The organism is Streptomyces sp. NPDC091280, from assembly GCF_044768565.1.
In the GTDB taxonomy this organism is placed as follows: Bacteria; Actinomycetota; Actinomycetes; order Streptomycetales; family Streptomycetaceae; genus Streptomyces.
The window spans coordinates 1-57,671 of sequence record NZ_JBIVUZ010000026.1; the positions used below are offsets into that span (position 1 = coordinate 1).

41 protein-coding genes and 7 pseudogenes (1 of these 48 running past the window's edge) are annotated in these 57,671 nt (G+C 67.9%); 32 read left to right on the forward strand and 16 right to left on the reverse strand.

Translation table 11 applies throughout. From position 1 onward, the window contains the following. The first annotated feature begins 940 nt into the window (after nt 1-940). The 4 genes and pseudogenes from ACIQPR_RS47200 to ACIQPR_RS47215 form a co-directional block, all read left to right on the forward strand. Nucleotides 941-1,264 (forward strand): hypothetical protein, encoded by a 324-nt coding sequence (locus ACIQPR_RS47200; RefSeq protein WP_403663377.1) that lies wholly within the window; start codon nt 941-943, stop codon nt 1,262-1,264. Beyond that, nucleotides 1,264-1,542, forward strand: coding sequence for a hypothetical protein (locus tag ACIQPR_RS47205; RefSeq protein WP_403663380.1), 279 nt, complete (start codon nt 1,264-1,266; stop codon nt 1,540-1,542). Before ACIQPR_RS47200 ends, ACIQPR_RS47205 begins: the two co-directional genes overlap by 1 nt. A gap of 108 nt (nt 1,543-1,650) precedes the next feature. Next, nucleotides 1,651-2,058, forward strand: a complete 408-nt coding sequence (locus ACIQPR_RS47210; protein WP_403663383.1) for a hypothetical protein — start codon at nt 1,651-1,653, stop codon at nt 2,056-2,058. 126 nt (nt 2,059-2,184) lie between these two features. Further along, nucleotides 2,185-2,330 (forward strand): annotated as a pseudogene (locus tag ACIQPR_RS47215) (IS5/IS1182 family transposase); the annotation flags it as partial. 38 nt (nt 2,331-2,368) lie between these two features. On the opposite strand, the gene ACIQPR_RS47220 reads toward ACIQPR_RS47215, so the two are convergent. Beyond that, nucleotides 2,369-3,691 carry a serine/threonine-protein kinase gene (locus ACIQPR_RS47220; protein ID WP_403663386.1) on the reverse strand — a complete coding sequence of 441 codons (1,323 nt, stop codon included), beginning with the start codon at nt 3,689-3,691 and terminating at the stop codon, nt 2,369-2,371. Between the two features lie 466 nt (nt 3,692-4,157). Here ACIQPR_RS47220 and ACIQPR_RS47225 point away from each other — a divergent pair, with 466 nt between their 5' ends. Next, the gene (locus ACIQPR_RS47225; protein WP_403663389.1) at nt 4,158-5,267 is read left to right on the forward strand and encodes an NAD(P)/FAD-dependent oxidoreductase; all 1,110 of its coding nucleotides are present in this window, start codon (nt 4,158-4,160) and stop codon (nt 5,265-5,267) included. A 461-nt stretch (nt 5,268-5,728) separates the two neighbouring features. Here the strand turns inward: ACIQPR_RS47225 and ACIQPR_RS47230 are convergent. Both ACIQPR_RS47230 and ACIQPR_RS47235 read right to left on the reverse strand, forming a co-directional pair. Further along, nucleotides 5,729-6,022: pseudogene (locus ACIQPR_RS47230) on the reverse strand (RICIN domain-containing protein); the annotation flags it as partial. A 164-nt stretch (nt 6,023-6,186) separates the two neighbouring features. Continuing rightward, nucleotides 6,187-8,541: an MMPL family transporter gene (locus tag ACIQPR_RS47235; RefSeq protein ID WP_403663392.1), complete on the reverse strand. Its 2,355-nt coding sequence runs from the start codon at nt 8,539-8,541 to the stop codon at nt 6,187-6,189. Nucleotides 8,542-8,713: 172 nt separating this feature from the next. Between ACIQPR_RS47235 and ACIQPR_RS47240 the strand changes: the two genes are divergently transcribed. Then, complete coding sequence (locus tag ACIQPR_RS47240; protein ID WP_403663395.1) at nt 8,714-9,364, forward strand: TetR/AcrR family transcriptional regulator; 651 nt, start codon at nt 8,714-8,716, stop codon at nt 9,362-9,364. Nucleotides 9,365-10,026: 662 nt separating this feature from the next. Here ACIQPR_RS47240 and ACIQPR_RS47245 read toward each other — a convergent pair. Both ACIQPR_RS47245 and ACIQPR_RS47250 read right to left on the reverse strand, forming a co-directional pair. Then, a complete protein-coding gene (locus ACIQPR_RS47245; protein ID WP_403663398.1) occupies nt 10,027-10,860 on the reverse strand; it encodes a pentapeptide repeat-containing protein in 834 nt (277 codons plus the stop codon). A 152-nt stretch (nt 10,861-11,012) separates the two neighbouring features. Beyond that, nucleotides 11,013-11,198: a hypothetical protein gene (locus ACIQPR_RS47250; protein ID WP_403663593.1), complete on the reverse strand. Its 186-nt coding sequence runs from the start codon at nt 11,196-11,198 to the stop codon at nt 11,013-11,015. Nucleotides 11,199-11,213: 15 nt separating this feature from the next. On the opposite strand from ACIQPR_RS47250, the pseudogene ACIQPR_RS47255 reads away from it, so the two are divergent. From ACIQPR_RS47255 to ACIQPR_RS47265, 3 genes and pseudogenes are all read left to right on the forward strand, one after another. Continuing rightward, nucleotides 11,214-11,784, forward strand: a pseudogene (locus ACIQPR_RS47255) (transposase); the annotation flags it as partial. 36 nt (nt 11,785-11,820) lie between these two features. After that, on the forward strand, nt 11,821-12,840 hold the full coding sequence (locus ACIQPR_RS47260; protein WP_403663575.1) for a pyridoxamine 5'-phosphate oxidase family protein: 1,020 nt from the start codon (nt 11,821-11,823) through the stop codon (nt 12,838-12,840). An 848-nt stretch (nt 12,841-13,688) separates the two neighbouring features. After that, nucleotides 13,689-14,048 (forward strand): hypothetical protein, encoded by a 360-nt coding sequence (locus ACIQPR_RS47265; RefSeq protein ID WP_403663401.1) that lies wholly within the window; start codon nt 13,689-13,691, stop codon nt 14,046-14,048. Nucleotides 14,049-14,698: 650 nt separating this feature from the next. On the opposite strand, the gene ACIQPR_RS47270 is transcribed toward ACIQPR_RS47265, so the two are convergent. The 3 genes and pseudogenes from ACIQPR_RS47270 to ACIQPR_RS47280 form a co-directional block, all read right to left on the reverse strand. Next, nucleotides 14,699-15,631, reverse strand: coding sequence for a hypothetical protein (locus tag ACIQPR_RS47270; protein ID WP_403663404.1), 933 nt, complete (start codon nt 15,629-15,631; stop codon nt 14,699-14,701). Between the two features lie 204 nt (nt 15,632-15,835). Then, nucleotides 15,836-16,675 (reverse strand): IS5 family transposase, encoded by an 840-nt coding sequence (locus tag ACIQPR_RS47275; protein ID WP_403663407.1) that lies wholly within the window; start codon nt 16,673-16,675, stop codon nt 15,836-15,838. A gap of 270 nt (nt 16,676-16,945) precedes the next feature. Next, nucleotides 16,946-17,098 (reverse strand): annotated as a pseudogene (locus ACIQPR_RS47280) (transposase); the annotation flags it as partial. 727 nt (nt 17,099-17,825) lie between these two features. Here ACIQPR_RS47280 and ACIQPR_RS47285 point away from each other — a divergent pair. The 7 genes and pseudogenes from ACIQPR_RS47285 to ACIQPR_RS47315 all read left to right on the forward strand — a co-directional run bounded on the left by ACIQPR_RS47285 (nt 17,826) and on the right by ACIQPR_RS47315 (nt 27,083). Next, complete coding sequence (locus tag ACIQPR_RS47285; protein ID WP_403663410.1) at nt 17,826-18,827, forward strand: ArsR/SmtB family transcription factor; 1,002 nt, start codon at nt 17,826-17,828, stop codon at nt 18,825-18,827. Between the two features lie 190 nt (nt 18,828-19,017). Further along, nucleotides 19,018-19,509 (forward strand): hypothetical protein, encoded by a 492-nt coding sequence (locus ACIQPR_RS47290; protein ID WP_403663413.1) that lies wholly within the window; start codon nt 19,018-19,020, stop codon nt 19,507-19,509. 878 nt (nt 19,510-20,387) lie between these two features. After that, nucleotides 20,388-20,960: a DUF4232 domain-containing protein gene (locus ACIQPR_RS47295; protein WP_403663416.1), complete on the forward strand. Its 573-nt coding sequence runs from the start codon at nt 20,388-20,390 to the stop codon at nt 20,958-20,960. Between the two features lie 692 nt (nt 20,961-21,652). After that, a pseudogene (locus ACIQPR_RS47300) lies at nt 21,653-22,108 on the forward strand (SDR family NAD(P)-dependent oxidoreductase); the annotation flags it as partial. A gap of 179 nt (nt 22,109-22,287) precedes the next feature. Further along, nucleotides 22,288-25,080: an AAA family ATPase gene (locus tag ACIQPR_RS47305; protein ID WP_403663419.1), complete on the forward strand. Its 2,793-nt coding sequence runs from the start codon at nt 22,288-22,290 to the stop codon at nt 25,078-25,080. 94 nt (nt 25,081-25,174) lie between these two features. Beyond that, complete coding sequence (locus tag ACIQPR_RS47310) at nt 25,175-25,888, forward strand: SDR family NAD(P)-dependent oxidoreductase (RefSeq protein WP_403663422.1); 714 nt, start codon at nt 25,175-25,177, stop codon at nt 25,886-25,888. Between the two features lie 175 nt (nt 25,889-26,063). Then, the gene (locus ACIQPR_RS47315) at nt 26,064-27,083 is read left to right on the forward strand and encodes a GlxA family transcriptional regulator (protein ID WP_403663425.1); all 1,020 of its coding nucleotides are present in this window, start codon (nt 26,064-26,066) and stop codon (nt 27,081-27,083) included. Nucleotides 27,084-27,134: 51 nt separating this feature from the next. Here the strand turns inward: ACIQPR_RS47315 and ACIQPR_RS47320 are convergent, their stop codons facing one another. Further along, nucleotides 27,135-27,539 (reverse strand): nuclear transport factor 2 family protein, encoded by a 405-nt coding sequence (locus ACIQPR_RS47320; RefSeq protein WP_403663428.1) that lies wholly within the window; start codon nt 27,537-27,539, stop codon nt 27,135-27,137. Nucleotides 27,540-27,700: 161 nt separating this feature from the next. Beyond that, nucleotides 27,701-28,801, reverse strand: coding sequence for a TDT family transporter (locus tag ACIQPR_RS47325; RefSeq protein ID WP_403663431.1), 1,101 nt, complete (start codon nt 28,799-28,801; stop codon nt 27,701-27,703). A 214-nt stretch (nt 28,802-29,015) separates the two neighbouring features. Between ACIQPR_RS47325 and ACIQPR_RS47330 the strand changes: the two genes are divergently transcribed. The 5 genes from ACIQPR_RS47330 to ACIQPR_RS47350 all read left to right on the forward strand — a co-directional run bounded on the left by ACIQPR_RS47330 (nt 29,016) and on the right by ACIQPR_RS47350 (nt 32,566). Next, the gene (locus ACIQPR_RS47330) at nt 29,016-29,711 is read left to right on the forward strand and encodes a type 1 glutamine amidotransferase domain-containing protein (protein WP_403663434.1); all 696 of its coding nucleotides are present in this window, start codon (nt 29,016-29,018) and stop codon (nt 29,709-29,711) included. A 94-nt stretch (nt 29,712-29,805) separates the two neighbouring features. Then, complete coding sequence (locus ACIQPR_RS47335; RefSeq protein ID WP_403663437.1) at nt 29,806-30,423, forward strand: VOC family protein; 618 nt, start codon at nt 29,806-29,808, stop codon at nt 30,421-30,423. Then, nucleotides 30,420-30,788 (forward strand): SDR family NAD(P)-dependent oxidoreductase, encoded by a 369-nt coding sequence (locus ACIQPR_RS47340; protein WP_403663440.1) that lies wholly within the window; start codon nt 30,420-30,422, stop codon nt 30,786-30,788. Before ACIQPR_RS47335 ends, ACIQPR_RS47340 begins: the two co-directional genes overlap by 4 nt. Next, nucleotides 30,757-31,128, forward strand: a complete 372-nt coding sequence (locus tag ACIQPR_RS47345) for a hypothetical protein (protein ID WP_403663443.1) — start codon at nt 30,757-30,759, stop codon at nt 31,126-31,128. The genes ACIQPR_RS47340 and ACIQPR_RS47345 overlap by 32 nt, the downstream gene beginning before the upstream one ends. Before the next feature lie 76 nt (nt 31,129-31,204). Then, the gene (locus tag ACIQPR_RS47350) at nt 31,205-32,566 is read left to right on the forward strand and encodes a dihydrolipoyl dehydrogenase family protein (protein ID WP_403663446.1); all 1,362 of its coding nucleotides are present in this window, start codon (nt 31,205-31,207) and stop codon (nt 32,564-32,566) included. Nucleotides 32,567-32,666: 100 nt separating this feature from the next. Here ACIQPR_RS47350 and ACIQPR_RS47355 read toward each other — a convergent pair whose 3' ends face one another. After that, entirely contained in the window at nt 32,667-33,422 is a 756-nt protein-coding gene (locus ACIQPR_RS47355) for a transposase family protein (protein WP_403663578.1), read from the reverse strand. Nucleotides 33,423-34,177: 755 nt separating this feature from the next. On the opposite strand from ACIQPR_RS47355, the gene ACIQPR_RS47360 reads away from it, so the two are divergent. From ACIQPR_RS47360 to ACIQPR_RS47380, 5 genes and pseudogenes are all read left to right on the forward strand, one after another. Continuing rightward, a complete protein-coding gene (locus ACIQPR_RS47360) occupies nt 34,178-35,953 on the forward strand; it encodes a hypothetical protein (protein ID WP_403663449.1) in 1,776 nt (591 codons plus the stop codon). After that, complete coding sequence (locus ACIQPR_RS47365) at nt 35,950-36,312, forward strand: hypothetical protein (protein ID WP_403663452.1); 363 nt, start codon at nt 35,950-35,952, stop codon at nt 36,310-36,312. The genes ACIQPR_RS47360 and ACIQPR_RS47365 overlap by 4 nt, the downstream gene beginning before the upstream one ends. Before the next feature lie 55 nt (nt 36,313-36,367). Continuing rightward, nucleotides 36,368-37,288 (forward strand): hypothetical protein, encoded by a 921-nt coding sequence (locus tag ACIQPR_RS47370; RefSeq protein WP_403663454.1) that lies wholly within the window; start codon nt 36,368-36,370, stop codon nt 37,286-37,288. Between the two features lie 61 nt (nt 37,289-37,349). Beyond that, nucleotides 37,350-37,888: pseudogene (locus ACIQPR_RS47375) on the forward strand (winged helix-turn-helix domain-containing protein). Further along, nucleotides 37,885-38,433: a transposase gene (locus tag ACIQPR_RS47380; RefSeq protein WP_403663581.1), complete on the forward strand. Its 549-nt coding sequence runs from the start codon at nt 37,885-37,887 to the stop codon at nt 38,431-38,433. Before ACIQPR_RS47375 ends, ACIQPR_RS47380 begins: the two are co-directional and overlap by 4 nt. Here ACIQPR_RS47380 and ACIQPR_RS47385 read toward each other — a convergent pair. Then, nucleotides 38,427-38,642 carry a hypothetical protein gene (locus ACIQPR_RS47385; protein WP_403663458.1) on the reverse strand — a complete coding sequence of 72 codons (216 nt, stop codon included), beginning with the start codon at nt 38,640-38,642 and terminating at the stop codon, nt 38,427-38,429. The two genes, ACIQPR_RS47380 and ACIQPR_RS47385, sit on opposite strands and share 7 nt — an antisense overlap. A 402-nt stretch (nt 38,643-39,044) precedes the next feature. On the opposite strand from ACIQPR_RS47385, the gene ACIQPR_RS47390 reads away from it, so the two are divergent. The 3 genes from ACIQPR_RS47390 (at nt 39,045) to ACIQPR_RS47400 (ending at nt 49,953) form a co-directional block, all read left to right on the forward strand. After that, the gene (locus tag ACIQPR_RS47390; protein WP_403663584.1) at nt 39,045-42,677 is read left to right on the forward strand and encodes a LamG domain-containing protein; all 3,633 of its coding nucleotides are present in this window, start codon (nt 39,045-39,047) and stop codon (nt 42,675-42,677) included. Between the two features lie 136 nt (nt 42,678-42,813). Next, entirely contained in the window at nt 42,814-49,623 is a 6,810-nt protein-coding gene (locus ACIQPR_RS47395) for a polymorphic toxin-type HINT domain-containing protein (protein ID WP_403663461.1), read from the forward strand. A 30-nt stretch (nt 49,624-49,653) separates the two neighbouring features. Continuing rightward, nucleotides 49,654-49,953, forward strand: a complete 300-nt coding sequence (locus ACIQPR_RS47400; protein WP_403663464.1) for a hypothetical protein — start codon at nt 49,654-49,656, stop codon at nt 49,951-49,953. A gap of 286 nt (nt 49,954-50,239) precedes the next feature. Here the strand turns inward: ACIQPR_RS47400 and ACIQPR_RS47405 are convergent. Next, nucleotides 50,240-50,866, reverse strand: a pseudogene (locus tag ACIQPR_RS47405) (3'-5' exonuclease); the annotation flags it as partial. A gap of 57 nt (nt 50,867-50,923) precedes the next feature. After that, nucleotides 50,924-52,492, reverse strand: coding sequence for an ISL3 family transposase (locus tag ACIQPR_RS47410; RefSeq protein WP_403663466.1), 1,569 nt, complete (start codon nt 52,490-52,492; stop codon nt 50,924-50,926). A gap of 240 nt (nt 52,493-52,732) precedes the next feature. Between ACIQPR_RS47410 and ACIQPR_RS47415 the strand changes: the two genes are divergently transcribed. Next, nucleotides 52,733-53,818: a barstar family protein gene (locus tag ACIQPR_RS47415; RefSeq protein ID WP_403663469.1), complete on the forward strand. Its 1,086-nt coding sequence runs from the start codon at nt 52,733-52,735 to the stop codon at nt 53,816-53,818. 228 nt (nt 53,819-54,046) lie between these two features. Here the strand turns inward: ACIQPR_RS47415 and ACIQPR_RS47420 are convergent, their stop codons facing one another. After that, on the reverse strand, nt 54,047-54,457 hold the full coding sequence (locus ACIQPR_RS47420) for a hypothetical protein (protein WP_403663472.1): 411 nt from the start codon (nt 54,455-54,457) through the stop codon (nt 54,047-54,049). Nucleotides 54,458-54,789: 332 nt separating this feature from the next. Between ACIQPR_RS47420 and ACIQPR_RS47425 the strand changes: the two genes are divergently transcribed. Both ACIQPR_RS47425 and ACIQPR_RS47430 read left to right on the forward strand, forming a co-directional pair. After that, complete coding sequence (locus ACIQPR_RS47425; protein WP_403663475.1) at nt 54,790-55,083, forward strand: hypothetical protein; 294 nt, start codon at nt 54,790-54,792, stop codon at nt 55,081-55,083. A gap of 114 nt (nt 55,084-55,197) precedes the next feature. Continuing rightward, nucleotides 55,198-56,847, forward strand: a complete 1,650-nt coding sequence (locus ACIQPR_RS47430) for an alkaline phosphatase family protein (protein WP_403663477.1) — start codon at nt 55,198-55,200, stop codon at nt 56,845-56,847. 72 nt (nt 56,848-56,919) lie between these two features. On the opposite strand, the gene ACIQPR_RS47435 is transcribed toward ACIQPR_RS47430, so the two are convergent. Further along, a protein-coding gene (locus tag ACIQPR_RS47435; protein ID WP_403663479.1) for an ABC transporter substrate-binding protein crosses the window boundary here: on the reverse strand, nt 56,920-57,671 show its 3' portion. 337 nt of this gene lie beyond the right edge of the window; 752 of the gene's 1,089 nt are visible here — the last part of the coding sequence; its start codon lies off the right edge, out of view — the gene reads right to left on this strand; its stop codon occupies nt 56,920-56,922.

Here is a 57,671-nt window from a genome sequence, read left to right on the forward strand (position 1 = left end):
CAGGTACGCAGCCCGCACACCCCAGCCCCCGAAAGTACGTCACCGCCCCGCTACCAGGTGACTTGCCCGCTGACCGGCTTTTCAGACGCCCTCTAACCAGGCCTGGTCGACAGCCACCTCGGTCTTGTCGTAACCGCCCACAGATCCCCCCCAGCGGCCCTGCCGGGCCGCCGTCCGCCGCCGGACCGCTACTCCGCCCCAAGGCCAAGACGGCCACCACGGAGGCCGCTACGGCAGCCGTCATCGTGGGAGCACTGCTCCTGACCCGCCTCGATAGGCACCCCGTACCGCAGATACAGAAGAACTGGCGCATGTGCAGACGGGCGATTAACCCCCGCCCGCTGGCGTGTAGTTCGGACGTTTGACGCCGATCTCGGCTGTGAACCCGCGTGGCGGGATGTGTGTACTGCGGACAGCTGCCCGGGGTCCACATCCCGCCGTGTCGGCCACCACGCTGCGATCGACGGTCGTGAGCTGCCGCACCAGCTCGCGGCCGTGGTCGTCACCGCGGTGGTGGTCGGCGCGGTCGCTTGCGTGGCGGCGACGGCCGGCGTGTGCGGCGCAGTCCTGGTAGCGGGCGCCGAGGGCTTCACTGCCGGGGCCGAGATTGGCGGCCTGGGGGCCGCGGTGACAGGGGCGGCGGCCGGGGTGATCGGCGAAGGCGGGGCCGTGATCGCCGGGGCGGCGGGGATTGCCGGAGCGGGGGCGACAGCTGTCTCGGAAGGAGCTGAAACCGCCGCTGCGTCGAAGGCGGCTGGCCGGTCGGGAGCCAAGGAGGCGAGTTCCGCGGCGGAGGAGACCGCTGGTTCCGGCTCCGCTACGAGCGGCCAGCGGGACCAGGAGTCCGCGCCCAAGAGCGGCGCGAGTGCGGGGGAGCGCATCCCGGGGGCTCGCGCGCCGTACCTCCAACACGGGAGCGTTCTCCGAGCTGCAGGTACCCATGCAGAAGCGCGTCGTCAGCCAGGCGGCTTCCGACGCCGGCGTCGGACTGGCCGGTGTGACTGTCAAGATCAATCGCGATGCTGACCTGATTGGGCGTCAGTTTTTCGGGCACACGTCGCCGGACGGGACCATCACGCTGTATCCCGATGCGTTCTCCTCCATGGAGGATCTCGTCCGGACCATCGGTCACGAGCGGATGCACGTCATGCAGATCGGTGTGTATGGTCCGGCCTCCTCGCTGGAGCAGGAGGCCGCCTGGGAGAGGGCCGCCTACGCCTCGGAGGATCAGTTCTGGAATCATTTCAACGGGAGGCTGGGCTGATGGCTGATCGAGAGGCATGGCTGAAGGCGTTGGCACGCGTCGCCGAGGGCCATGATGAGGTGGGCAGCGGCCCGTGCCCGGTCTGCGGTCGCCACCGGCTGCAGTTGAGGTACATCGTCGAAACCAGCAGCAGGGTCGGCTATGCGTTGTTCTGGTGCGATGCGTGTCTGCATGGCATCAGGGTGTCCCGGGCGCGTGCTCCCGAGGGCTTCTGGACGTGGCCGCTAGACGATCCGGCTTCGGTTGCCGGTGTCCCGGACTTCACTCGGGATGATTGACAGCCGTGCCGTGGCAGGAAGCGGCGCGTGGCAAGAGGACGGACGAGGGATGGGGACGGGGAAGTGGCAGGCTCACGTGCGGAACGTCGTTCCGCCGGTACCGAAACGATGGTGGACGTGCTGCTGCGCTGGGCGTGGATCCGGCGCAGCACGCCCGCGCGGGACATCGCGGACTTCGACGGCGGCCAGCCGCTGCGGGTCGTCGGGTTCACGCAGAGCATCGGTGGGACGGTCAAGGTCTCGGTCGGCAGGGGCAAGCAGATCGCGAGGCTGAGGCAGGGCTATTTGCGGCTCGCCGCCGGTGAGGCGCCGGTCTGGAACGACGCGCGAGGAAGCCGGAGCGCGATCCTCCAGGCGCCGTTCCAGCTGAAGCTGGCGGGCGGGAAGGTGCGTATGGCCCCGAAGTTCGAGCGATACGAACTCGTCACGGGTGCGGGGACGTACGACCTGGCGGTGCCCAAGAAGGACGGGGACCTGTTGAGGTATGTGTTGGGCGGCGGGACGGAGACTCGCTAGTACTCCGGCAGTGCTTTGACGTTTTTCCTGCTCAGGGGTGGTTTGGGTGAGTGCAGTGGGCTGGTTGTCGGCCTGCGTCGTCTTTCCCGGGCCACCCCTTGATCGGGTGCAGCCGCCGCCGATAGGCCCGGCCGCGCGCACGACTTCACCGCGGCCCGAACCCACCGGATCATCCGGATCGTTGAGCGTCAGGGCATCCCCGTCCTCGCCGACCATGCCTATATGAGAGCCGGCCCATGGCTGACGACGGCCATGAAGTGCCACCCGGAGGTGGCGGTGCTCGTACCGTAGAGGAGGGTGAGGTGGTCGCTCACTGCGCTGTCCTTGAGGAGAAGCCGGCGGGCCGGTGCGGTGGGTGTTCGGGGGCGGGGACGTTGTTGCCCGGGGTGTTCATCTCGTCGGTGACGGGGGCGCCGGGGAGGCCGAAGAGGTCGTCGTTGCCGAAGACGTCGAGGGGCTGGGTCTCGTCGTCGGTGCGAGTGAAGGCGGGTGTCGCCACGCCTGTCAGCGGATCGGAGGGGACGGGGATCGCGCGCGGGTCGGTTGCCGCCCGAGCGGTAACTCCCGGGCCGGGTACGGCGGAGGTCGTCCTGTCGGTTGCCGAGTCGGCGCCCACGGTGTCCTTCGCGTCCGTCGTGGCAGTGCCTCCGGAAGCACCGGGGGCCCGATGATCGTCGTGGTGGAGCGCGAGCGCGCCGCCCGCGCCGATGACGACTGCCGTGGCCAGCACGGCGACCACGGCCCGGCGTCGGGAGGAACTCCGCGGTGCAGAAGGGGAGTTGGGCCAGGCGGGGTCTGCCGCGATGGGCACGGACCACTGTGCTGTGACCAAGTCCGCCAGGAATGTCGGGTTGTTGTCCGCTTCCGCTGTCCCGGGACCATCGAGGACCTGGGTGCACTCGGCCGCCAGCAGGTGTACGCAACGGTCCACTGCGTCGGCCGCCGTCGGCCGTTCGGCGGGTTCCTTGGCCAAGGTGCGTTCCAGGAGTTCCTTCAGTGCCTCCGGTGTTCCGTCCAGGTCGGGTCGGCCGGACATGACGCGGTAGGCCACTGCTTCGGGTGCGCCGGTGCCGAAGGGCAGGCGTCCGGTGGCCGCGTACGCCACGAGCGCGCCCCAGGCGAACATGTCGCCCTCCGCCGCGGTGACACCGCTGCGATAGTGCTCCGGACTGATCCAGCCCGGGGTGCCGGTCAGTACGCCGGTGCGGGTGACGCTGGTGCCGTCGGCGGCGTGCGCGATACCGAAGTCGAGCACGCGGGGGCCGTCCGGGGTCAGCAGTACGTTCTGTGGTTTGACGTCACGGTGTACGACGCCGGCCGAGTGGATCGCGGCGATGGCCTGCGCGGTACCGGCGGCGAAGGCGTACAGGACGCCGTCGGCCAGCGGTCCGTGCGCGGCTAAGTACTGCGCCAGCGTCGGCCCTGGGGCGTATGCGGTCGCCAGCCAGGGCGCGTCGGCGTCCGGATCCGCCGCGAGGAGCGGCAGCAGAAACGGCCCTTGGACTCGTGCAGAGAGGCGCACTTCACGGCGGAACCTGGCCCGGAACTCCGGATCGCCGGCCTGCACGGGATGGATCACCTTGACGGCGACCCGGTCCCCGCCGCCGCCCACCGCGGCGTACACCGTTCCCATACCGCCCGCACCCAGCCTGCCCACCACGCGATACGGGCCGACTCGGGAGGGATCACCAGGACAGGAGGGCTGGATCCGCCCACCGGGACCAGCAGCGCTCACGGGTTTGTCCGATTGGTCAGTGCGGAGACGGGTGAGGCTGGATGCTATCTGTCGAATGCATCTCCAAGTAGAGATCTGCTGGCATGACTATGGGCGGATGGCGCTGAAGGAGAACCAGCCGCGCGGTGGCTTCTGCTTCCTGGCGCTACTGACTTCAGCTCGCCAGGGTGGACTTCCTTGAGCTCCCTGATGGGCCCAGCGGGAGTTGTACTCCGTGGTGTGTGAGGCATGGGGATGAGGGTGTACTGAGGATTCCCCTTGATCACTTGGAGACGCGGGGCATCGGCAAGCGGTGATTGGTGCTTGCATACTGGAAACGGGAGTTTGCCCACGACCTGGGGAGGCGTTTGTGGGGGTGGGGTCCGTGAAGCGGCCTGAACGTGTTGCTGTCATCGGAGTGGGCATCCTCGGAGCCTGCGTGGGCTGGAACCTGTCCCGGCAGGGCGCCGAGGTGGTCTTCATCGACGCGGGCGAGCCGGGTGAGGGTGTCACCAACTGGTCTTTCTCGTGGGTCAACGCCAGCAACAAGACCGCTCGCAAGTCCTACTTCGACCTGAACGTCGCAGGCATGGCGGCGCACCGTGAGCTTGCCGGGACCATCGGCCCGGACTCATGGTGGTATCCCAGCGGCCACCTGCGCTGGGCAGACGATGCCGCTGTGCAGGCGAAGCTCCTGGAGACGGCTGGACTGCTGACCAGTTGGGACTACCGGGTTGAGGTGTGCACCGGGGACGAGGTGCGTCGGCGCCTCGAACCTGATCTCAGGATGCCCGGCGAGGTTCCAGTCGTCTTCTACCCTGATGAAGCCTGGGTGCATGGACGGTATCTCGTCGGTCGCCTGGTCGGTCAGGCTGTTGCATCCGGCGCCGAGCTCCGGTCCGGCACGGCGGTCTGTGACATCGGTACCGGTGGCGACGGGAGCATCCGGACAGTTGCTTTCTCTGATGGAAGCCGTCTCGACGTCGACATCGTCGTGAACGCAGCGGGCCCCAGCGCCTCCCACGTCGCCGGGCTCCTCGCACGGCACTTGCCGATGCGCCGGGAACCCGGCGTCGTCACGCGGATCGGGTGTGCCGAGGTCCCGGTGCGTCGGGCCATGCACGCGCCGCATGTCGAGATGCGTCCTGACGGGGATGGTTTGGTAGTCCTCCACAGCCGCGAGATCGACGCACTGATCGACACCGGCAAAGGTCCAGCGCAACTCGCGCGCCTGCTCCATGAATCGGCACGGCAAGTCGTTCCCGAACTCGGCGACTCACGCATCGCACAGACGCGGGTGGCCCACCGTCCCATCCCCGCCGACGGATTCCCCTCGGTGGGAGCGGTACCGTCTCTGCCGGGCTACTACGAGGCCGTTTCCCACAGCGGCATCACGCTCGGGCCGGTCATCGGCCGGCTCCTCGCTTCGGAAATCCTCAGAGGGACGAGAGACAAGCTGTTGGCGGATTTCCGCCCGGAGCGGTTCACCTCGTGACTGCTCAGGCAAGCGCCACCGGCATCGCCACCGGGCGGGGTGTCTCCGCGCGCCCGAAACAGGCTCGTAAGCCGCGCCCGCCGCCTCAGGCGAGCCGGAAGGACCAGACAGTCCTCCACCTCTGCCGCTCCACCTCGCGCACGAGTTGCCGATTCATCACGGCGGCGGCGATGTCCGGCCGTCAGGGGCCAGGCCGGTGTCCGTATGAAGCCGTTGAGGGTGTCGGGCCGGTATCGGAGGCGCCCGAGCCGGTTACGGACGAGGGCTTTGAGCCGGTCGAGGGCCGACGACAGCGAGGTTGGCAAGGCTGCACTTGACATGTGCCCATAGCCATTCGACTGGGTTCAGGTCCGCTGAGTACGCGGGCAGCAGGAACAGGCCGACGGGAGGGAACCGGGGCCGACGGCGAACCCCTCCGCGCCAGGGTTCCGAAGAGGGCCGAGGAGCTCGTGGACGGGAGGTCAGAGGGCGGTGAACGTCCACATCAGGTTGGTGCTCCCGTCGTAGTTCCACAGCTTGGTGGGGGAGCCGGACCAGACGTTGCCGCCGCCGTCGAGGACAAGTCCGCTGGTGCGGTTGGCGATGGAGAACCCGCCGTCACCGCGGTGGGTGACCGTCCACTGCTGGTTGGTGCCGCCGTTCCAGGCGGCCTGGCGGGCGGCGGAGCCGTCCGAGGTGGCACCCCAGCTGTCGGCGACCATGCCGTTCGTGCAGTCGACCAACTTGTAGTAGCCGCAGCCGACTTCGACCGCCTGTCACTTGCGAGGCGGAGGCGGATAGGTATGTCGCTCGGCAGGATGCACACATCCCCTCTATCGTTCCCGGTTCGAGTGGATGTCGTCCTTCATGATTCGACTTGGGGAGTCACATGTCTGGCCGCCGTTCGGAGAACGGCGGCCAGGGAAGACGCTGTCGAGCGTCAGCCGACGGATTCGACGGTTTGTGCCTCGCCGTGCGGCCGGGGTGCGGTGGAGCGAGGCGGCGGGATCTTCTGAGCGAGTTTGTCGCCCTCGACGTCCAGGTCGGGCAGGAGCCGGTCCAGCCAGGTGGGGATCCACCAGGCGCGGTCCCCGGCGAGGGCCATGGTGGTGGGGATGAGCGTCATCCGGATGACGAAGGCGTCGATGAGAATGCCCGCGGCGAGCGCGAAGCCCGCCTGTTTGATCATGGGCTGGGCGTTGAAGACGAACCCGGCGAAGACGGAGACCATGATGGTGGCCGCCGCCACGATGACCGAGGCGGCGCGTGCGAAGCCGGTGACGGTGGCGCCCCGGGCGGTTTCGCCGTGGACGTGCGCCTCGCGCATGGAGGTCACCAGGAACATCTGGTAGTCCATCGCGAGTCCGTAGAGGACTCCGGTGATGATGATGGGCAGCAGGCTCACGACAGGTGCCGTGGCATCCATGCCGATCAGGCTCTGCATCCAGCCCCACTGGAAGACCGCCGTGGTGAGGCCGAACGCGGCGGACACACTCAGCAGGAATCCGAGGGTCGCCGTCACGGGGACCAGGACGGAACGGAAGACGAGGAGCAGGACGATCAGCGAGAGCCCGAGCACGACCGCCACGTAGAGGGGCAGAACGTCGGCGAGCCGGTCCGAGACGTCGATCGCGAGCGCGGTGAAGCCGGTGACGCCGATGACGGCGCCGTGGGCTCGGCCGATGCGCGGGCTCTCGTCGCGCACGGCGGTGACGAGGTCCTTGGTCGCGTCGTCGTTCGGGCCGCTGGCGGGAATGAGACTGAGGAGAGCGGTGGTGCCGGTCTTGTTCATCCCCGCGAGGGAGACCGCTGTGGTGCCCTTCGTCTGGCGCAGTTCCGTGGCCACCGCTGCCAAGGCTTCGGGTGTGAGAGCCCGTCCACTTGTGGCGGAGTCGACGGATACGAGCAGGGGGCCGTTGAAGCCGGGGCCGTAGGCTTCGCTGGTCAGTTCGTAGCTGCGGCGTTGGCCGGTGTCGGTGTTGTAGCTGGCCCCGGACGGCAGGCCCAGTTTCATGTCGGCGGCCGGCACGGCGAGGACCGCGGGGACCAGGATCGCTGCGGCCAGGGCGGCGTACCGGTGGCGGACCAGCTGCGTTCCCCAGCGGGAGGTCCGGGTGTTCGCGGTGCTGGTGCCCGGGCCGCTCGGTCCACGGCGGAGCCGGGCGGGACGTACCCGTTCTCCGACGAGTCCGAGCAGCGCCGGCAACAGGGTGAGGGCGAGCAGGACGGTGATGGCGATGGTGGCAGCCGCCACCAGGGCCATGGTGGAGAGGAGGGCGATGCGGATGACCAGGAGCCCGGCAAGGGCGATGACGACGGTGCTTCCGGCGAAGAACACCGCGCTCCCGGCAGTGCCGATGGCGCGAGCGGTCGCTTCATGTGCGTCCAGCGCGTCATCCGCGAGCAGTCGGCGTGCGCGGCTGATGATGAACAGGGCGTAGTCGATGCCGACGGCCAGCCCCAGCATCAGGGCCAGCACCGCGGCGAGTGAGTGGATCTCGAACACCGTGGAGAGGGTGAACGCGCCGCCCACTCCCACTGTGACCCCGACGAAGGCGATGGCCAGAGGCAGGCCCGCGGCCACCACCGACCCCAGGGTGATCAGCAGGACGAGGGCCGCGACGGCGAGCCCGACGATCTCTCCAGTGCCGATGATCTCGGGTATCTCCATCATCGAGGCGGACGGCAGGACCTGTAGGCCGCCATGTGCTGCCTGGCGCTCGGCGGCCTCGACGGTGCTGTCGATCGTCCCGGAGGGAAGCTCGTAGGTCTGCTGGTCGAACTGGAACTGCATCAGTGCCGTTGTGCCGTCGGCGGAGACGATCACGCCGGGGACGGGGTTGCCGTTCGATGTGAAGGGCGCGGGCGCATGGTCCGTGGACGGAGCGCCGGCAGCCTGCGCCACCGCTGTCTGAGCCCGCAACAGCGGACTGGCCGAGCCCTTGGCGAGCTCCGAGGCCAAGGCCTTCCGGGTGTCCACGACGTGGTCGTGGCGGTAGACCGAGTCCACCGCTGCCAGGAGCGCCGTTCGGACCTTCGGGTCGTCGATCCGGGAGCCCGCAGGGGCCTTGAACAGCAGCATGCCCTGGCCCCCGGAAGCCTCCGGCAGGGTCCTGGCCAGTTCGTCGATGACCTTCTGGGACGGGGTGCCGTCGATGCGCGCGTCGTTACTGAGCCTGACGGGACTGACCGCGAGGAGCGTCACTACGGACGCCACCACGGCGAGCCAGCCTCCCATGACGTACCAGGGCTTGCCGTAGGCGAACCTGCCCAGGCGGTACAGCAGAACGGACACAGGTCTCTCCCTCTACTCCGCAGCCTGGCGATCCGGGCCACGTGATGAAGTGAGAGACTACTACCGAAGTGATATGGAACTATCGAACCGGTAGTCGACTACCGATGAGATAAAGTGATCTCGCCCAGGGGAAGGTCGTCAGGGGCCTTCGTCTCAGCAGGAAGGGGCACGGATGCCGACCGCCAACGACCGCGCCACCAGGCGCCGAGTGGACGCCCGCTCCAGCGTCGAGCGCATCACGGTCGCGGGACGGACTGTGCTGGGCAAGGGAGAGGGCTCGCTGGAGCTGATCGCTGCCGAAGCCGGCGTGGGCATCGCCACGCTCTACCGGCACTTCCCCAACCGGGAGGCGATCGTCCGGGCGGTCCTTGACGACATTCTAGAAACCGACCTCCTTCCTCTCATCGAACGCGCCGCTGGTGCCCCCGACACCCGCCAGGCGTTGCACGACATCGCCACGCGCCTGCTCGACCTGATCACTGCGGAGCGGGGTCTGGTCACCTTCGCGAGCAACTTCGCCGATGTCGCGGTGGACGTCCTCCAGAACTTCAGCGCCTCTCTGCATCCGCTCCTGCTGCGTGCGCAAGAGGCCGGCGAGGTCCGCGGCGACCTCACTGCCGAGGACATCCCGCACTTCCTCGTCATGGCCGTCGCGGGCCTCGCGATTCCCAGCGCCGCCCCCTCCCTGCGCGCCCGCTTCATCGCCCTGCTCTTCGACTCGCTCAACCCGGCCAACGCGACCCCGCTGCCGCCGCTCCTCGCGGGAGAGGGAGACCTGCGCACTGCCCTCGGCAACGTGAATGGAGGGTGTCAGGCCGAGTGACGTCGGGTCTGCTCGGCCGAGGCGATGATCTGCGATCGGAGGAATCACGGGATCCCGATGACGCATCATGTGGAGTGCGTGGCGATCCTTGAGCCGGTCGCAAAGGGAGTCTGACCTGCGGCTTTACCGGTGCGCATTATGTGCGGTGTGGGCGTTACGGGCGATATCTTGACGCTGAAATGACGCTCGTTCTGATGGGGTGTCAGGCGAAGTGCACCGCTGGTCAAGCAGCCTGATGGCGAAGGCCGTGAGGTGGGAGTGCCGGAAATTTCGTGGTGTTGGGCACTCGCGCTGGGCCGCGTGCGCGGAGCACCCAGCAGGTTCTTCGTCTGCTGGTGGTACAGCTGGTACGGCCTTTTGACCAGTAAGAGTGTCGGTCCCACGGGTTCGACGAGGGGAGTTGGCCCGCGTATGGTCCGGATCTTGGTGGTAGCAGGGACGGGCGGTGAGTGAGATAGCACGTGACCGTTCGGTGCGAATGGCCGTTTTGGACAGGTCGCAGAGGCGTTGGGGCCGATGGAGAGCCACGAAGCCTGGGTAGCGGCCCTGATCCAACTACCTGATCAGGGCCGCTTGTCCATGTGCCGCCTCGTGCACCCCATCGGCGGCCCTCTGGCCGGCTGCACATCGGCCGGGCGCTGAAAGGGCGTTCTGGCAGGCGATCAGCAGGACAGGTCTGATGGCAGGCGCATCGTCGCGTCCGTCACCGCAGTCCGCAACTGGTCGCAGGTGAGCCCCCTGGTCTGAGAAAGGTCGGCACCGAAGAGGTTGGCCCTGTCGAGGTGGGCGCCGCTCAAGTCGGCGCCAGGCAGATGAGCCTTCTGCAGTTTTGCGCCGACCAGGGACGCACGCTGGAGATCGGCGCCGTCCAGGTGCGCGCCGTGCAGATCGGCCTCATACAGGTCGGCATGGTAGAAGTCGGCCTTCTGAAGGTCCAGGTAGGCGATGCGAACCTTGCGCAGGTCGAGTTGGTGGGTCTCACCGCTGCGGTCTCTGCGGCCGAGAACGGTGAGCGCGGCCTGGGCGTCACCGTGCGCGAACGCCTTGTTGGAGGGATCGCCCTTGAGTTGGTCGTGATAGCGGATGAAGGAGGAGAGCACGTCCACGATGGCGTTGTGATCGCGTCGCGAGTCGCTCATCAGCCGTTCGAGGGCGTACACGGCACCGATGCGGACATCCTCCTTGCCTGGGCCGCTCGCGTCGAGTTCCTCGATCGCCTTGGCATAGCGGTCGGTCACCTGGCTTTGGGCTGCGGTCGCTGCTTGCTGTTGCGCGACTTGAAACGTCTTCGCTGTATACACCAGGGCACCGAGCGCCAGCAGACCTGTCAGGCACTTCAACAAGAGATCGCGGTTCGCTGTGAGAGCGTCCTGACGTTCTCTGGGCGGCGTGCTCGCCGCGGGGAGACCTCTTGTCAACCACTGCGCTACGGGCCCGAGCAGGAGGAAGAGTACGACCAAAGCGGCAGCCACTACGGCCCCTATGAGCAGCGTCATATGGTCAGTGAGCCCACTGGCCGAACGCGGAGGAAAGGGTTCCGGCCAGTCGTTGCGGACATCTTGCCTGCTGTTCGAGTCGAATCGACACCCGGCGGGTCGCGTCTGCTGGAGTGGTGTATCGACGGCCATTCGGTGATCTCGTTTTGAGGCTATGCGGTGAGCCCGGTGGGTGGGACGGTCTGGTGGGTTTGTGACTCGACCGGAGGGAGGCTCACCTTCGCGAGGAGTTCGATGCCCATGTAGTGGCGGGCCTCGGCCCATTCATCGTCCTGGCCGGCCAGGAAGGCGTCTACCAGGAAGATCAGGGCGGTGCGGTCGGGAAATATCTCGACCACGTCGGTGTGGCGGCTGATCTACTTATCGTCTTCGACGCCGGATATGACGCACTGCGCACGGCACACCTCCTAGCCGGCCTCCCAGTCGAGGTGCTGGGATGGATGCGCTCCGACCGTGTTGTGCGACGGCCGAGAACCTAGCTCGAGCAGCACCGCCCTGGCCCATCCTCAGGGTGGTAGGCCGCCGAGGCACGGCAAAGAGCTCCGCTTCGCCAAGCCGCAGACCTGGGCATCCCGGACGCGGCCACGACGAAGTTTACCGACCGGTAGGGGGCCGCTCGCGCGATGGACTGGGGTGCATCCACCCGAGGCTGACCACCCGCTCCGCGTGGATCGACCACACCGGCGAACTCCCCGTCGATGAAGGCGCGCTGATCCGCCTCCAGGCCGACCGCCTGCCCGGCGGAGGCGACCCGCTGCGGCTCTGGCTGTGGTCGTCCGCCACCGGCCTGAACAGCGAAGACGTCGACGTGCGCTGGGCAGGCTTTCTTGGGGAGATTCGTCATCTACTACCTTTTCAGGCTGATGAAACAGACCATCGCGTGGACCCGGCCGAAGCTGCCGGACCCCTGAGGCCAGCGAGCGCTCGTGTGGACCGCGTACGTCCTCGTCGATACACGCCATGGAGCATCGGCAAAGTAGCGCGGTTGTGTCGTTACGCTGTCCAGTCGGCAGCGGCCTGCGCTCGACTCACGGCTACTACCTGGACGTCCCGTTCGGTGAGATCCTCGCCCACCAGGCGACCAAGCCGATTGCTGGCGATACCAGCGAGATGCAGCTGCGCGACCGGTACCGGGCACGCGATCTGTTGCCTGTCAGCGCCGGGACCGTCGACCGCACCATGAACGACACCGGTCTGGCCCACCTGTCCGCCGTGGACAACCAGCCGGAGTGCAACTGTGACGCGCCACGCGTACCGGCCATGAGGACGACCACGGATATAGCGATGCTGTGCCCAGCCCCGACCATGGCTGGTAAGGGCCTGTTTTTCGGCTCGGTCTGTGATGGGGCCGTTCGGAGCGGGTTCGGGGCCGATGGGCTCATGGCCGCTGCAGGTGTGAGGGCTCACCCTGGCGGGATCCGGGCAGGGCCGTGGGATGTGTCGTGCCGGGAAGTCGGTGCTGACGCGCTCTGTCTGCCGTTGTGGTTCCTCGCCTTCCTCTGTGGCTGGTGGGGTGCGCGGGAGATGCTCTGCCTGGTCAGGAGTCGTGAGATGAGCAGTGCGTTTCCCCGCGCCGGCGCGAGACGGATGACCGAGCTGGCGCCTGAGGAAGCGGTGGAGCTGCTGGCGAGCGTGCCGCTTGGCAGGATCGGTTTCTCCCGCCGGGCTCTGCCCGTGATCCGCCCGGTCAACCATCTCGTGGAGGGCGGGTACATCGTGATCCGTACACACGTCGGCTCCGCGGTGCTGCGCCGTTCGCCGGTGCCGGAGGTGGTGGTCTACGAGGCCGATCACATCGATCTCCCCTCCCGTTCGGACTGGAGCGTCATGGTCACCGGACGGGCCGGTCAGGTCGCGGACCCGCTGGAGGTGACCCGCTATCAGCGGCTGCTGGTGCCCTGGATCGACATGGGAATGGACATGGACCAGGTGGTGAAGATCTCGATGGAGATCATCACCGGATACCGCATCGGGCCGTGAGCCGGCGACGCCCATTCCCCGGCAGCCGTCGGAGGCGGGGTGTCAAGGTGTCTGCTGGTCCCTGTGCTTGCCCCAGACGGCCCGGTGCGGGCTGTGCGCGGATGCCGCACGGTGGGGGCCATGCGTTGGTGTGCTGTCGCACAGCGGCGGGAGCACACCATGACGGCTTTATGGCCGGACGGTGATCCTGCCGGGAGGGCCACGTCCGGGTCGGTGCCGACGTGGTCACGGCCGGAGGCGGGCGGGAGCGAACCCGGCCGGGTGTCCGCGCGGGGAATGCCGCCCGCGCGGACACTGTCCCGACCGGGGGCGGCCGGCGCGGCCGGTCGGTGGCAGCGCGCGACGGCCGCCTGCGCGCTATGCCGCGCTCTGCTGTGCGAGCCGGGCACATCGCGCGGGAGGATCCTCGCGGCCCCTGGGGTGCGCGGGAGTGCACTCCAGCTCGGTGCGGCCGTCAAGAACCACGGAGCTGCGAACCGCGGAGATCACGGCGGAGAACGGCGCACAAGGTTGGAAAGTCGGCCGACCACCGCTGCGCGTCCTCATTCCCGCCAGCGCGGACCGGGCTATCGCGTCTGTGCCTGTGGACTGTCCTGTACAGAGCTTAGAAGGGATCGCGGGCACGGAACAGCCGACGCACTGAGGAACCCGGCCGACGCCGGTCCCGCCAGTACGGGCTCACGACCGGGCCGAGGCGCAGGGCTGCGTCGGCGCCGCACGGAATCCCGGAAGAAAAGACCCCAGTACCAGGCGAAAAGCCTGCGCAAGGCGAGCGCCGGGTGCCGTGCCCGCCACCGACGGGAACGACACGATCCCCGGAAGGGCCAAAACGAGGGAGTACAACCAGCATGCACACCGAAGCGGACCGAGCCCAGTGGCTGATCACTCTGTTCTTCAGCGGACACGCCCCGGACACAGACAACCGTGCGGCGTTCCTGCACGCCCACCCGCCCACCCTGCTGTGCAGCGAATCTGCACGCCAGCTGCGCCACTGGTCGACACAGCGCGCCCGCCAGGCCCTGCGCTCCGGTGGCGCCGACTGGGACGCCCAGCACCGTATCCTCCACGAACGCCAACAACTGGTGACCTGGCTGGACCAGTACGGCCTGGGCCCCTACACCACGCGCCCCTGCCACCACCATCTGCGGCCGTTCCCCTTCCCGCACCAGGCGGACATATGGCAACGCAGCGAGGACTCTTCCAGTTGATCATGCGGCATCCCGTGACAGTGGGCGACGTCATGGCGTCCGGCTGGTCGGTTCGTGCGGCGGTGAGGTGCCTGGTCATCAATATGACGGCGGCCCAGGTGATGAGTGCCCCGCTCATCTCGGACAGCCGTTCATGGTCGCGGCGGTGACGGCGGGCCCTCATGATCCACGACCAGCCACGTTCGACGGCCCACCTGCGCGGAAGCACGACTAAGCCTTTGACTCTGGAGGCATCGGACGGTCCTGGTGATGATGTCGGGGTACTTCTCGCCCAGGGGATGACGCGTTCTCGGGGTAGGCGAGTCGATCCAACGACGGTCCGACGTACCCGGACATAACATCAGGCTGGACCTAGCCCATATCCAGGTCAGAAGAAGAGGTACAGGCTCTCAGCTTGTTCTTTATCCATCAGGCTCGAACGATGTCCCGAACGTGATCGCTCATCCGGGTGTTCGCCTGACGTGGGCACGGCCTTCTGCTGATCATGTGCTCTGACCAAGGATGCACTGAACTCGTTGAAGGCCTTGGGGGAATGAGTCTGCTGCACCGCGATGTCCAGCGGGTGCCTTTCGCTGAAGCGTCTGAAACCCGGCTCCCTGGGCATGACCACCCCGCGAACACGTGTGGAACCTCCAGGTGAATCGCGTTACCTACGGTGCCAGTTGGGCACCGAACCCGCCGCCGGGCAGGCGGGGGGATGTCGAACCCGGGGTCTGTCGAGGCTTCGGCAACAGCGCCTCCTCCGGGGTCGCGCGAGCAGGTCCGGGGCGAGCCGTGTTTTCGCCCCTCGGCACTATGGGGCGAGAGGGCTCTAGGGTCCTCCTGCCGTTTGTCCGCTGGCTGCCAAGCTCGGACATGCGCTCTCGGTTGGATTGTTCCAGCGTCATCGGCGGACAACGCCCAGGGTTGGGTTCAAGCTCTGGCCCGGCGACGGCTGAGGTCGGTTCCGTTGCCCGGTGAGATGGTTCGGCGGCGCCCGCGAAGTTTCGCACCGAGTCGGCAAGTTCTCGCAGTCGGTTCATGTTGATGTTGTGCACGGCCTCGCCGATGACACGTGTCGCGTCGTCGGCGAGGGTCAGGAAGGTGGGGTGCAGGATGTACTTGCTCAGCTTGACCATCGCCTCCCACTTCTCTTGGCCATGGGTCAGGTCGGTGCAAATGGTGGCGGCCCAGCCCTCAGGTGAGGCGTGCGGGAGCATCAGCCGCCCGAGCACGTCGAAGGCATCGGCCGTTTGGCGCTCGCCAAGATGCGGTACCTCGGCCTGCCCCGCCAGGCCGAGGTCGCCCTCTGTCCATCGGTGCGCCAGCGCGTGTACGGCGAGTTGAAGAGAGGTACAGACGAATTCCCTCTGCGCTGCGGCCCCGACTGGCGGGTGAACTGGCTGGTCAGGACCCAGCATCGCCTGCGCCTGCCCCGCCAGGACACCGAGAGCCCATGTGCGCCGTTCCAAGTCCGGAGGGCAGCACCGCAGTTCCCGGGCAGCTTCGCGAGCTGCATGCAGCACCCCGCGAGCCAGTTGGTCGAAGTGCTCAACCGACGCGGCGGCCCACTGACTGGCGCCCCTTTGGTCATCGGCGTCCACGCTGCTCCCCCTCCTCGGCCGGTCCGACAGTACGAGAAGGAAGGCCGATAAGCCCAGGATGCCCCGTCCAGTGCCGTTGTAGCCCCATCGGCGGCGTCGAAACAGCGGGTAGCACGCCCCGGACCGTCAACGCCTCAGTTCTGCAAGTACGTCAGAGGGCGTTTTCTTCTGCTGTTTAGTCCCGGATTGCCGGATTGAGGCGGTTCACGTGCCGCGCCAGCTCGGGGTGGATTCGGCTGTGAGGCGACGTGTCGTGAGGTTGATCATCGCGAGGTGGACCATGGCTTCGGAGCGGTGGGAGTGGGCTTCGTAGTCGCGGGCCAGGCGGCGGTGGTTCATGAGCCAGCCCAGCGTTCTCTCGACGGTCCACCGCCGGGGCAGGACGGTGAAGCCTCTGGTGTTGGGGTCTCGGCGGACGTTGTGCATGTCGATGCCGAGGGTCGCGGCGTGCTCGACGAGGTGCTGGCGGTATCCGCCATCGACCCAGGTCTTGCGGACGGTGGGATGCTCGGCGGCCACCTTCTCGATCAGGGCCTGGCCGGCGACGGAGTCCTGGACGCTTGCGGCCGTGGCCAGCACCGTCAGCAGCAGGCCGAGGGTGTCGACGACAACGCTCCGCTTGCGGCCCACGATCTTTTTGCCCGCGTCGACGCCCTGGCCGGCTGCGGGGACGTTGGTGGAGGTCTTGATGCTCCGTGAGTCGATGACGCAGGCGCTGGGGTCGACCTCTCGGCCTTCCTGCCTGCGGACTTGTCGACGCAGGAGGCTGTTGAGCTGGTCGAAGACGCCCTCCTCCTGCCAGCGGGCGAAGTAGGCGTAGACAGTGTTCCAGTGCGGGTAGTCGTGCGGGAGGTAGCGCCAGGGGATCCCGGTGCGGTTCACGTAGAGGATCGCGTCCAGGAGGCTGCGCAGGTCATGGTCCGGCGGGCGGCCGATGTCCAGTCCGCGGCCGCGGCGCTCGGCTCGCCAGGCGGTCAGGACCGGTTCGACCAACTCCCAGCGGGCATCGGACAGATCGCTCGGATAACGGCGACGTTCAGGCACAATTCGGGACTACCCGCAAGGCACAGGCGCGCGTGCCAGCGCTCGAAGCGCACGGCGCGTAATCCGGCGCCTTGGGATGAAACAGGAGCAGCCAGGCCAAGACGCCCGCCTAATCAACTCTCCTGCAACGCAGGCCGCATCAACCTCATCGCTCACACCAGATCCGACGCAAAAACCTACCCGAAACACCTCGACAAGGAGCAAAAAACCCTCTCAAAGGGCGTTTTGTCCCGGCGGGGTTGTTTGGTTCGAGGTTCAGGTGTCGCGCCGGTTCGGAGTGGCATCACGGCCTTCGGCTTTGCGCGCCGTGCGCCGCAGCAGGCCGTTGAGCCGGTCGAAGACGCCTTCCCTCTGCCAGGCAGCGAAGCAGGCGTAGACCGTCTCCCGGGGTGCGAGATCGTGCGGCAGGTACCGCCAGGGAAGCCAGGCAGACACCTGTCGAGGCACAGGTGAAGCTGGTCAACGCTATATGAAGGTCTTTGAGCGGTGATCACAAGGGATTGCTCTTCGGAATCGGCGGAGAGAAGAAGACTAAAATCTTCTGAGGCTGAATTCTGCCTCGGGTGAGGACGTTGACCGTTGTGTTCACCTGACACTTGGGCCGCCATCATTCGATCCTGTAACGTCGCAGGTGGTGGGTGTGCCTGGCATCCCTCTTCCTCCAGTTCCTCTGGCCGCAGTGTCCAGGCGATGGCCTTGCCCGGACGGCGTACGAGGGGTCTAGATGGAACGCGGTCCTCACCCCGGCACGTGACACCGCCGGGTCAGTCCTCCTCGTTCAGTCGGGACGCACCCTCCAGGGGGTTCTGGGGACGGGCAAGCTGCTGGACGCCGGCCGGATGCAATGTCCTCCGCCCTCCGAGGCGGCAGCGGCCTCGATCGTGAGCGGGCTGCCGAGAAGCTGCACGTCCGCCGCGACCGTGCCTCCAGGACCGTGGCTGAGACTGAGCCGGAGGCGGTGGTCGATGGTGCCTGAGCGCCGCGCAATCGGGGCGCCGTTCATCCAGGTGTGTCGATGTTCGGCGGGCCCGAGCCAACTGAAAACGCCCTTGTCCGTATCTCATGGGACGGGTGACGCTCATGGAGCAATCCCGTATTCATGGCCATGACCACCACCCCCGATGACCGACCACCATCGGAGTGACCCCCCATGTTGCGCGTGCACTTCACGCCTGACGACATCGCGCGTGTGCGCGTTGCCGCCGGGCCGGACCACCTCTGGGAGATCGTCAACAGTTTCCAGGGCCTGTTCGAGGGCGGCGACACCCTGTCGTTCGGGCTGTGGCGGCAGCTGGTGCGGCCCTGCCTCGGCGGCCCGGCGGACCGGCTGCTGGCCGGGCTGCTCCCCGGGCGCGGCTACTTTCCGGACTTCCTCACACCTACCCCGGGCAACGGCCGCGAACTGGCCGCCGCCCTCGACACCGTGCTCGGCACGTCCCACACCGCCCTGCACCGCGACCTCGCACTGCTCGCCGCCTCTCCACACCGGTGCCGGCCGTTACCGGACCTGGCCCGGTCGCTCGCCGACGGCGAACCCGAGGCCCTGCGCCGGCTGGGCACCGCCCTGCACGGCCACCACCGGCGGGCCATCGCCCCGTTCTGGCCGCAGATCCGTGCCCAGGTCGACGCCGACCGGGCCGCCCGCGCCCGTGCCGTCCTGACGGGCGGCACCGACGGGCTGCTGGCGAGCTTCCATCCCGTGCTGCGCTGGCGCCCGCCGGTGCTGGAGGCCGACTATCCCGTCGACCGCGAAGTCCGCCTGGAGGGGCGCGGGGTGGTGCTGCAACCCTCTTTCTTCTGCACCCGCAGACCCATCACCCTGGCCTTTCCTGCAGCCGACTGGACGCCGGTGCTGGTCTACCCGATCGAGCACACCCCGGACTGGGTGAGCAGCGGCAGCCGGCATGGTACGGAGCTGGGCGCGCTGCTCGGCCGGACCCGGGCCGCGATCCTGGAGGACGTCGTCACCGGCCGGACTACCGGCGAACTCGCCGCGCGGGTCGGCATCTCCGGCGCCGCCGTCAGCCAGCACACCGCCGTGCTGCGCCGGGCCGGCCTACTGCTCAGCGTCCGGCACAGCAAGTACGTCGTCCACACCATCACCCAGGTCGGCATCGCCCTGCTCGAAGCCCGGCCCGGGCCGTCCGTCTGACGGGGGCCGCCGCAAGCAGGAATCGTCGTCTCCGGCGGGCAAGGCAGGTCTCCTTCACGTGCCGGACCACTGGCACAAAGAGCAACGGCCGACCCTGAAGCCACGGCTTAAACGTGTGGTGCGGCAACGGCGGTCGCGGACAGTCTGGTGGCGTCCAAGTCGCCGTTTTTCACAGGGGGTTGAAGACACAATGCGCGACAAACGATCCATCATCGGGCTCCTCGGCGCGCTGGCTGTGGCGCTGGCGGCCCTGTTCGTCGCGGGCCCGGCCCAGGCCGCTCCGCAGCAGGGCGCGGCCAAGGGCGGCCACGTGCTGGTGCTGCCTGCGGCACCGGCCGGGGTGACGCCCAAGTCCGCCGCGGCGAGCTCGCCGACCACCTCGCCGGCTGCCAGCAGGGTCGTCCACGTGGCCAGCGGCAGCACGGTCAGCTGCACCAGCGGGAGCCTCTGCACTGCAGTGTGGGATCCCACGACGAGTGACTGGAAGGTCTTCTTCCTCTACAACTGCGCCCGGTACTCGCTGTCGTACTGGGACGGCAGCGGCTATTACGTCGACTCGCAGACCGGTGGGGTCACCTCGTACTTCTACGGTCAGAGCGGCAACGTGCTCAAGCAGTTCACGCCCGACAACACCGTGTACAGCTACGACTGGACGCCGGTCTGGTCCATCCGCAACTGCTGACCCACGGGTGAACGCGCTGACGCCCCGGCCGTCCACGACGGCCGGGGCGCAAGCGCGTTCCTGAACGTTCCCGGCCCGAGGACTGCACGCCTGGCCTCACGTTCTCCACCCACCGCCTCACAGCGGACGCCGACCTCGCCGTCGACGGGCTGCTGCTCGACTTCAAGAGCACCCGGCTCATCGAGGGCTGCACGTCCGACGAGGTACCGCAGGAAGCAGAGGAGGAAGACCGGGTCCGCCGGCTGCTCCAGCGCCTGGCGCCCGTCACCGAACCCGGCCACCGCAAGGTCTGCACTCAGCCCTGCCCCGGCTCCGGGTGCCGGCCCCGCGAGTTCCACTCACCCTGGTGCCGCGTCCGCGCCCGGGTTCTGCGACGCTGCGGACTGGCGCACGGCGGACCGGTGCCGCTGCTCCCAGTCTCGCGCAAGGAGCGCCTGGACCTCCCGGGCGACGCGGAGATCGTGAGCCTGACAACTCGAATCCCCAGGCAGCCCGACTCCTCTGTGAGAAGTGGTAGGTGCAGGAGCCGAAGGCCGGCGTGTCCCGTGCCACTGGATCTTGACTGTTCGCCATCGGACTTCGACGGACGCGATTTTGTGTCATCGGAGTTTGATCACCGCAGGTCAGCGACTCAGAGCGCCTTCGGTACGCACCGGGGGAGTGGTAGACCCCCGGCGCGCTGGAGGTGCTTCTGTGTGCCCTGACGGCAATCTGTACAGGGTGCGGCCTGGCGTCACCGTTCCGTCACAAGCAGTCGCCGCACGGAACCCTGCCGCTGTCCCGCCCTCTCTGCACTCACGTACCAACGACCACGCGTACCGCGGGGCAACAACCGACGACCGAAACCCGCGGACGACACGACTCAGGGGGACGACAGCATGCGGCACAGCAACGGCATTCGCAGGGCGGCTCTGGCGGCGACGGCGGTGACCGTCGTCGCGACGGCGGTCACCGGCATCCTGCCGGGCATCGCCATGGCGGCGAGCACCACCACCTCCACCCCGCCGCCCGCCTGCCCGGCCTCCGCCCTCCGGGTCAGCGCCTGGCAGGCCGCCCACCCGCCCGTCGGGACCGGGACCGGGGCGGCGGTCGTGCAGTTCACCAACGTCTCCCGGAAGACGTGCGTCCTGAAGGGCCATCCGACGACGGTCGCCGGCGCCGGCAATGGCTCCCCCTCCCACAACACCCCGCTCAAGGTCACCCCCACCGGCAGGGCGGCCACCGTGACGGTCCGGCCGCACGGCAAGGCGTGGGTGAAGCTGACCTTCGTCCAGGTCCAGGGCGAGGGCGACGGCTACTGCGTGTCGGGCAAGACCCCGGCGGCGTATCCGACGATGGTCATCGGGCTGCCGCACTCCGGGAAGCACCAGGTCGCCCTGAACGACGGGTGGTGGGCCGAGTGTGACAACAAGGTGACTGTCACCCCGGTCTCGGCGGTCAAGCCTTCCTGACACCCGTCCCCGCACAACGAGCGGCCTGCATGACGATCGCAGGGCTCCGCCCTGCACGTTGACGAGGAACTGCACATAAGCGCAGGTCAGTGACTCAGCCTACTTTCGGTGCGCTGAGTCACTGACCTGCGGTGATGACACAAACTCGCATCCGTCGAAGTCCGATGGCAAGCGGTCAAGATCCAGTGGCACGGGATACTGCGGTTGCTGCACGACGGCGTGGTGCAGCACGGTTGTTGCTCGAAGGTGTCCGGATGAGGGCTGCTCCGGGTCCTTCGTGGTCAGCTGTCCTTGACTGTGAGGCCGATGTGCTGGGCGAGGGTGGCTGCGAGGTTGAAGAGCTGGAGGGGGCTGATCGTGGCGGCGACGACGGCTGTTTCGGAAGTGATCGCCGAGGCCCTCCGCGAACCGGCCCCACAGCTGCTCCAGCAGGTCGATCACGTCGGCGGCCGAACGCGCCGGACCCGCCACGAGGTCCGTCAGCTCCACCGGAGCCTTCACCGGAGCACCCGGCTCGGCCGGCAACTCCTTCTCGACCAGGCCGAAACCCGTCTCCTGGACACGGCTGGACGGTGACCGGCATGAGCCGGACGCCGCCACGCACCCGACCAGGGCTGACATGGCTGCCAACGGACCTGACCCGCCCCGATCCGCTCCCCGAAACGCTCAGCTAGACCGCCCCGGTCGACGTCGTCACGCATGCCGCCGGACTCCAGCGCACGGCACCGCTCGGCCGCCTCACCGCGGACGACGGCGCACACGTGCAGGCGGCCTGCGTCCTGGTGGACTCGCTCACCGGTCGCCTGCGGGACGGCGGCCGGGTCGTCCTGATCGGCAGCCGCACCATGGCGGGCGTACCGGGCAAAAGCCGGTACGCCGCCACCAAGGCCGCGCTGTCGGCGCTCGCCCGGCCATGGGCAGTGGAGCTCGCACTGCGGCGCGTGACGGAGAACGTGGTGGCTCCGGGCCCGACACGCACCCCGATGCTCCGCGACAGCGGACGTAATAGCACCCCTCCGGTGACACCGCCGCCGGGACGCCTGATCGACCCGGCGGAGATCGCAGGCCTGACCGCGTTCCTGCTCGGCCCGGACGGCCGGTCCGTGACCGGTCGGACCTGGATCGTCTGCGGCGGTGCGTCACCGTGACGGGACGGGGTAGGGCGTACCGGTGCCGCACCGTCCGCGGAAAAACGGACATATCGACCTGGCTGGTAAAGGGCTCTGCGGCAGGCCGGGCTTTATCTGGCGTGGACTCCGGCCATCATGCTCTGCTTGTACCGTGTGAAAGGTGGCGCGGGGGCCGACTGCGACGAAAGCGGGCAACCGTGGCAGGTCTGGAGAACGGACCAGGACGCGGGAACAAGGTCGGCCTGCTCGGACGCGAGGCCGAGTGCGCCGCCCTCGACAGACTCGTCGACGTCCTCCGTACGGGAGAGAGCCGCGCACTCGTGATCCACGGGCCGCCCGGCATCGGCAAGTCGGCACTGCTGGGACACCTGACGGACTCTCCGGGCGACCTGCGCGTGCTGCGCGCGGTCGGCATCGAATCCGAAATGGAGCTGCCGTTCGCGACGCTGCACCAGCTCTGCGTGCCACTGGTCGACCGCCTGGAGGACCTGCCCGCCCCACAGTGCAGGGCACTCTCGACCGTCTTCGGGATGCGCGCGGGACCGCCGCCCGACCGCTTCCTGGTGGGCATGGCGGTGCTCGGTCTGCTGTCCGACGCGTCGCGCAAGCGCCCACTCCTGTGCCTGGTCGACGACGCCCACTGGATGGACCGCGCCTCGGCGCAGGCCCTGGGATTCGTCGCCCGCCGCCTCATGGCGGAGTCGATCGCCCTCGTCTTCGGCGCCCGCGAACGGGCCCCGGAACTGCGCGGACTGCCGGACCTGGAAGTCACCGGACTTCGGGACGAGGCCGCGCACACCCTGCTTGAATCCGTCACGCACACCCCTCTCGACCACGACGTGAGCAGCCGGTTCGTGGCCGAGACCCAGGGCAACCCCCTCGCCCTCCTCGAACTGCCCCGCTCCCTCTCGGTGACCCAACTGGCCGGAGGCTTCGGCCTGTTGAACACCGACACCGTGCCCGGCCTGATCGAGCAGAGTTTCCTGCGTCGGATCGAGGACCTGCCCGAACAGACCAGACTGCTCCTGCTGATAGCCGCAGCCGACCCCGTCGGCGATCCCGCCCTGGTGTGGCGGGCCGCCGACCGGCTCGGAGTGACACCCGAGGAAGCACTCGCCGACGGCACGGACGGGCTGCTGTCGTTCGACCTGCGCGTCACCTTCCGGCACCCGCTGGTCAGGTCGGCCGTTTACCGGTCGGCCACGGAGAGCTACCGCCGGTCGGCGCACCAGGCACTGGCTCTGGCGACCGACCCGCGGCTGGACCCGGACCGCCGGGCCTGGCACCTGGCGTCCGCCACGGCCGGCCCGGACGAGTCGGTCGCCGCCGAGCTCGAACGGTCCGCCGGACGGGCACAGGCGCGGGGCGGCCTCGCAGCCGCCGCCGCGTTCCTCCAGCGGTCCGTTGTCCTCACCGTGGATGCCTCGCGGCGAGCCGAACGCGCGGTCGCGGCCGCGGACGCCAGCCTCCAAGCGGGCGACCTCGACGCCGCCCGCCGCTACGTCGACGTCGCCGACCAGCACGCCCGAAGCGACTTTCAGCGGGTACGGGCGGACCTGGTCCGCAGCCAGATCACCTTTGCGGCGGGCCTCGACCGTGAGGCTCCACCGCTACTGCTCACGGCCGCGCGACGACTCGAACGGTTCGACGCGAAGCTCGCCCGCGAGACCTACCTGCTCGCCTGGGGCACGTCCGCGCTGATCGCCGCCGATGCCGTCAGCCTCACGGCGATCTCCGAGGCCATGCGGCGGCTGCCACGGTCGACGGCACCGCCCCATGCCCTCGATCTCGTGACCGAGGGCTACGCGCTGCTGGTCACCGACGGCCGGGCGGCCGCCGTACCGGTCCTGGAGCGTGCGGCCGTCGCGCTCGTCGACCTGCCCGCACGCGATCTGCTCAAGTGGGGCTGGGTGGCCAACGGTGTCAGCGCGGCCGTATGGGACGACCGGGCCATGCGCACCACGTACGGCCGGACCGTCGACGTGGCGCGCGCCGCAGGCGCCCTCACCGAACTCCCTTTCTGTCTCGCGTCGTTGGGGATGGCCACGACCTGGACCGGGAACTTTGCCGGCGCCGAGGCGATCATCGACGAGGCGGACATCGTTGCCGCGGCGACCGGTGTTCCCATCGCCCCGCACGTCAAGCTGCGCCTCGGTGCGCTGCGGGGCCGCACCGCCGACGTCGAGCCCCTTGTCTCGGCCACGGTCGAGGAAGCCGGCGCGAGTGGCCAGCTGATGGGCGTCACCGTGGCCCAGTGGTCGGCGGCCGTGCTCTACAACGGCCTGGCCCGCTACGAGCAGGCACTGGCCGCCGCGCAGAGCAGTGCCCGGATCCCCGAACTGTGGGTCTCGGTGTGGGTGCTGCCCGAGCTCGTGGAGGCTGCCGTACGCGTCGGTGACACGGAGGTCGCCGGTGGGGCGCTGGAAGGCCTCACGGATGCGGCAGCACCGTGCGACACCGACTGGGCGCAGGGAATCCTGGCCCGCTGCCGGGCCCTGCTCAGCGACGGTGCCTCCGCCGACGGCCTCTACCGCGGGGCGATGGAACGGCTGTCCCGGACGCACCTGCGCCCCGAACTCGCGCGTACCCACCTGCTGTACGGCGAGTGGCTGCGCCGCAAGCGCCGGCGCGTCGAGGCCAGGGAGCAGCTGCGGACCGCGTACAGGATGTTCGCGGCCATCGGGATGGAGGCGTTCGCCGAACGAGCCCGCAGGGAACTACTGGCCAGTGGGGAGTCGATCCGCAAGCACCGCCTGGAGACGTCCTCGGGGGAGGAACTGACGCCGCAGGAGAAACAGATCGCGCTGCTCGTGCGAGACGGCTTCTCCAACCCGGAGGTGGGCTCCCGGCTGTTCCTGAGCCCGCGGACGGTCGAGTGGCACCTGCGGAAGATCTTCACCAAGCTGTCGATCACCTCCCGCAGACAGCTCCGTGACGCCCTGCCCCGCAGCGCGTACGAGTCCGCGCCGGAGCGGGGGCTCAGTGGATGAGCCGCCGTCCCCCCGCTCGGGCGCTCCACCGCTCGCCGCGCGAGAAACCGGTCCGCTCCACAGAAGAACGAGAACGCGAGCGAGGCAGCCGATCATGGACCTCCCCGACAAGAAGGTCGCCGTCATCACCGGTGCGTCCCAGGGCATCGGTGCCGGTCTTGTCGCCGCCTACCGCAAGCTCGGCCACCAGGTCGTCGCGACCTCGCGCACCATCCCACCCTCCGACGACCCGGACGTCCTCACCGTGCGCGGCGACATCGCCGACCCCGCCACGGCCGAGCGCCTCGCCGCCACCGCGACGGGGCGGTTCGGACGCATCGACACCCTGATCAACAACGCCGGCCTCTTCATCGGCAAACCGTTCACCGAGTACACACGGGAGGATTACGAAGCGATCATCGGCGTCAACCTGACCGGCTTCTTCCGGATCACCCAGCTCGCCGTCGAGCAGATGCTCCGACAGGGCGGCGGACACATCGTCCAGATCACCACCAGCCTCGCCGACTACGCCAGTTCCGCCGAACCCTCGGTGCTCGCCTCACTGACCAAGGGCGGCCTCCAGTCCGCCACCAGGTCCCTCGCCATCGAGTACGCGTCCCGTGGCATCCGCAGCAACGCGGTTTCGCTGGGCATCATCCGAACGCCGATGCACCCGGGCGAGTACGACGAGGAACTCGCGAAGAGGCATCCGCTCGGGCGGATGGGTGAGGTCGAGGACGTCGTCGAGGCCGTCCGCTACCTGGAGACCGCCTCCTTCGTGACGGGCGTGACCTTGCACGTCGACGGAGGCCGCAGCGCCGGCCACTGAGGAGCGGTGGGAGGCTGCGTCTCCCAACAGGGAGCGAACAAGTCGTGGCGCCCGTCGCGATCGCGGACGAAGGATTGCGGGTGCGGGGCGCTGTGCGCATCGGGCCGCCGTCGACAGGCCGGCGTGATCTCCCGGACGGTCCGGGGCGCCCGCCCGCACGGTTGGGAGGCAGCCGATGAACGGCAACCGTTCTGGGACGAACCCGCTGACCGTCACCGTGTTGGTGTTCCCCGGCGCGCGACTGCTCGACGTGACCGGCCCGATCGAGGTGTTCGCCACGGCCAACGAGTTCGGCGCCCGCTACCGCGTGCAGATCGTGTCCGAGGACGGGGCCGACGTGATCACCTCGGCCGGGACCCGCATCAGCGCCGACCGCTCGGTCGACGACGTCCGTGGACCCTCGGACGTGCTGCTGATTCCGGGCGGTCCCGAGTGGGAGACGCTGATCAAGGACGACGCCCTGCTGGACGCGGTGCGGCGCCTGAACGGGACAGCGGCCTGTACGGCCTCGGTGTGCACGGGAGCGTTCCTGCTGGCCGCAGCCGGCCTGCTCGACGGCCGCCGGGCGACGACCCACTGGCGCTTCACGCGCCAACTCGCCCTGCGCTACCCGTCCGTGTGGGTCGAACCCGACGCGGTCTTCGTACGCGACGGCGAGATGATGAGCTCGGCCGGGGTGAGTGCCGGAATCGATCTGTCCCTGGCGCTGGTGGAGGAGCACTACGGCGCGGAGGTCGCCCGGGCGGTCGCCAAGGACATGGTCGTCTTCATGCAACGTCCCGGAGGCCAGTCCCAGTTCAGCGTCCGCTCTCAAGTCCCCTACACGTGGCACGAGTTGCTACGGCGGATCCTGGATGCCGTGGTCGAGGACCCGGGAGCCGACCACAGCCTGACCGCGATGGCGCGACGGTCGGGCGTCAGCGTCCGCCACCTGACCCGGCTCTTTCACGAGGAGGCGGGCACGACCCCGGGCAGGTATGTGGAACAGGTACGGGTTGAAGCCGCTCAGAGACTGCTGGAGACGAGCGACGCCTCCATGGCGGTGGTGGCGCGCCGCACAGGATTCGGTTCGTCCGAGTCCCTGCGCCGCGCGTTCGCGCGACACCTGGGCGTCACACCAGGCGCCTTCCGTGCAAGGTTCCGTACGACCGGCATGCTACTGAACGACGCGGAACCGGCCGGGACTTCGCGGTAATCGGCGGAGGCGGACGTCCGGCCGGTACGGCGGATAGGCGTCCTGCCTCGGTCAGGCCTCGGTCTCGCCCCCACCCGGCATCGGCTCGGCAAGCGCGGCCCGCGACTCGGGCGCGACGAAAGGGTCGGCGAAGTACTGCGTCTCGTGCACCACTTGACCGTCGGCGAACTCCATGACGCTCACCGAGACGGTGGGCACCCCGTCGTAGGTGATGACGCACTCGCTCACCCACAGATTGCCGCCGCCCACGATCCGCCGGAGGGTGAAGTGCCGGTCCGCGGCGTGTCCCCCTCGCTGCGCCGAGATCGAGGCGCGCCCGCGGAAGCGCTCTCCCGACTGCGGGTAGTCCAGGACCGCGTCCACGGCGTAGAGGGCGTGCTCGGCCTCGATGTCGCCGCGCTCCGACGCCCGCCAGTGCTCCTCGATCGCGGCCCTGATGCCGATGTCCGGATCCATCGCGTGATCCCTTCGGTGAGCGGGTGGAGGGGGCAGGTGGGCTCCGGAAAGGCTCGGAGGCTCACTCCACCGTATGGGCCAGACGGCCGCCTCGCGTCCCCGGCGCGGTCGGATCCGGACGATCGATTCCTACGGGCACACGATGCGGCAATCACCGGAGCTCACTCCACGATCTGCCGGGCGGGACGGCGCACGTGCCGGGCGGCGTGCCGCAGCGAGTGGCCCGCCACCACCAGCCAGGCCAGGACAAGAGCCGCGTACAGCAAGGTAGTTGTCCAGGCGAGCGGTGCGGATCCGGTGCGGGCGGCGAGGGCGCCGGTGGCCGTCACGCAGGCACCCACCGGGAAGATGAAGGACCACCACGTCGGCGCGAACGGCAGACCGGCCCGGATCGTCCGTACCGTCAGTCCCGCGGCGAGGGTCAGCCAGAGCATGGCGAAGCCCCACATCACGATGCCGCCCAGCAGCGCGAACACCGCGGCACCGCGGGCGTAGGGCGCGGGCAGTGCGGCCGGTGCCACCGTGGCGAGCGCGCCGAGCGCCGTCACCGACTGCCCCAGCGCGCCCAGACCGATCCACACGGTGGGCACCGTGGCTCCGGTGGGCACCTCGTGGTGCACCAGGCGGCCGTAGATCATGGCCAGTATCAGCAGCGTCGCGACCAGGCCCAGTCCGAGCATCGCGTAGCCCAGCAGGAGGGTGAGCCGCGGCTGCCCGGCAGGCGTGTGCGGGACCAGCAGCGCGCCCGTCGCGGCGGAGACCATCGGCACCACCACCGGCATCAGCCAGCCGCCGAACGCCGCGTCCGGGGCGAAGAGGTGCCGCGTGATCATGAGGTACGGCACCGTGCAGGCGGTGACCAGGCCGAGCGCGGTGCCGGTCAGCCACAGCACCCAGTCCACGCCCACCGCCGCGTCGAGCCCGATCACGTCCTTGCCCAGCAGGAGTGCGCCGGCGCCCACCGTGAGCAGCGCCATCGGGGGCGCGCCGAAGAACTGGGCCATCATCGGGTCGGCGGCGTGGGAACGGATCGCCCGCTGCCCGAGGTAGCGCGCGGCCAGCACGACCAGCAGCACGCAGGCGCCCGCCCACACCACCGTGGCCGCCGCCCGCAGCTCGGGAAAGGCGTGCGGCAGGGCCGCCGCCGCGTTGGCGACGATGCCTGTGCCCATCACCGCCGCGAACCAGGTGGGGCCGATGAGCGGGCGGGTCGCCCCGCGGGCGGCGGGAGGCGAGGGACGGGTCCGAAGCGAGAGATCCATGATTCGCACGCTAGGTGCGGGACGGACGGTTTTGTTGATCATGTCCGGATGTGAGGGGGCCCTGGCACGGATCGAGCGTGGGAGGGCCGCGGGCCGGTGAGGACCAGGGTTTCCCACGGGTGCGACCGGACGCCTTCGCGCGGGAGCGTGACGAGTGCAAGCGGTTCCGTGCCTACGACACGGAGTCGGATCCCGGACGGCAGGAGTGGTCGTGATGGCGAAGGTGCTTTTCGTGGTGAGCGGAGCGACGTACTGGGTCCTCAAGGACGGCACCAGGTATGCGACCGGCTACTGGGCCGAGGAGTTCGCGGCCCCGTACAAGGCGATTACCGACGCGGGACACGAGGTCGTGGTCGCCACCCCGAACGGTGTGACACCCAACGTCGACATGATGAGCCTGCGCCCCTCCATGGCGGGCGGCGAGCAGGGAGCCCTCGAACTGGAGGAGATCATCCGCTCCGCCGAGGTGATGCGCAGGCCGCTGCAACTGTCCGACGTCCGGCTCAAGGACTACGACGCGGTGTACCTGCCCGGCGGCCACGGCCCGATGTCCGACCTGTGGCTGGACGCGGACGTGGGCCGGATCCTGACGGCGCAGCTCGCCTCGGGCAAGCCCCTCGCGATCGTCTGCCACGGCCCCGCGTCGATCCTGGCCACCCGCATCCACGGCAAGTCCCCCTTCACCGGCTACCGGATCACCTGCTTCACCGACGAGGAGGAAGAGGGCGTCGGGCTTGCCTCCCGGGCGCCGTGGCTGCTGGAGACGGAGCTCAAGGAGAAGATCGGCGTCGAGTTCAGCCGCGGCGAGATCTGGAAGCCGTACATGGTCGAGGACCGCAACCTCATCACCGGACAGAACCCGGCCTCCGCCGCGGTCCTCGCCGAGCGGCTGTTGGTGCTGCTGAAGTAGCGGCACGACCAGTGAGAGTCCCTGGCGCGAAGCACCGGGCGCGAGGAGGAGCCTCGTGATGTCGGCTTTTCGTCCCAGTGCGGAGGCGTGAACCATGGACATGAAGCTTGAGGTCGTCGTGGTGCCGGTGACGGACGTGGACCGGGCCAAGGACTTCTACGCGGCATTGGGCTGGCGGCTCGACGCCGACGTCGCCACCGGCGAGGACTTCCGCGTCGTGCAGATGACCCCGCCGGGCTCCCCGGCATCGGTGATCTTCGGCACCTCGGTGACGTCGCAGACACCGGGCTCCGCCCAGGGCCTGCATCTGATCGTCGACGACATCGACGCCGCCCACGACGAACTCAAGCAGCGCGGCGCGGACCCCGGCGACGTGTTCCACGACGTCGGCGGGGTCTTCCACCACGCCGGGACCGACGCCCGTGTGCCGGGCCCCGACCCGCGGCGCAGCAGCTACGGCTCGTTCCTGTCGTTCAACGATCCGGACGGCAACGGCTGGGTGCTCCAGGAGATCACCACCAGGCTCCCGGGCCGTTTGGACCCCGCTACGACGGCCTTCGCCTCGGCCTCGGACCTGGCGAGCGCGCTGCGCCGCGCAGCGGCCGCACACGGCGGGCACGAGGCGCGTACCGGCGAGGAGGATCGGGACTGGCCGGACTGGTACGCGCGCTACATGGTGAGCGAACAGGCCGGCACCGAGCTGCCTACATGAGCTCCCCGGCAGCCGGGGCACTGGCCGGGGCCGTCGCCCTCGTCACCGGCGCCAGCAGCGGCATCGGTGCCGCGACCGCGCGCAGGCTGGCCGACGAGGGCGCGGCGGTGGCACTCGTCGCCCGCCGCCGGGAGCGCCTGAGCCTGCTCGCCGAGGACATCGAGCGGAAGGACGGCCGGGCCCGGGTGGTGCAGGCCGCCATCACCGAGCCCGAGCTCGGCCACCTGCCGCGGGGAGGTCGCGGCGGCGTCGATCAGGTGCGGGACCGCGGCGTGCGTGACGTGCAGCAGCGCGGACACGTTCAGCGCGACCATCCGGTCCCACTCCTCGACGGTGGTGTGCAGGGGCCGTGCCAAGGAGCATGACTCCGGCATTGTTGACCAGGATGTCCAGGCGCCCCAGCTCCTCGCGGGTTTCCTGGACCGCCTGGTACCCGAGTTCGGCCTGACCGGCTTCACCGAGGCACTGCGCCAGGAACTCCTAGTCGAGCGCGTCCGCGTCGGCGTGGTCGAACCCGGCGCCGTGCAGACAGAACTGGTCCACCACCTCGGCGAAGCCACCCGCACCGCGGTCCTCCGACAGGTCAGCGGCATCGAACCACTTCAGGCCGCCGACATCGCGGACGCGATCGGCTACATCGTCACGCGGGACCGCCAGGTGGCCGTCAACGAGATGCTGATCCGCGCCGGCGGCCAGACATGGTGACGGGGCAGGGCCGACGCGACACGGGACACGGCATAGGGGGAAACGCGGACGGGGGACGCAGACGGGAGGCGGACGGATGAAGCACGACCACGACGTCATCGTGATCGGCGGCGGCTCACCCGGTGAGCATTGCGCGGGCGCCCTCGCGGCCGGCGGACTGCGCGTGGCGCTCGTGGAGCGCGAGTTGGTCGGCGGGGAGTGCTCGTACTTCGCGTGCATCCCCTCCAAGACCCTGCTGCGCCCGGGCGAGGCGGTCCAGGGCGCACGCGAGGCCGCCGTCACCGCCGAGGTGGACGTCGAACAGACTCTGGCCTGGAGGGACTTCATGGTGTCGGACTACTCCGACGCCGGACAGGAGCGCTGGCTGGCCGCCAACGGCATCGACCTGCTGCGGGGTTCGGGACGGCTCGCCGGACCGGGCGCGGTGGAGGTGGCCGGTACCCGCTGCACGGCCGACCACGTCGTCCTGGCCACCGGCGCCTCGCCGGTCGTGCCTCCCGTACCCGGCCTCCGTGAACTGACGGGCATCTGGACCAACCGCGAGGTCACCGGTATGAAGGCGGTCCCGAGGCGGCTGCTCGTCCTGGGGGCCGGACCAGTCGGCGTCGAGATGGCACAGGCGGTACGGCGTCTCGGCGGCGAGGTGGTGCTCATCGGCCAGGACGACCACGTGCTCCCGCGTGAGCCCGCGCAACTGGGCCGAGCCCTCGGTGAAGCACTGCGGCGCGACGGCATCGAACTCGTACTGGGCCGCCGTGCCGTCGCCGCCCGCCAGGACGCCGAGGACTACGTCCTGGTCCTCGACGACGGGCGTGAACTGCGCGGCGACAAGCTGCTGGTGGCCACCGGACGCCGCCCCCGGACCCACGACCTGGGCCTCGAAACGGTCGGCGTCAGCCCCACCGACAGAGGCATCCCTGTCGACAGCCGCCTGCGCGCCGCGGAACGGCTCTGGGTCGTCGGCGACGCGACCGGCCTGTGGATGCTCACCCACGTCGGCAAGTACCAGGGCGAGGTCGTCGCCGACAACATCCTCGGCCACCCCCGGGATGCCGACTACACGGCCGTACCTCGGGTGGTCTACACCGACCCACAGGCGGCGGCCGTGGGAGCGACCGAGGCACGCTTCAGGGCCACGGTCCCCATCTCCGAGGTGGCCAAGACCGCCGCCTACACCCGCGCCTACGCCGACGCCGTGGGCTTCCTGACGCTGCTCAGCGACGGCCGGACGATCACCGGCGCCCAGGCGCTGGGTCCGGAGGCGGGGGAGTGGCTGCAACAGGCGACCCTGGCCGTCCGCGCCCGGGTCCCGCTGGAGGTACTGCGCGACACCATCCAGCCGTTCCCGACCTTCTCGGAGATCTACGTCGCCGCCCTCACCGACCTCCACCACCAGGTCGCCCGCGGCAGCGGGGACGCGGGGCGGGTCCCCGTATGACGCGCCGGTCCTCCGCCGTGCGGTTGGCCTTGCGCCGACGAAGAACGGACGAAGAAAGGTGGCTGACGCCATGCGTTCGGACATCGAGCCTTTTCCAACCTCACGCTGATGCGTGGTGAAGGACGAGGACGGCCTGCACTACGTTGGTGATTCGGTTGGTGCTGCAGCGGAGCTTCCGCAGGAGGCGCCAGCCCTTGATGGTGGCCATGGCCCGCTCACTGAGGCAGCGGATCTTGGCGTGGGTGGTGTTGTGGCGACGCTTCCATCGCTTGAGGCGGCGGCCCCGAAACGGTACGCGGACGGGTCCGCCGGTGCCTTGGTATGCCTTGTCCGCCCAGCATTTGAGTCCCGCATCGGCGAGGGCTTCGATGATGGCGTGCTGCCGCGCGGCGGTCAGGTCGTGAGTCGAGCCGGGCAGAGCCGACGAGGCCCAGAGCAGCCGTCCGAATGGATCGGTGAGGACCTGGACGTTCATGCCGTGGCGTTTGTGTTTCCCTGAGTAGTACGGGGTGCCGGCGGCGATGCGGTCGATCGGCAGCAGGGTGCCGTCGAGGATCACGAACGCCTTCGTCCGGATCGTCTTCATCGCCTCGGTCAGGGACGGGGCGAGGGCGGCCAGGGCCTCGACAGCTTCACGTATGTAGCGGTAGACGGTCGCGATCCCGATGCCGAACCCGGCAGCGAGCTGGGTGTAGGTGTCACCGCACCGTAGATGGGCCAGGGCGAGCAGTGCCTGACGTGCGGCGGGAAGGCGCCGCCACCGCGTTCCGATCTCCTGCCGCCGGGCTGCCAATTGTCCGGTCAGGAACCGCAGGATGCGGCTGGACAGGTCAATCGAGGACGGGTAGACAAGCACGCGAAGCTCCTGGCGGACACGGGTGATCTTGGTCGAGAACCCGTCTACCAGGAGCTTCGTCGTTGCGCAGGGCAGTCCAACTCGCGGACAGGCACCACAGCTTGAAAAGGGCTCTCCATGTTCTGCATGCTCGAACGCAACTCTCCCTGCCCCCGTCACTGCCCACGGTGATCGCTTCGATGTGCTTGCAAGGGACCAAGAGATGCTCCTCTGGGCATGGAACTGCTGCACCGCCGCGAGGTTCGCGGCCTACCGGGCGTCCTGCGCTGTGCGGCGCTCTCCGTCGCCTGCCGGATCACGTTCTGGAGCGGTGCCGAGGGGATCAGCATGGTGTCTACGTCCGCCCAATGGCGGCTCCGAGGTTCCGTACAGCTCCCCGGACCGCGCCGAACTCGCTGAGCGGCTGGCCACCCTGACCGTCCGGGAGCTGAAGATAGCCGAGTTGGTGGCGCTGGGTGATGCGTCGGGTGAATTCGAGCTGGCCTGCAGCTCCGTGCAGACAGTGTGGACGTCGGCGGCGAGCCCACCCGGCCGGGGGTGCCACTCGCGTTCAAGGGGAGTTGGTACTCCGGCGCGTACTGCCCGTGGAGCGGGAGCTGACCAGATCCGGTGCCGTGGTCAGTAGTAGTGGCCGCATCCGTGTACGTCGGGGTCAGATATGTACAAATCGGTTACGGTGTCGATGCATTCGCTATCGTGATGCTCAGTCAGATCACAGAGGGCGTTTTCGCCCGGCTTTACCATCGGGGGATGGTGTGAGTACCGCATTCATGCCGCAACAGCCGCACCAACCACAGCAGCCCCGGGCTGCCACGCCGTCGTACGCCACTGAGTCGACCCGGCTGCTGTGCGCGGGGGCCTATCTGGACCCGCTCTACCGCGACCGCGTGATCGACGAGCTGTATGTCAACGAACAGCGGATCGTGGCGCCTTCGTCTGGGTTCGACGCCGCCCGCGTTCTCGCGCACGCCCTGCGTGCTCGGCGTCTGGACCTGGCCTGGTCCGGGGCGATCGTCGGTCTGTGGGTGGTCGGAACGCTGGTCACCGACTTCTGGTTGCTCCTCTTCCTGCTGCCCAGCCTCATGCTGGCCATGGCGAACAAGGCCAGGGGACGGGCCGAACGGCCGACACTGGTGCGCCGCTGGATCGTCTTCTATCTGCGGTGGTCAGGCCGATTCTTCCTTCTCGGTGTCCTGGTTGTGACGCTCGCCGACGCCTTTACCGGCAAGTCCGCCGCTTCCTCGTCCGCAGGGACGACGTACGACTCCGCGGGCTACCCGACACAGAGCGCGCCGTCGATCAGCAATCCGGCGCTCGGTTTCCTCGGCGGCTTCTTCGGCGCGCACTCGTCCTCGAACGGGCCCGGCGCCCTGGGCGCGTGGCTCACCATCTTCGTCCTGGTGCTCGTCGTCGCGAGCATCACCGCACAGCGCAGTCAGGTCACCCGGGCGCTGGGCGCGGAACTGTCTCACAAGGGCTTCGCCGACGCAGTCGCCGACCCCGCCTACCGCGGCGGCAGCGGGCGTTCCCAGCGACTCGCCGAGCGGATCCGGACCGAACAGCACGCGCCGCTGATCATGTATCGGGAGGCCCATCCATTCTGCGGCGCGGGCACCCCCCACGACACCTGGGTCCTCGCCGTCGAACTGCGGCCCGACGGCATGAAGACGAAGCGCCCCATCTGCAATCGCTCGGTCCTGGAGACGATCCGGCCGCTGCTCGAACAGTTGCGGGAGTCCTCGGAGTTCGCGCAGCACCCGGTGCGCGACCGGCTGCGCCGCCTGGAGATCGACGAGTGCGTGTTCCTGCCGGTCGAGGGGCTGCGGCGGCGAGAGATGGCCCCCTACGGAGACGAGGTCTTCGCGACGCACCGGGAGCGCGCGGTGGAGGAGGGCGCCGAGAAGCGACGGCACTTTCTGCGGGTACGGGTCGGCGGCTGGGACGAGGAACTGGTCGTCACGGTCTTCGTACGCATCCATACCCAGGGCCGCATGCTCATGCTGGAGATCGCCCCGCACGTCCTGCAACCGGTCCGCGAGGACTTCAAGGACGCGGACCGTGTAGCCCACCGCTTTCGCCACAACCACCTGATCGGCAAGGCCGCCGCGACCGTGCCGCAGGTGCCGCGCGCCATCGTGACCGCCGTCGTCACGCTGGGCCGGACCGTGGCGTACGGCTGGCGGTTGCTCACCGGCGGCTACGCGGGCGCACTGCCGGAAGGTCCCGCGCTGTCGGTGCGTGAACTCGGATCGGCGCCCTCGGGCTCGCTGTTCCAGGAGATGGACGTGGACCGGTACTTGAGGAGCGTGCAGGACCGGGTCTCGCACGGTGTGCGCATCGCGTTGGCCGAAGCCGGTTACCAGACCGGCGAGTTCGTTCAGAAGATCGTCAACATCAGCAACGGCGGAGTGAATATCGACTCCGTGGAGGGCTCCAACTTCGCCATCGGTGAGCGGGCCTCCGCCAGTACGACTGCGGCCAGTACTACCACCGGCGGCCAGGTGCCGCAGAAGGGACCGGACACCACATGACCACCTCGGATGCTGACCAGCCACGCGTCACGATCGGCGACGTGCACGGCAGCAACTTCGCCATCGGGCACCAGGCGCGCGCGGAGACCCACCGGCACGCGGCGCCCGCCCGGGACGAGGCCACGGAGCAACTTCTCGCAGCGGTACGGGAGTTGCGGAACGACCTGCGGCGGGTGCGGTCCGACGAGGCGACCGTGGCGCTGGACGCGGAACTCGCGGACACGGAGGTGGAGATCGTCAGCACGGGCACGGCGGGCCGCACCCGCCGTGAGCGGCTCCGCGAACTCCTCGTGGACTCACAGGCGTTGCTGACGGTGCTCGCGTCCGCTGGGGCGGTGGCGGCGATGGTCGGTCTGTGAGTGGATGACGCACTCGGCAGTATGGACAGGCAGTTGAACGGGGGAGGAGCAGCCCGTGCGAGGTGGGGGAGAGCCGTACTGGAACGAGGACACGCAGGACTGGGAGGACCATGTCGGCGGGGCGTCCGCAGGCCGGGCGTCCGAGCCGCCGCCGGTTCGGCCAGCGCACGAGCCGGTCGTGGAACTGGACAGCGGACCTGCCACGGCCGGGCAACAGGTCACCGATCCGGACGCCCCGGACGCTGCGTGGCCGCCGGCGTATCCGTCTGCCCGTCATCCGGCGCCCGAGTGGCGCGGACGCCGTCACCGCATGTGGTGGATGGTGGGTGCCGGGACCCTGGTGACCGCCGTCGTGGTGACCCTCGTGACGGTTCAGGTGACGTCGGGCTCCCAGAACTCTCATGACGACAAGAGCGGTCGGGAGACGGCGGTGCGGAGTGGCTCACCGTCGACCGAGCGCACCACAACGGCCTCGGGGCAGCAGTCCGCCACGGACACACCCTCGGTCGACGCGACCGATGTACCGGCCGGCTACCAGGTGGTCCACGACACCGCAGGCTTCACGATCGCCGTACCCGACGGCTGGCAGCGCGACCAGCGCACGAACGGTGTCTTCTACACGATCGACGGTGACCGGGACCTGCTCCAGATCTACCAGATCGCCGACCCGGCCGGCACTCCGTACGAAGCGCTCCAGTCCACGTCGAACAACCGGAGCGCTGAGGAGCCGGGTTACGAGCAGCTGAGCCTGCAGGAGGTCACGGCGTCGGCGGACGCGCCGGGCCAGGACGCGGCGGAACTGGTCTACGCCTACGACAACAAGACACTGAATCAGCGCAGGCAGGTGGTGGACTACGCCTTCACGGCACCCAACGGTACCCAGTACGCAGTCCTGGTGGCGGGTTCGGCGGACGAATGGCCGTTGCAGAAGAGCAGGTTGAGCGTGGCTCTGACACGCTTCGAGGCGGACTACTGACCTTTGCGGCGTGATGTCGTTGAGGGCTGACGATGTGTGATCGTCGCGGTATGTCTGATGTGTGAGATATCCGCAGGGTGGTGGGCTGACGCCTGAACGGCAGGCGTTTTGCGAGTGGATCCGGCTGGAGGCCGCGGAACGATTCGCTGCGGGTGCCTCCAACGCCGAGGTCGCCAAGGACTTACGGGTGAGTGTGCGCTCGGTGCAGCGCTGGCGCCGAGCCTGGCACGATGCAGGCGCCCAGGGGCTGCGGTCTGCCGGGCCTGTGTCACGGCCCAAGCTGAGCGAGGCCCTGTTCACCGTGCTCGAGCAGGAGCTCGCCAAGAGGCCGGTTGCGCACGGCTGGCCGGACCAGACGTGGACGCCGGCGCGGATCAAGAGCTGATCGGGCGCCGGTTCCACACGAGCATGACGCTGTCGGCGATCGCTCGGATGCTGCACCGGCACGGCTTCAGCCACCAGGTCCCGTCCCGCCGGGCCATCGAGCGCGACGAGGAGGCCGTGGCGAGCTGGGTGAAGGAGACCTGGCCGCAGGTGGAAGGTCCGTGGCGGCGCTCGACGCCTGGCTGTGCTTCGAAGACGAAGCCGGCTTCTCGATGACGCCGCCCACCGCACGGACCTGGGCCCGGCGCGGACGCACACCCGTCATCCGGGTCCGGGGACGCTCCCAGCGCCGCTTCTCCATCGCCGCTCTGGCCTGCTACAAGCAGGGTGAACGCTCACGGCTGATCTACCGACCCAAGCGGCATCTCGATCACAAGCGCGGCGGCAGACGCAGTTTCACCTGGATTGACTACCGCGACCTGCTCATCGCCGCCCACCAGCAGCTCGGCGCACCCATTGTGCTCGTGTGGGACAACCTCAACGTCCACAAGGACCGCCGACTGCGGGAGTTCGTCGACACCCACGACTGGATCACCTGCTACTTCCTGCTGGCCTATGCACCGGACCTCAACCCCGTCGAGGGCATCTGGTCCCTGCTGCGGCGCAGCAGCCAGGCCAACACCGCCTTCACCGACCCAGACCACCTCATCAGCACGCTCCGGCACGGTCTCCGCCAGATCCAGTACCGCAGCAACCTCATCGACGGATGCCTCGCCGAAACCAGCCTCACCTTGACGACATCACGGCAACAAAGTCAGTAAGCCCGGGGGCTGGGAATCTGCTTCCAGCCATCGATCGACTTGGTCACGAACATGACGCGATAGACCTCGCGGGTCCAGACGGTGGCGCCTTCCCCGTGTTCGGGGAGTTCCTCGAACGCTTCTTCCTCCGAGTCGTAACTGTACTTTCGGCCCTTCGCGTCTTTGATCATCCACTCTCTGCTCGGCAGACCTGCGAGCCCCATGGCCATAGTGATCATCCTCCCTCTTGGTGTGGGTGCGACGGTAGCTGCTGCTGGACGTATCGATGTCCGAGGGGTTGATCGTGGAATCGGTGGGCGAGCCGCACATTGTCCGAGGGCGAGCCGTCTACGCGCCCTTCTCGGATCTCCCTGACCTGCGGATTGCCTGACGTCGTGGGCAGCGCCAGTACTTCCCGATGGCGAGTGATCAATTCGACCCGGTTTGTGAGGTCTGCCCATCATCTGGCCTGCGACGATTCCGTGGTGTGTGATCATCGTCACTCTTGACCGTGGCATGCACTGATCAGAAGACTTGACGGATCTGTGGGTAAGTCATGAACTTTCTGGGGTGTAGCTGTGGGGGAACGGGGGCGGCGCCATCGGCGTCGCAGATGGTGTGCGGTCGTGGCGATGGCATCTGTTGCCACCGGGCTGACAGCGGTGGAACCGGCCTTGGCCGCACCGCAGCAGACAGCGAGTTCCGCAGCGTCACAGCCAAAGAGTCCGGAAGTAGCGGCGTCCGCAGCCGCAGTTGCATCGGGAGACCGGGTCGAGGTCACGGCGCAGCGCACCGAGATGTCGCAGGTTTTTGCCAATCCTGATGGCACGTTCACGCAGGAGACGAATGCGGCGCCGGTCCGGGCTCGTAGGGCTGACGGTTCGTGGGCGGCGATCGACACGACGTTGGAACGGTCGGGTGACGGCAGTATCCGTGCCAAGTCGACGACGACGGATATGACGTTTTCAGAGGGTGGCCAGAAGAACTTGGTCACTCTGGCGCAGGGCGGGAAATCGTTGTCACTTGCGTGGCCCTCGATCCTTCCGAAGCCTGCCGTGTCGGGAAGTTCCGCTACGTATCCGGATGTGCTGCCGGGGGTGGATCTCAAGGTCACTGCGTTCGGTACCGGTTTCTCCCAGGTCTTGATCGTCAAGGACGCTACGGCGGCTGCCAATCCCGCTCTGGACCGGCTGGAGATGTCGGTCGCGGCGCAGGGTCTGCAGATCGAGCCGGGCCGCGATGGCGGCCTTGTTGCTGTCGACGAGAACGGGGCCAATGTTTTCGAGGGCCCCGGCGGCCAGATGTGGGACTCCACCGGAGACTCGGCCGACTCCAGCGCGAGCAGCGCTGGCGGTGTGGCCCGGAAGGCGGCGTTCTCCGCAGAGGAAGGCCTTCAACCGGACGACGGCGGTTCCCAGGATCCGACACGGGGCCCCGGTGCAGCGGACAAGACGGCCGATGTCGATGTGAAGATATCGGCGGACAAACTTCAACTAGTACCGGACCTGGACCTTCTGCGCGGTAAGGGCACCACGTATCCGGTCTACATCGACCCGCCGGTGAAGGGTGTGGTCCACAACGACTGGACGGCGCTGTCCTCGGACGGGGACCACTTCTGGGAGTGGGACGGCGACAAGGGCACTGGCTACTGCTCCAACTATGCGGGCTACCTCTGCTCCAACTCGCCCTACACCCAGCGCCTGTACTACGAGTACCCGCTGACGTCCCTGTCCGGGAAGAAGGTCTTGGACGTCACGTTCGAGGCCTATCAGACGTGGACGTTCACGTGCGATGCGCACTGGTACGACCTGAGCCTGGTCGACAAGGGGATCTCCTCCAGCACCCGGTGGTCGAGCCGCCCCAAGGCTGTTGACCTGATGGTCGACCGGAATGTCTCCTACGGCCGGGGCACCCTGTGCAGCCCTTCGCAGCCGGCGGACTGGGTGCGCTTCAGCGACAACGTGGCCGAGGAGACCAACGAGAACCTGACCACCACGGTGCGGGATCACGTGGACCAGCAGAAGCCGCAGATCACCTTCTCGCTCACCGCGCACGATGAATCCTCCACTGCATCCTGGGCCCGCTTCCGCGACGACGCCAAGCTGTCGGTCACCTACATCTCCAAGCCGGCTGTGCCGACACCGGTGGGAGTGCAGCAGGGGACGACGGGTTCGGTGTGCAACACCTCTGCCCAGCCGTTCGCCACCAGTGCCACCAAGCCGAAGATGTACGCGACCGTCCAGTCCGCCGACGGCGCCAACGCCCAACTGCGCGGCCAGTTCGAGGTGTGGAAGGCCGACGGCTCGGCCAAGGTGTGGAGTGCGGATTCTCCCGCTAGTGAGTGGGTGGCCGACAACGCCAAGCGTGACGCAACGACCGGCACACTGCCGGCGCAGACCGATTACCGGATGCATGCCCGTACCGAGGCCTACTACAAGACGGACCGCGGCGTGACGGGCACGCTGACGTCGGACTGGTCGTCCTGGTGCTACTTCCGTGTCGATACCGACAGTCCGCCGGCGCCTGTGGTCAGCAGCAAGGACGGCAAGTACAAGCCTGCCGACACCGATCCGGCGTCCGGCGGTGTGGGGGAAAGCGGTGTGTTCACCTTCACCCCGGCGGACGCGGACCCCAGGACGGCCGGGGTGCAGTCGGACGTGACGTCGTACCGGTGGAAGCTGAACAGCGGCAAGATCTCTGACCCGATCCCGGTGGCCAAGGGGGCGGCGCTGGATCGCACCATCACCCCGAACCAGGCGGGTGAGAACACCATCCAGGTGTGGGGCTACGACGATGCCGGACACACCTCGCTGACCGGCTACTACAGCTTCGATGTCAAGGGAGCCGAACTGGCCTCCGGGATATGGCACTTGGACAACAGCGGCACCGACAGCACCACGGCGACCGCCCACCCCCTTACCTCCGGGGGCGGCGCCTCCTACTCCGCCCTCGAACGGGCTGGGTCGCATGCGCTGAAGCTGGACGGCACCAGCGGCTACGCCGCGACCGCCGGACCGGTCCTGGACACCGGTAAGAGCTTTTCGGTCTCGGCGTGGGTACGGCTGCAGGACGCCTCACGCAACTACACAGTCCTCTCCCAGTCGGGCACGAACGCGTCTGGGTTCCAGCTCTATTACTCCTCCGCCTACAAGGCGTGGATCTTCAACCGGCACGGCAGCGATGTCGCCAGCCCCACGATCACCCGCTCGATCGCGATGGCGCCTCCCACACTGAACGTGTGGACCCACCTGACTGGTGTCTACGACGCCGCCGGCGCCACCGTGCAGCTGTATGTCAATGGACGCCCGCAGGGAAGCCCGGTCGCGTTCACCACGCCGTGGAATGCGACGGGTGCTCTGCAGGTGGGACGCCTGCGTGCCGGGACCGCCTACAGCGAGTTCTTCGGCGGGCAGATCGACGAAGTCCACGTGTGGTCCCGCGCCCTGGCCGACACCGAGGTCGTCCAGGACGCCGCCCTGGAGGACGAGGACGCCAGCGACGGCACGGCCGGAGACCCGGTCGTGGCCATGCTCGGAAACTGGGATGCCACCACCGCCTCCGCCAGCCCCCTGACCGACAGTTCCGGCTATGGCCATGCCATGACGCTCAACGGCGCCACGCTGGGCCTCGACCCGGACAACCCGGGTGATCCCGATCTGGGCCTGCCCGCACGCCAGGTCATGGCCCTCAACGGCACCGGCAACTACGCCACCGTCGCCGGACCGCTGACCGACGACACCGGTTCCTTCACCGCGACCACCTGGGTACGCCTGGACAGCAGCAAGCTCGCGGACACGTCCAAGAACTACCAGGTGCAGGTCCTCGGGCAGTCCGGCACCACCCAGTCCTCCTGGGGGGTGTGGTACGAGCAGCCTGCCGGCTCCGCCCAGGGCAAGTGGTACTTCGGCCGTCCGAACAAGGACGCCGCCGGCGCTACCTGGACTCGGGCCCAGTCCGAAGTCGCGGACAAGGACACCTGGGTGCGTCTGACCCTCGTCTACGACGCCCAGCAGGCCGGCGGAGACGAGAGCGACACCAGCACCCACGGCGCGGTGTTCCTCTACGTCAACACAACGCAGGTGGACGGCGATCACGGTGTCACCTACACCGCGCCGTGGCAGGGCAGCGGCCAGTTCGAGGTGGGCCGCGCCAGGATCGACGGCACGGCCGCCCGCTATTTCCCCGGCCACATCGCGAGTGTGCGGGTGTGGGCGGGTGCGATGAGCGCCATGCAGATCGGCAACCTCTACGGCGCCGAACAGTAGCCAGCCCGTCTGCCGGGCACGGGCAGCCGGATCCGATATGCGGTCCGGCTGCCCGCCCACTGTCCTCCCCTTTTTTCCGCACTACCCCTGCCCGCGGTAGGGGCCCTGTCCGCCATCAGGCAAGGAATCCACCACTGTGAATCCCGCATCACGCGCCAGACGGCCCCGAGCTGTGCTGCGCCGCTGGCTGGGCCGCGGCGCACTTGCCGTGAGCCTGGCCCTGATCCCGCAGACAGCAGTCCCCTCCGGATCGCTGCCCGCCACCGCGGCCGAGGCGAGCTCCACGGCGTTCCCGGCGCCGCCCAAACCGAAGGTCAACAAAGTCCTTCCGTTCAAGGCCAAGAAGCGCACCACGGCCAACAAGGCCGCTGCCGCGGCCAAGAGCACACAAAGCCGCCTCGCCGATGTCCACTGGCCCACGGCCGCGGACACCCACCTGCCCCTGTCTGCGTCCGGGACCTCCGCTGCCAAAGCCGGCAGCCTGCCCGTCAGCCTGACACCCGCGAAGACCAAGAAGCAGCCCGCGGCGAAGACCGGGCAGAGGGCCACCACCGGTTCCCTGGGTGTGCGGGTCTATGGTCACCAGGCCGCGGACAAGGCCGGCATCAACGGCACCCTCATCGCCCTCACCCCGGATCAGGCACTGAACGGTGGAGCCTGGCAGTTCCACCTCGACTACGCCTCCTTCGCCGATGCCTACGGCGGCTCCTACGGCTCCCGCCTGATCTTTGTCCAGCTTCCGCAGTGCGCCCTGACCACGCCCGCAGCGCCCAAGTGCCAGGTGCAGAAGCCCCTGGCATCGCACAACGACCCGGCCGCGAAGACCGTCTCCGTGACCTTGCCCGCCACCGCCGGTGCGAACGCGAAGACGCCGATGCTGCTCGCGGCCACCGCCGCCGGCTCCGGCCCCAGCGGCGACTTCAGCGCCAGCCCGCTGGGACCGTCCGCCACCTGGGAAGCCGGCGGCAGCACGGGCGACTTCAACTGGAGCTATCCCTTGCGCGTCCCGCCGGCCACGGCGGGCCCGGCCCCGAACCTGGCCATCTCTTACAGCTCCGCCTCGGTCGACGGACGCACCTCCTCGGAGAACAACCAGACCACCGTTGTCGGTGAGGGCTTCGGCATCACCGAGTCCTACATAGAGCGCAAGTACGGCTCCTGCAAGGAAGACGGCAACGACGGCAAGGGCGACCTGTGCTGGAAGTACGCCAACGCCACCCTCGTTCTCAACGGCAAGGCCGTCGACCTCGTCAACGCCTGCACCGACACCGCCACCTGCGACAGCGCGGAAAAGTCCCAGGCGGCGGGCGGCACCTGGCGGCTGAAGAACGACGACGCCACCAAGGTCGAGCACCTGACCGGCAACACCAGCAACGGTGACGACAACGGCGAGTACTGGAAGGTCACCACCACCGACGGCACCCAGTACTACTTCGGCAAGCACCGCCTGCCCGGCTGGAGCGACCACGGCACCGACCCGGACGACCCGGTCACCAACTCCACCTGGACCGCACCGGTATTCGGAGACGACGCGGGCGAGCCCTGCCACGACACCACCTACGCCTCCTCCAGCTGCACTCAGGCGTGGAAGTGGAACCTCGACTACGTCGTCGACACCCACAACAACGCCATGAGCTACTGGTACGGCAAGGAATCCAACAACTACGCCAAGAACGGCGTCGCCGACCCCGCGACCGGCTACGACCGTGCCGGCTACCTCAAGCGCATCGACTACGGTCTGCGCAGCACCAGCATCTACACCAAGCCCGCCGCCCAGCAGGTCTCCTTCGACTACGCCCAGCGCTGCGTCGCCAGCGACTGCTCCAGCCTGACCACCGACACCAAGGCGAACTGGCCGGACGTCCCCTTCGACCTGATCTGCGCCGACGGCAAGGCCTGCACCGGAAAGATCGGCCCGTCCTTCTTCACCCGCTACATGCTGACCGACGTCACGACCTCGGTATGGACCGGCACCGGCACCACCCGCCGCAACGTCGACAACTGGCACCTGGAACACAGCTTCCCCGACTCCGGTGACGCCTCCTCCCCCAGCCTGTGGCTGAAATCCATACAGAACACCGGCAAAGCCGACACCACCGAAGCCAGCCTGCCGCCCGTCACCTTCGACGGCATCCAGCTCTCCAACCACGTCGACGGCGGCGGCGACACCCTGCGCTACATCAAATGGCGGGTGCGGAGGATCACGAGTGAGACCGGTGGGGTCCTGACGGTCAACTACTCCGACCCGCAGTGCATCCGCGGCACCACCATGCCCTCCTCCGAGGACAACAACACCCTGCGCTGCTTCCCCGTGTACTGGTCTCAGTCCGGCGCCACACCGGAACTCGACTGGTTCCACAAGTACGTCATCACCTCCGTCTTCGAGGACGACCTCTACGGCAGCGACAGCCAGGAGACCCGCTACACCTACGACGGCGGCGCAGGCTGGGGGTACTCCGACGACGACGGCCTGACCAAGGCCAAATACCGCACCTGGAACCAGTGGCGCGGCTACGCCAAGGTCACCACCACATCCGGCGACGACACCGGCCCCACCAGCAAGACCGTCAACCTGTTCATGCGGGGCCTGAACGGCGAGAAGGAGAAGGACGGCACTCCTCGCGTCGCCAAGGTCACCGACTCCACCGGCACCAGCATCGACGACGACCGCCAGTACGCCGGCTTCGTCCGCGAGACCATCGCCTACGACGGCAACAGCGAGGTCAGCGGCACCATCAACACGCCCTGGTCGCTACGGACCGGCAGTCACAAGTACGACTGGGGCACCACCGAGTCGTACTTCATGCAGCCGGCCGCCATCACCACCCGGACCAAGACCTCCACCGGCACCCGCAGCACCAGAACCACCACCTCCTACGACCCCACCTACGGCATGCCACTGACGGTGGAGGACCAGGGCGACATCGCCAAGACCGGCGACGAGATCTGCACCAGGACCAGCTACGCCCGCAACACCACCGACTGGCTGGTGCAGTTCACCTCCCGTGTCGAGAGCTACGCGGTCGGCTGCGACACGACACCCAAACTGCCCGACGACACCATTTCCGACGTCACCACCGGATACGACAACCAAGCCGTCGGCACAGCACCCACCAAGGGCGAGTCCACCTCGTCCTACCGGCTGTCCGGCTACAACACGCAGAACCAGCCCACCTACCAGAAGGTGTCCACAACCACCTACGACGACTGGGGCCGACCCGAGAGCACGACGGACGCCGACAACCGGACGACCAAGACGGCCTACGTCCCGGACGACACCGGCTACGGCCCGCTCACCCAGTCCACGGTCACCGATCCCAAGCTGTACACCGTCACCACGGACGTGGATCCGGCCTGGGGACAGGTGACCAAGCAGACCGACCGCAACAACAAGATCACCGAATGGCAGTTCGACGCACTCGGCCGTGTCACCTCGATCTGGAAGCCGAACCGCTCCCGCACCCTGAAGGACGCGGCCAGCCTCGTCTACGCCTACAGCCTCACCAAGGACAAAGCCCCCTGGGTCCGCACCGACACGCTCAAGGCCGACGGCAAGACGTACAACTCCTCCTACGAGATCTATGACGCCCTGCTCAGGAAGCGGCAGACGCAGGCCCCGGCAGTCGGGGGCGGCCGGGTCATCTCCGAAACCCTCTACGACGATCGTGGTCTGGCCTACCTGAGCAACAGCCAGGTCTATGACAACACCAGCCCCACCAGTGCCCTGGCCAACACGCTGCCCGGCTCAGTACCCGCCTCCACCGAGACCGTCTACGACGGCGCTGGACGCCCCACCGACAGCATCTTCCGTGTCAACGGCCAGGAACGCTGGCGCACCAAGACCAACGACCAGGGCGACCAGGTCGCGGTCACCGCAGCCAAGGGCGGCTCAGGCACCCTCACCGTCAAGGACGCCCGTGGACGGGTCACCGAGCGCCGCGAGTACGCCGGCCCCAGCCCGACCGGCAGCGACTACACCCGCACCAAGTACACCTACACTCCTGCCGGCCAGCTCGACACGGTCACCGGACCCGACAACGCCGTCTGGCGGCACACCTACGACATCCGCGGCCGTGAGACCCAGACATCCGACCCGGACAAGGGCACCACAGACCTCACCTACGACGACGCAGACCAGCCGATGACCGCCACGGTCACCAAGGACGGCACGTCCCGGACGCTGATCAGCGACTACGACACCCTGGGCCGCAAAATCGGCACGTGGGACGGCACCAAGGACGACGCCCACCAGCTGACCAAGTTCACCTACGACTCAGTCGCCAAGGGGCAGCTGTCCGCGGCCATCCGCTACGTCGGCGGCACCACCGGCCGCATCTACGCCACCCAGGTCACCGCCTACAACAACCTCTACCAGCCCACCACCACCAAGACCATCCTGGCCGCAGCCGACCCCCTGGTGCAGGCCGGCGCACCGCAGACGTTCACCAGCACCACGGCCTACAACCTCGACGGCACGGTCAACAACAGCATCCTGCCTGCCGCCGGCGGACTGCCGACGGAGACGGTCGCCTACACCTACAACGACCTCGGGCTCGTCGACACCGTCTCCGGCAACACCAACTACATCCGCAGCATCGGCTACACCCAGTACGGCGAACCGCAGCAGACCACGCTCGCCACCTCCTCGACCGCCAAGCAACTGCAGGTCTCCGACCGCTACGAGGACGGCACCCGCCGCCTACTGAACAGCCACACCCTCGACCAGACCAACACCGGCTACACCAGTGACGTCGACTACAACTACGACGACACCGGGAACGTCCTGTCGATCAAGCAGAAGGCCGGCCCCGCCGACAACCAGTGCTTCACCTACGACGGCCACCAGCGACTGAGTGACGCCTGGACCCCGCAGTCCGCAGACTGCTCCGCCAACCCAGCGGCATCCACCCTGGGCGGGCCCGCACCGTACTGGACCAGCTGGACGTACACCACCAGCGGGATGCGGGACACCCAGACCGCCCACACCACCTCCGGCGACACCAAGACCACCTACAACTACCCGCCCGTCAACACCCAGGGCGCAGGCCAACCGCACACACTGACCTCGACCACCGGCGCACCCGCCAACACCTACAAATACGACGAGCAAGGCAACACCACCCGCCGCCCCGGTGCCACCGGCAACCAGACCCTGACCTGGAACATCGAAGGCCAACTCGACACACTCACCGAGAGCGGCAAAACCACCAGCTACCTCTACGACGCCAACGGCCAGCTCCTCCTTCGCCAAGGCACCGCCGAGACCGTGCTCTACCTCGGAGGCCAGGAACTCCACTACGACCCGGCCACCAAGAAATTCACCGCACAGCGCTACTACAGCGCCGGTGACGGCACCGCCCTGCGCACAAACACAGGCCTCTACTGGATCGTCGACGACCGCCACGGCACAGCCAGCATGGTCGTCGACTCAGCAACACAGCAGATCACCCGGCGCTACACCAAACCCTTCGGTGAAAGCCGCGGAACTGCACCAGCCGCCTGGCCCGACGACAAGGGCTTCCTCGGAAAGCCCGTCGACAGCAGCACAGGACTCACCCACATAGGCGCCCGCGAATACGACCCCACCATCGGCCGCTTTCTGTCCGGTGACCCGGTCTTCAGCGCCGACGACCACGAATCCCTCAACGGATATTCCTACGCCGACAACACTCCCGTAACTGCCAGCGACCCCACCGGCCTCAAAGTCATTCTCGGCTGCGAGGAAGGCTGCAAAGACAGCAACGGCAACTGGTACCGCCTCAACGCTTCCCCAAAGCCACACGGCGGCCTTGAATACCACCGCACCACCACATACACCAGCACAGTCAACTCCGGAAACGTAAACGGAACCCTCTCCGCCATCGTCACCAGCAACGGCTCGCAGGTGACAGTCAGGGTGGTCTTCAAGAAGGGCCCCAAACCCGCCCCGATCGAACACAAAGGCAACGCCCCCTATGTAATTGGGGTCTGTGTCTATGCGGCAGCGGGAAACTGCGGAAGTAATCAGGAAGACGCAGGATCTGCCGATATTCCCGAGCTGGGGTGCGCGAAAGACGACGGGCTCTGTGGCATACGAAACTCCCTCCTGAAAACAGCCCTGGTCTCAGGAATGCTCGGAGGCTCCCTCGGAGTATTCTCCATACGGGGCGGCTGCAGCTTTTCCGCCTCAACGCCCGTCCTCCTTGAACACGGCAAAACAAAACCGATCAAAAAGATCAAGCCGGGTGACAAGGTGGAGGCAGGTGACCCCGGCACCGGAAAGCACACCGGCACCCGCACCGTCACCGCCACCTTCATCAACCACGACGACGACCTGATCGACCTGACCGTACGCGTCCGGGGCGGCAGGACAGCCATCCTGCACACGACATCCGAACACCCCTTCTGGGACGACACCAAACGCGCCTGGGTATCGGCCGGAAAGCTCAAGCCCGGGCACCTGCTGAACACGGTCCGAGACCGGCACGCCCTTCTTACTGCTGTTCGGGTGCGGCCCGGCGAGGCCGCCATGTACAACCTGACCGTCAACGACCTCCACACGTACTATGTACTCGCTGGGTCAACACCGGTACTGGTTCACAATGCCTGCGGTCCGACTTTCAAAACTGGTAAGCCAATTAGCGGGCCTCTTCCGGATGTTGGGCAGACTTCTCTTTATGCGTTGATTCAGCCTAGGACCGGAGCATTGCTCAAGTGGGGAATTTCGAAGAATCCGGTCGGCAGGTACCCGAGCTCCGAATATGAGAACGGCACACAGATGAGAATCATTCGGAATTATGATTCCAGGCAAGATGCTCTCGATGTCGAAAGGTATATGACGGAGAGGCATCCTGGGCCACTAAACTTGGAGCCGCACCGCGGATCGGTTTCCCCGACTCAGTCCTGGGAGGAAGATCTCCAGTACGTAACTGGTGGTAGATTCTTTACCGATCGAGACGGTGGCTAGGTGTTCTGTACGTTTGAGGCTGGAGGTGTCATGTCGACCGACCCGTACATTATCGAGTCAGAGAATGGTGAGTCGCACGACAGCATTTCGGAAGATCTGCTATTCGAGTTGATCGGAGAATTGAGCTATCCGGACAACTCGTTCCTTACCGTCGAATCCCTTGGATCCGAAAATCAGTGGTACGTCGTCGTGACGCTGGATTCAGATGGGCGACACGAGGTGGAATATCGGAATCCTGACAGGCGGGAGCATCGTGTCGTTGCAGGAGGAACGCCGTCGAGGATCGCGACTGACGTGACGGTCTGGGTTTCCTCGACTGTTCGTAATTGAGCTGTGAGGCTCTTCTAACCTCGATCTTTCGTGATGGGTCACCGACGGAGTCGGTGGCCCATCACGTTGTCGGTGGCCGGGGACAGACAGGCAGGGGCCCGGGTGTCGTCTCGAGTGCACGCCTTGTTCCACCGCTCCGGGCGGACCACCAACACGCAACCAGCCACCGCGACTGTCCCGGCTCAACGACGACCGCCCGCAGCAGCCTGCCGGACCAGATCGTGTCTGCTCCGCGGACGACGGACCGGTCGCACTCGCCCCATGCCGTGGAGAGCTGCGCAAAGTGTCATGGAGTTCCGTGCGGGTGGGCGTGGATCCAGGACAGGCCTCCGAGGTCGAGGCAGGAGCGGGCGCGGGTGACGGCGACGTAGGCAAGACGGGCGTCTGCGTCGTCGATGGGTCCGGGTACGGCCCGGCCTTCGGCGTCGTGCTGGTCGGTGTCCTTGGGCGGGGGGAAATCGTCTGCGATCTTCACGCGGGGCCATTCGCGGCCTTTGGCTTTGTGTGCGGTCGAGACGGTCACCTGGGCGTGCTGTTCGGGCACGAGCCGGGCGACGGCGGCGAGGATGGCGTCGGTGCCGTGGGTGTCGACGAGGTCGACCAGGGGCTGCAGGTCGTGGGCGGCGTAGTCCTGCAGTTCGCCCCAGGAGGGGAACAGGATCAGTTCGGGGTGGGTGGTGCGGCGGCCGTCTTTCAGGTCGCGGGCGGCCAGGGCCAGGGCGCGCAGGCTCTCTCCCACCTCGACCAGCGCAACGCGGTATCCGGTGGTCATCAGGTCCATGACCTGGGCCATGGCACCAACGTTGGTGCGGCACAGCACCGCATCGGGCCGGGCGAGGGGACCGAGTTCGGTCGGAACGTCGAGGGTTCCGGTCAGGCGGAGAGGGACGTCGGCCAGGTGCAGCCACCGGTTTGTGAACCCGCCCCAGCTGGGGAATTTCGGGCTCTGGCGACGATCACGTGACGTTGGTCAAGGAGTCAGCAGTATTCGTAGTCGGAGAAGGTCGAAGTTGGCTCGCCCGTAGCACTGGCGTTTGAGGGCCTTGATGCGTGTCACGGCGCCTTCGACAGCGCCTGAGTTGTGTTCCAGAGTCAGTCCGTTGATGACGGCGTCCAGGTCGCGACGTAAGCCGGTGGCGAGTGTGTGCAGTGCCGGGAGGTCGTCGGCGTCCACGGTGTCCAGCCAGGCGGGAAGATCGGCGCCACGTCGCTGTTTCATGATGGTGGCGAACGTGCGGATGTGGCTGTGCAGGCGTTCCAGATGTTCGCAGCTGGACACGGCGGTTTTCAGCGCGAGCGCGTCGTCCTGGTCGAGGTGGTCGGGGTGGGTGAGCATCCAGCGGCTGACCTGGCGTGGTTTGGGGATCGACGGTGTGGTCGGCGCGGCCTTTCCGGGGCCGTGCTTGCGTCCGTCGCCGTGGGGACGCAGTGGCCGCAGGTAGCGGCGGACGATCTGGACACGGCCGGTGAAGCCCAGGACGCGCAGTTCGGCGGTGATGTCCTGAGCGTTGGTCACTCCGGCGTTCCAGCGCTGGTTGACCACGTCGCGCCACGGGTCCAGCCGACTGGACCGGTGCTCGGCCTTGGCTAACAGTTCCTCGACGGTGGCGGCGTCGGCGAAGCGGCGCACGGTCTGGATGTCGAGGTTCAACTCGCGGCTGACCGCTGCTCTGGACAAGCCGCGGGCCAGGCAATCCTGCACGTCGGCGTGGCGTTGTCGGGTCCGGGCGGCCAGCGGGTAGTCCCGGCTCGGCGGGCCGGTGATATCCGGTGACGGCGCGTGCTTGTCGGGTTCGGCCTCGGCGCGGGCTGCCTGACGGAGGCAACCGTGGTGTGCCACGACCGTCTTCTGCGCCGCCTCACACAGGTTCTTCCACAGATGGAAGCGATCTGCGACTTGCGTAGCGTCCGGTGCGCCGGCCCGGACGCCCTCGGCGTAGGCGCCGCCCCGGTCGCGGCACACGATCTCGACGCCCGGATGAGCGGTCAGCCAGTCGGCCAGTGTCTGTGCCTCGCTGTCCGGCAGCACGTCGATCGGCCGGTGCGTTTCCATGTCGATCAGGATGGTGTTGTAGGAGTGACGGCGCCGGATCGCGAAGTCGTCGACGCCGAGCACCGTCACCTCCGGAACCTCGGGCGCGGGCTGCGCGCGGATCAGCTTGATGAGCAGGTCACGGCCGCAGGGCATACCCAGCCGGGTGGCGAGCCGGGATCCGGCGCGGCCGGCCAGCGCCAGCGCGATCGACACCAGCGCCTTGGTCAGCGTCGGCGTACGCCTGGCGAACGGCGAGGTGAGGCCCGGGACCTGTTCGCTGAACGTCGTCTGGCAGCACTCGTCGTTGACGCATTTGAAACGGCGCACCGTCACCACGACCTTCACCTCGCGCCCGGCGACCGGTGAGTCCGCCAGCGAACGGCGGTAGCGGCCGTGAACCCGCGCGGACCGGACGCCGCAGCCGGAACACGCTGCGGCCGGTGCGGAAGACCGTATGGACAACGTCGCGGACACACCATCGGACTCCACCCGATCAACGGCCACTGCGTTCAGGTGCGGAAACAGGTCCTCAACATTCTGCGATAAGCACGTCGATCATGCTCCCCGATCACACAGGGTCCTGTGCGTCGCGACGCATGCAAGGGCAGGGAACGTCACGTGACCCGCCAGAACCGAGGGAACTTGATCGCTTGTGGCCAACTCGAGTGTTCAGCCTTGAGAGATCGTGACCCGCTGCAGGGAAAGGAGTTCGCCGCGAAAGCCTGGTCCGGGCATGATTCCCTCGTGCAGGAGGACGAGAACCATCGCAGGCCCACGCGGTACACGCTGACGGAGACCGAGCATGGCCATGTCTGGGGCGTCTGCGCCGAGGCGGAGGGGCTGTTCGGAGAACCTCGACGTGGGACGTACGAACTGTTCGACTGGGTCCCAGTGGACGGCGAGGTGCGGGACTGGGTAGGCAGCCGGGTGTGGCTGGTGCCGGACGACGAGGGACTCGAACCTTGGCTGCTGGAGGACGCGGAGAGCTCAGGGCAGATCCTCGGGACAGACAGTTTGTTGCTCACCGGTCTGGACGACTACGAAGGTCCGCCCGAGGGCCACAGAGGCTCCGTCCGAGTGCACGACGGCCGTCGGTGGCTGGGCTCGTGCCGGGAATTCGCCCGCGTCCCGCCGCCCGAGCAGGTGGCGTCCCCGCTCGTCCTGAGGGGACTCGCCCAGAGTGATCAGCTCAGGGCGGCACTGCTGAAGGGCACCCGGCGAGCGCTGGATCTGGAGGAGACCGCCCTCGAGATACGGGACGACCAGGGCGAACCCCTCACTGAACGACTGCTGTGGACCACAGTCACCGCCTGGCAACCGTCCTCCAACGGGACGGACCTGATCGACCTGGAGCTCGACGGAAAGCTCTTCACGCCCGTCCCCCAATACGCCCGGCCCATCTGGGAACGGTGGCTCACAGGGCCGCCGAATACCCTGGGAGCCTGGGTCGGCCTTGACACCCGGCGCCGCGGAGCCTGGCTCGATCTCGTCCGGGAGCGGGCCTGCCGACGCGCCCACAGCGACCGGCCGGCCCGTCACGCCTACGAACTCGACGGTCGGCACATCACCGACGAACCGGGCCTCTATCTGGCGCTCGGAGAGGCGGTGAACGGACCGGGCGGCTACTTCGGCGGCTGCCCGGACGCCCTCGACGACTGCCTGCGCGGCAGCTTCGGCTACACCGCCCCCGCAACCCTGCTCTGGCGAGAAGCCGTCACCGCACGCGAGTACTTGTCCGAGACCTTGACACCGGACGGTCAGCCCCACGACCTGTTCGCCGAGGTCCTCAACGTCCTGGCCGAGGGCGACATGCACGTCACCCTGGTGTGAGCTGTACTCCGCCACAAGTGCGTCGCGACGCGTCGGCCAGAGAACATCACGTGATCGTCGCCAGAGCCCGTAATTCCCCATCCTGGCGATCACGAATTCCCCTGGGGACGGCGAATCCGTCGGTGTGCACTCGGCAGACCATGACCGGCTCTACGATGATCCGATGTGTCAGCCCGCCGCAGAGCCGTACTGGAACACCAACGTTGGCCGGCACCCGGGCATCGAGCGTCATGGGCGGGCAGATGCCCGACGGACGAGCGCGGTGCGATTGGGGGTGAGGAGGTACGGCAGCAAGGCTCTGAGGGCGGTGGCGAAGGCTCGGACGCGAAGTTCAGCCAGCCTGGTGCTGCTGGCGCTGCCTGGCAGATGATTGACGGCCCCGAGGCTGCACTCGGCGTAGAGCTGAGCAATGCTTGCGTGGTTCTTGGGGCCAGAGTCCCCCAGGATGCCGACGTCTGCGACCACTTCAGCTTCGTTCTTCCAGAAGTAGTGGTAGATGGTGATCCGCAGGTTGTGACCGGCATAGTCGAAGCCACCATCGACGTCGTTAGGTCCGGTAAATCCTGCCTCCGCCAGGAACCCGAAAACCTCCCGCCCGAGTCGGCGGACCGCTTCCTCCGGCGTCTCCCGCTTGCCCATCCAGTCATCGTCCGGCGGACCAGCCGCCACCGCCAGACCCGGGGAAGGCATGGGATGAGTAAGCCGGTACCCGAGTGTCCGGACTTGTGCTGGATGTAGGGGCCGATTCCCGGAGATCTTTGAGACTGCCCGGAGATCACCGAGACACGACATTTTCACCATGCATGGCGGTTTGAGCGTCATGTGAATCTCTGTGGCGGTTCCTCCTTGTTGGCCATGGGTAGCGCGGAGTCCGGGATCGAGGGACCTGGTCGTCGCGGAGCTGTCCGTGTTCCTCGTCCCGTGGTTCGGCAGGCCGATGGGCAGCCCGGATGGCGAGGAGAACGTTCGTCGTGGTCGACATCACCGAGATCTACGTCCACTGGTACGCAGGCCGCTCGAAGAGCGCGCTGGCCGCGTCACTGGGGGTGGACCGCAAGACGGTCAGGAAGTACCTGGCCCCGGCGGAGGCGTCCGGGATCACCCTGGGCGGACCACCGATGACCGAGACCGACTGGGCCGGGCTGATCGAGGGGGGCGGCCCGCTAACGGACTTGATCTTCAGGGGCCTTGAGTGCGCTACCCGGCGTGCTCTCCCGGTCCGCGAGCGTTTCTCCGTCTTGGGGAAACACATGCCTGCTTGGTGAAGACCCGACCGCTCATTCCGGGTGTGTTCACACATGTGCAGTTTCCGGTACACAAAACGCGACTCTGATGAGCCCGGCACCCGCAGCCCGCCCCGAACACCCGGGAGAGTCCAGATGTCCAGACGCCACGTCAGGCCCGCAGCCCTCCTCGCCGCGACCGGAGTTCTCACCGGGGTGACCGCCGCCCAGCCCGCTGCGTTCGCCGCCTCCCACCACCCGGCCGCCACCCGGCACGTCTTGCTGGTCTCCGTCGATGGGCTGCACCAGTCGGACCTGGCCTGGTACATCGTCAGGCACCCGAAGTCCGCGCTGGCCCGACTGGTCGGCGGCGGCGTGGAGTACACCCACGCCAGCACCACCACGCCGTCGGACTCTTTCCCCGGCATGGTCGCCCAGGCGACCGGCGGCAGCCCCGGCACCACGGGCGTCTACTACGACGACACCTACAACGCCGTGCTCCTCCCGGCGGGAACCACCAAGTGTAAGGGCGTCAAGCCCGGAGTGGAGGTGGACCTCACCGAGGACCTGGACAAGAACCAGACCTCCATCGATGCCGGCCAGGGCCTCGCGGGCCTGCCGGACAGTGTCCTGTCGATGACCGACCACCCGCAGAGCCTGATCAACGCGTCGAAGCTGCCCGTCGACCCGAAGACCTGCAAGCCGGTCTATCCGCACTCCTACCTCAAGGTGAACACGATCTTCGAGGTGGCCCGCCAGGCCGGTCTGCGCACCGCGTGGTCGGACAAGCACGCCGCCTACGAGATCCTCAACGGCCCCTCGGGCACCGGCATCCAGGACCTGTTCACCCCGGAGATCAACAGCGACGCCCTCGGCTACGCCACGGGCAACGACTGGACCACGGACAACAGGGCCACCGAGCAGTACGACGGCTACAAGGTGAAGGCCGTCCTCAACGAGATCGACGGGTACGACCACAGCCGCACCCACAAGGTCGGCACCCCGGCGATCTTCGGCCTCAACTTCCAGTCGGTCTCCACCGCGCAGAAACTGCCCGCCTCGGACGGCCTCACCGGTGGCTACACCGTCAAGAGCGTTCCTGGCCCGCTGCTGGTGAAGAACCTCGATTTCGTCGACACGGAGATCGGCGCCCTGACCGCCGAGATCGCCAAGCGACACCTCACCGGCAGCACCACCGTCATCCTCTCCGCCAAGCACGGCCAGTCGCCCACTGACCCCGCCGCACTCACCCGCATCGACGACGGTCCCCTGCTGGACGGCCTCAACGCCGCCTGGAAGAAGCTCCACCCCGGCGGAGCCGATCTGGTGACGCACGCGGTGGACGACGACGCCATGCTCCTGTGGCTCTCCGACCGCTCGCCGGCCGCTACCGCCTTCGCCAAGAAGTACCTGCTCGCCCAGAACGGCACTGGCACCGACATCAACAAGGCGCCCAAGGACTACACCCACAGCGGGCTCAGCGAGGTCTACGCCGGCCAGGCCGCAGCCGATTACTTCCACGTCAAGCCCGGCGATGGCCGCGTCCCGGACCTCTTCGGAGTCGCGCAGTACGGCATCGTCTACACCGGCGGCACCAAGAAGATCGCCGAGCACGGCGGCAGCGACTCCGACGACCTCGCCGTACCCCTCGTCGTCTCCGGCGCCTCGGTCCCGTCCGGAGTGCACGACACCGCGCACGTAGAGACCAAGCAGATCGCACCGACGATCCTGAACCTCCTCGGCCTCGACCCGCGTTCACTGCGAGCCGTGCGCGAGGAACACACCGCGGTGCTGCCGGTCCGCTGACCCTTTCGGTTGGGAAAGCCGGATGGCCGCCCAACTGGCAATCAGCTGGGCGGCCTTGGGCATGGAGCGGACTCAGCCGTTCGGTCCAGCGGGGGTCGTGGTCGTCTTGAAGCCCTCGGTCCTGTTGGCCTGGATGGCGAAGTCATTGGTGAACGTCTTGCTCAGGTCCACCGATCCCTTCACGTTGCCGACCAGCTTCTCCGTCGCCAGGGAGGTCTTGGGACCGCCAGCCGGCATGAGACCGTCGGGGAGGAACTGGCCCTTGTCCTCGTTCAGGGCCGAGATGTAGTCGGCCTTGGTCACCAGTTGGTTGGACACGAACGACGCCGGGAGCTTGTTCGCGATGTCGGCAGCGCTGTGCGTGTTGATCCAGTGCATGGTGGCGACGAGCGCGTCGACGACCTTCTGCACGGTGCCCTTGTGCGCGCTCACCCAGTCGGTGCGGGCGAGGACGCTGGCGGCGGGATAGGCGCCGCCCATCGCCGCCGTGGCGCCGGAGGTGGTGGCTAGGTCGATCGCGGAGGTGCCGACGCCCTTCTTCTGGATCGCGGCCACCGTCGGCTGGGTCGTCATCACGCAGTCGACTTTGCCGTTCTGCAGCGCGGCGATGGCGGTGGAGCCCGCGCCGACCCCGATCCGGTGGAACTGGCTGGTCTTTATGCCCTTCTTGGCGGCCAGGAACTGGGTGAGGGTGTCGGTGCCCGACCCCAGGTCGGTGACGCCGAGGGTCTTTCCCCTGAAGTCGGCGGCCGAGTGGACTCCCGACTTGGCGGTGCACATCTCGCGCTCGCCCGGTGCACCGGAGAGTTGTACGACGTCCTCGA

Bases quoted from the DNA above. Each gene is read 5' to 3' on its own strand.
- ACIQPR_RS47320 (WP_403663428.1), bottom strand. From the start codon at position 27,539: ATGGATCCGGACATCGGCATCAGGGCCGCGATCGAGGAGCACTGGCGG.
- ACIQPR_RS47260 (WP_403663575.1), top strand. From the start codon at position 11,821: ATGGAGCATCGGCAAAGTAGCGCGGTTGTGTCGTTACGCTGTCCAGTC.
- ACIQPR_RS47340 (WP_403663440.1), top strand. From the start codon at position 30,420: ATGAGCTCCCCGGCAGCCGGGGCACTGGCCGGGGCCGTCGCCCTCGTC.
- ACIQPR_RS47380 (WP_403663581.1), top strand. From the start codon at position 37,885: ATGACGCCGCCCACCGCACGGACCTGGGCCCGGCGCGGACGCACACCC.
- ACIQPR_RS47205 (WP_403663380.1), top strand. From the start codon at position 1,264: ATGGCTGATCGAGAGGCATGGCTGAAGGCGTTGGCACGCGTCGCCGAG.
- ACIQPR_RS47365 (WP_403663452.1), top strand. From the start codon at position 35,950: ATGACCACCTCGGATGCTGACCAGCCACGCGTCACGATCGGCGACGTG.
- ACIQPR_RS47420 (WP_403663472.1), bottom strand. From the start codon at position 54,457: ATGGGCAAGCGGGAGACGCCGGAGGAAGCGGTCCGCCGACTCGGGCGG.
- ACIQPR_RS47350 (WP_403663446.1), top strand. From the start codon at position 31,205: ATGAAGCACGACCACGACGTCATCGTGATCGGCGGCGGCTCACCCGGT.
- ACIQPR_RS47265 (WP_403663401.1), top strand. From the start codon at position 13,689: ATGCACACCGAAGCGGACCGAGCCCAGTGGCTGATCACTCTGTTCTTC.
- ACIQPR_RS47315 (WP_403663425.1), top strand. From the start codon at position 26,064: ATGAACGGCAACCGTTCTGGGACGAACCCGCTGACCGTCACCGTGTTG.
- ACIQPR_RS47400 (WP_403663464.1), top strand. From the start codon at position 49,654: ATGTCGACCGACCCGTACATTATCGAGTCAGAGAATGGTGAGTCGCAC.
- ACIQPR_RS47295 (WP_403663416.1), top strand. From the start codon at position 20,388: ATGCGGCACAGCAACGGCATTCGCAGGGCGGCTCTGGCGGCGACGGCG.
- ACIQPR_RS47200 (WP_403663377.1), top strand. From the start codon at position 941: ATGCAGAAGCGCGTCGTCAGCCAGGCGGCTTCCGACGCCGGCGTCGGA.
- ACIQPR_RS47210 (WP_403663383.1), top strand. From the start codon at position 1,651: ATGGTGGACGTGCTGCTGCGCTGGGCGTGGATCCGGCGCAGCACGCCC.
- ACIQPR_RS47385 (WP_403663458.1), bottom strand. From the start codon at position 38,642: ATGGCCATGGGGCTCGCAGGTCTGCCGAGCAGAGAGTGGATGATCAAA.
- ACIQPR_RS47245 (WP_403663398.1), bottom strand. From the start codon at position 10,860: ATGACGCTGCTCATAGGGGCCGTAGTGGCTGCCGCTTTGGTCGTACTC.
- ACIQPR_RS47220 (WP_403663386.1), bottom strand. From the start codon at position 3,691: ATGGGAACGGTGTACGCCGCGGTGGGCGGCGGCGGGGACCGGGTCGCC.
- ACIQPR_RS47335 (WP_403663437.1), top strand. From the start codon at position 29,806: ATGGACATGAAGCTTGAGGTCGTCGTGGTGCCGGTGACGGACGTGGAC.
- ACIQPR_RS47285 (WP_403663410.1), top strand. From the start codon at position 17,826: ATGTTGCGCGTGCACTTCACGCCTGACGACATCGCGCGTGTGCGCGTT.
- ACIQPR_RS47325 (WP_403663431.1), bottom strand. From the start codon at position 28,801: ATGGATCTCTCGCTTCGGACCCGTCCCTCGCCTCCCGCCGCCCGCGGG.
- ACIQPR_RS47240 (WP_403663395.1), top strand. From the start codon at position 8,714: ATGCCGACCGCCAACGACCGCGCCACCAGGCGCCGAGTGGACGCCCGC.
- ACIQPR_RS47290 (WP_403663413.1), top strand. From the start codon at position 19,018: ATGCGCGACAAACGATCCATCATCGGGCTCCTCGGCGCGCTGGCTGTG.
- ACIQPR_RS47310 (WP_403663422.1), top strand. From the start codon at position 25,175: ATGGACCTCCCCGACAAGAAGGTCGCCGTCATCACCGGTGCGTCCCAG.
- ACIQPR_RS47330 (WP_403663434.1), top strand. From the start codon at position 29,016: ATGGCGAAGGTGCTTTTCGTGGTGAGCGGAGCGACGTACTGGGTCCTC.
- ACIQPR_RS47390 (WP_403663584.1), top strand. From the start codon at position 39,045: ATGGCATCTGTTGCCACCGGGCTGACAGCGGTGGAACCGGCCTTGGCC.
- ACIQPR_RS47430 (WP_403663477.1), top strand. From the start codon at position 55,198: ATGTCCAGACGCCACGTCAGGCCCGCAGCCCTCCTCGCCGCGACCGGA.